Raw genomic sequence first — 57,671 nt, forward strand, 5'->3', positions numbered from 1 at the left:
TGTTATTATATCACGCCGCCCGGCCGGACGGAAGAGATTTATTCTCGAAGCGCAAAACTATTGAGCGACCATCAGGTCCTTGGGACGAAAGACCATTTCGAGACGCCCACAGCCGTCGGTCGCCTCGGCCCAGCTACTGACATCAAGCGAGATCACCGCAACAGCCGCCGTCGGCATCGGCTCGACATCGCCGGTCAGGTATCGGATAAAGCCTTCGATGCCCGGATTGTGGCCTATCAGCATCGCCGTCGAGGCCGCGTCGTCAATGGCCGCCACTGCCTGCCGCAGGGCGTTAGGCGACGCCTCATAAATGCCATCTTCAAAGGTGATGCCGCCATCAAATCCGCCGGCGCTTGTTACGGCCTCAGCCGTTTGCGCGACCCTGACGGCAGGCGACGCAACGAGCGCATCCGGCACCAGCCCCTCGCGCCGCAGCACCTCACCCATGAACGGCGCCGCCAACCGGCCACGATCGTTAAGCGGCCGCTCAAAAATCCGCCAGCTCCGCATCATCCCAACTCGACTTAGCATGTCGCATCACAAGCAGTTTCTTCATAGGCATCACCTGACGCATATTTTCCACGCTAAAGCTCCTTAACGCAACGCCGCCAAGCGACGGAGTGCGGACACTCTTGTCCGCATCGCCGGTTCCTCCGGCGACCTTACGTTAACCACCACTCTCGGCCGACGTCCTATCTCATTTTCTTTGTGATCTCTGTGGCTAATTTTCCAAAACACAAAAACGCGGCCGGCTAACGCAGCCGGCCGCAAGTCCGAGGACCATTTGGAGAAGAGTGTTACTCTCGGTGGGAACTTTTTGTAGCTGTCAGCGATCAGCCGTCAGAAGGACGTTTACTGATAGCTGAACGCTGACGGCTGACATCTCACTGATTCACCAGCCTCATCCGGCCGTCCGCGAGGCGTATCGCCACGGGGCTGGGTTCATATACCGTCAGGGGTCGCGATTCCTTCTTTTCCATGCGGGAGGCAACCGTGTTGTTGACACGCCGGTAATTGCGTGCGAATGAGCCGTCCGAGATCGACGCGTAACGGGCCGAGATCCGACGGACGTATTCGCGCGTTTCGTTGTAGGGCGGAATGCTGCGGCCGTACTTGATCACCGCACCCTCGCCCGCGTTATAGCCCGCAAGAGCCAGATTCACGTCCTGGCCAAACATATCGAGTAGCATTCGCATGTATTTGACGCCGCCCTCGATGTTTTGCTTCGGGTCGTAGATATTCGTTACGCCCAGGCGACGTGCCGTCGCAGGCATTAGCTGCATTAGTCCTGAGGCACCCTTGTATGATGTCGCGCGGATCTTGAACGACGATTCCTGATGCATCTGCGCATAGATCAACAGCGGATCGATGCCGTAACGGCGGCTCGAATCCACGATGTAGCTGTCGTGCAGCGCGTTACCGGTCGTAAAGCCCTTCATGCCGCTATTCGCACCCATCGTCGGCCCCATTGTCGGGCCTGTATAGCCGACGGGGCGAAACGTCTCTCGATCGGCTAGCCCCTCTGAGACGCTCATTCGCGAGATCGACGTCGGCCTGACGAGCGGTTTTTGTGTCGTGGCTGTTACCTGTGACGTCTTTGCGACGAGTTTGCGGCCATTTCTCGTCGTCGTCGTTTTCGACTTGGCGCCGACAGGCACGAAGTCATGCCTCACGACGACCTGGACGCCACGAGACGTGTCAAAATTGTCAAAAAATCGCGGACGTTCTTGCGAAAGGGCGGGGATCGCTGCGAGAAGTGAGAACACTAAAAGGATGGGTCTTTTCATGTTGGATGGAGTGGAGGCGGACGGGTGGCCAGGCGTGGGACTCGCCGTTTCCGGCTCACGCTGTCACCTAATTAAATAGAAATGCGCAAGGTCGCGGGCTTTCCACAAATCACAAATATTTTTAAGCATGTTTATCGCGTGATCATCGACCACTGACAACCGACCGCAGTTTGAGCTATCTTGTTACCGTCATGCTCTACGTGTCGCAATTGCTCGGACAGCCGATATCCGACGCCCGTAATGAAAAGATAGCCACCGTCAGCGACGTGCTCGTGCGCTATGGTGACGAAGAGTATCCGCCTGTTATCGGCCTGGTTGCGCGTTATCGACGACGAAACTTCTTCATACCCGCGCGCGACCTGACCGACCTCGGCCTGCGCGGTGCGAAGATGGCGTCGACAATACTCGATCTAACGCCCTTCATCCGCCGCGACGGCGAAGTGCTGCTCGGCAAGGACGTACTCGATAATCAACTGATCGACGTTGACGGCAAACGCGTCGTCCGCGTGAACGACGTGCAGCTGATCGAAACCGGCGGCACCTGGCGCGTCTCTGGCGCTGATGTGGGCCTGCAGGGCTTTGTCAGGCGGCTGATGCCGAAGGGCTTCTACGGCAGCGGCCGCCCCGTCGAGGTCATCGACTGGGCCGACGTCGGTTACCTCGCAACGGACACTACGACAGTGACTGTCCAACTCAAATCATCAAAGGACAAGCTGTCCCGCCTTCATCCCGTTGAGATCGCCCAACTTGCTGAGTCCCTGTCACCTGTCCATCGAACCGAGGTCGTCGAAAGTCTGGATGACGAGATAGCGGCCGACACGCTCGAAGAGATGTCCACTGAGGCCCAGGCCCGTATCCTCGAAGAATTAGATGAAGAACGGGCGGCGGACATCCTTGAAGAGATGTCGCCTGACGATGCTGTTGACGTGCTTGACGAGATGGACGATGAAAAATCGGAGCAGCTTTTCGCCCTCATGGAGGAGGACGAAAAGGGTGATGTGGCCGAATTGATGCATTTTGAGCACGATACTGCAGGCGGACTCATGACAACCGAGTTCGTTGTCTTTCCCCGCAGCCTTACCGTCGGTGAGGCGATTCGAGGACTGCGCGAGATGGCGGAGACGCCGAACATGATCTACTACCTCTACGTCGTTGAGTCCGAGGGGTCGTGGAAACTCTCTGGCCTGATCTCGCTCCGATCCCTGATCCTGGCCGACCCAATGGCCAAGCTGGAGGATGTGATGAGAAGCGATTTCCGCGCTGCCCATCCTTCGGATTCGTCTGAGGATGTCGCTCAAACCATCTCGGAGTACAACCTGCTTGCCCTGCCGGTCATCGATGACGAAGGCGATATAGCGGGGATAGTCACCGTCGATGATGCAATGGAAGTGCTCTTGCCTAAGACCCTACAGCGTCGCCTTCCACGACTATTCAGTTAGGCGACCGATCGAGTGAGTCGAAACCGAGTGACGCTCGCGTGCGTAGAATCTCAAGATACTGATATATTGCTGTCTATAACCTAGGAGGGGTAGGTATCAAGAGATCTATGTGGCTTCCGGTCCTGATGCTTGTGTTTTCGATATCGACCGCTGCGCAGGGGCTTGCCATTGGCGGTAAGATAGTGAATTTCTCGCTCCCTGATACAACCGGAAAGACTCAGACGCTCGACGGTCTGAAGGGAGACAAGGGCGCCGTCGTGATCTTCCTCTCAGCGCAATGCCCGGTGGTAAAAGCATACAATCAACGGATCAATGAAATCTCAGATGAATACAAGGCGAAGGGGATCAACTTCATTGGGATCAACTCAAATGCGACCGAGTCGCCAGACTGGGTGAGATCGCACGCGGTTGAGAACTACAAGTTTCCGGTTCTCATAGACAAGAACAACATTCTGGCGGACAAGCTTGGGGCCTCAGTAACCCCTGAAGCCTATTACGTCGATCAAAACGGGATCCTCATTTATCACGGGGCGATCGATAACGACAGATCGGCGACGAATATCACCGAAAACTATCTGAAGAACGGGCTTGATCTGTTTCTTAGTGGTCAGAAGCCCCTGAAGACGACTGCTAGAGCATTCGGCTGCGGTATCAAACGCGTCACCGAGCAATAGATACGTAATGAACAATCCGATCGGGCTTTTTCTAAGGATAGCGGTCTGTGCCGCCCTTGTTGTTCTCGCGCCGCAACCCGTCGTTGGCCAAACAAAGCCCGGCGAGAGCTCATCTGACGGCCCGAAGGTTCTCCGAATCGACGTCGAAGGCCTGCGCAAGCTGCTCAGTCCAACGGGTAGGCCACTCGTTGTCAACTTCTGGGCAACATGGTGCGACCCTTGCCGCGAAGAATTCCCTGATCTCGTCAAACTCTACGATGAATACAGAGGCAGAGTCGATCTCGTGACGGTCTCGCTGGATGACACAGTGGATATCGGCGGTAATGTTACGAAATTTCTCACGACAATGCGGGCCGAGATGCCCGCGTATTTGCTCGATGCTGCGGATCCGGACGCAGCGATCAAACTCGTTTCCAAAGACTGGGCCGGTAATCTTCCGCTAACGCTTGTATATGCGACAGACGGCAGTATGGTCTATTTTCGGAACGGCAAGTTTCGCAACGAAACTCTGAAAGAGAATATTGACCGGGCTCTTGGGGGCGGATCGTCAGGGAATGGACCGATTTCAGTTGTCGAATTCATTAAGGTCAAAGGCGGCAAGCGTGATGAGGCTCGGTATTTCTACGAGAACAATTGGCGTGCATACCGTGACGTTGCAGCCAAACGCGGGGTTATCGAGTCGTTCGAGTATATTGAGATCGTCGCACCACACAATGCCGCCTTCGATATCATCTTGATAACGCGTTATAAAGACGCGGCACAGTTCACGAACAGCGAAAAGGCATTCGGGCCGATAATGAAAGAACTACGACCGAAAGGCCCCCTTCTTAAGGGCACGTTCGCACCCGATGAATTTCGCGAGATCGTTTACTCGTACACGGCCCGTTCGGTGTTCCCGGTCATGTAACCTACCAACCCAGCCACATCGACATAAGCCCTCAAACCATCTAGAATACTCGTTTCGTTTCGCTCGCCGGAACCGAACCTGCTATGGACTACACGCAGATCACTCCAGAGGTCGTTTCACAACACGGTCTTTCCCCCGAAGAATTTGAGCGGATTCTAGGGAGCCTCGGCCGTGAGCCGAACCTAACCGAGCTCGGCATCTTCAGTGTGATGTGGTCCGAACATTGTTCCTACAAATCGTCCCGTGTCCATCTAAAACGTCTGCCCACGACGGGTGAGCGCGTGATCGTGCCGCCGGGCGAGAACGCCGGCGTTGTCGATATCGGCGACGATTGGTGCATCGCATTTAAGGTAGAGTCGCACAATCATCCCAGCTTCATCGAACCGTTCCAGGGAGCGGCGACCGGCGTTGGCGGCATCCTGAGGGACGTTTTTACGATGGGCGCGCGACCTGTTGCCGCGATGAACTCTTTGCGATTCGGCCCACTCGATGACGCCGCAAACGGTGCTCGTAACCGGTCGATCTTGAAAGGCTGCGTTGCTGGAATAGGCCACTACGGCAACTGTTTTGGCGTCCCGACCGTAGGCGGCGAGGTGGTTTTTGACGAGTCCTATAGCCTGAATCCGCTGGTCAATGCTTTTGCCCTCGGCTTGGTACGAAAGGACCAGATCTTCTTTGGCAAGGCGTCGGGAATAGGCAATCCCGTTCTGTATGCCGGTGCAAAGACCGGCCGTGACGGTATTCATGGCGCGACTATGGCGTCGGCAGAATTTGACGATGAGGCGCTTGAGAAACGTCCGACCGTTCAGGTTGGTGACCCGTTCCTAGAAAAATTGCTCCTCGAAGCGTGCCTTGAAGCGATGCGTTCGGGAGCTATAGAGGGCATTCAGGATATGGGTGCTGCGGGCCTGACCAGCTCATCAGTTGAGATGGCCGCGCGCGCCGGCACAGGGCTCGAGATCGACCTTTCGCTCGTTCCGCAACGTGAAACGGGCATGACCGCATACGAGATGATGCTCAGCGAATCGCAGGAGCGGATGCTGATCGTCGCCCGCACCGGCCATGAAAAAGAGGTTGTTGAGATATTCAACAAATGGGATCTCGACTGCGTTGTGATCGGAAAGGTCGTTGAGGGCAACCGGTTAAAGATAGTTCACAACGGCATTCTCGAGGCAGACTTGCCCGTGTTGGCCCTGACCGACGAAGCCCCCAAATATGAACGCCCTCTTTCGCCAGCAACGCGAACAAATGGCGAGGCTCTCAACGGCAAAGACCTAAAGCCTAAGATCGAAGGCCTGAACGAAGCCTTAACACTACTTCTAAAATCTCCAAACATTTGCTCCAAAAACTGGGTCTACGAGCAGTACGACTCGATGGTCCGAACAAACACCGTGGTTCTGCCCGGAGCGGACGCGGCAGTCATCCGCGTAAAGGAAACGCGGCGGGCTATCGCAATGTGTCACGACGGGAACGGCAAATTTGTCGCGATCGACCCGCGTATGGGAGCAAAGCTCGCTGTCGCTGAGGCCGCACGAAATGTGGCGTGTGTCGGTGCAAAGCCTATCGCGGTCACCAACTGTCTCAACTTCGCCTCGCCAGAGAGACCCGAGGTGATTTGGTCGTTCAGCGAAGTTATCGACGGCATGGCCGAGGCCTGCACCGCGTTTGACACGCCGGTTGTCTCGGGGAATGTCTCGTTCTATAACGAAACTGACGGCAAAGGCATTCTGCCGACGCCCGTTATCGGCATGGTCGGTTTGATCGATGACAGCCGCAAGATCGTCACACACGGATTCAAAAACGGGGGCGACTTAATTGCCGTGCTCGGCGAGACCCGTGACGACCTCATCGCCAGCGAATACGCCCAGACCATCCTCGACCTGTCGACAGAGGAACTCATCAACCACGGCATCGTTCCGATCATCGATCTCGAACAAGAAAAACTCATTCAGCAAACCCTGCTCAACCTGATTGACCGATGCCTTATCAACTCCGCCCACGACTGCTCGGACGGCGGCCTCGCCGTCGCCTTAGCCGAATGCTGCTTCTCATCCCTCGGCCGCGCCGAAGTCGGCGCTGAGATCGACATAATACCCGACGGCCTGTCCGCGGCAGCTCTGCTTTTTGGCGAAACACCGTCCCGTATCGTTGTCAGCTTTTCACCTGACAAACTCGAAGAAGTGAAAGCCATTGTTGGGGGGCTTCCGCTAGCGGTAATCGGCAGGGTCGGTGGTTCGATCCTGCGCGTGAATGTCGATGCTCAAACAGCTATCGACGCTTCGATTACCGATCTTGAATCCGAGTGGTCAACTGCTCTCCATAATAGGCTCGCAGCCTGACACTTTTCACCATGCCGGCCGGCATTTACGTACATATTCCTTTCTGCAAGTCGCGTTGTTCCTATTGTGATTTTGCAACTGATGTTTACCGCGATGCGGCCATTGTTGATACATATGTTGATGCTTTGTGTTCTGAAATTCGAAACTTCACATCTGAAATTCCAGGAGATGCGGACACGGTCTATTTCGGCGGCGGCACACCGTCTCTGCTGAAAGCGGGACAGGTTAAGTGGATTCTGGAGAGCCTTCACACAAAGTTTGATCTAACGGACGACGTCGAGATCACGATGGAGATGAATCCGGCAACTGTTACCGCGGAAACTCTTGACGGATACCGGCAACTCGGCATCAACCGTGCGAGTTTCGGGGTTCAGACCTTCGACGATAAGGCATTGAAACTACTTGCCCGCGGACATGATGCGAATGATGCAAGAAACACGTTTTCAATGCTCCGCGATGCGGGTTTTGAGAACATTAGTTTTGACCTGATCGCGGGCTTGCCCGGGCAGACCTTAGAACAGTGGCGGGCGAATCTCGACGAGGCCATTCAAATATCGCCGGAGCATATTTCTCTCTATCTATTGGAGATCCACTCTGGCACGCCGCTGGCAGAACAGATATCGAGCGGGCGTCAGCCGAGGCCGGATGACGATGTGGCGGGCGAGATGTATGAGGTGATAAGCGACCGGTTGGCCGCCTCGGGATATGAGCAGTACGAGATCTCCAATTTTAGCAAGCCGGGCTTTCCGTCATCTCATAACACGAAGTACTGGCTGCTCGATCCGGTGTTCGGATTCGGCGTCTCGGCGCATTCGTTCGACGGACGCGAGCGATATGCGAACGAGCGTGACACCGCAAAATATGTAGAGATCATCGAGCAGAACGGCTCGGCCGAGGTGTTGAGGGAAACCATCGATGTGGCGTCGGAGGCTGTTTTTCTCGGATTGCGGATGGAAGACGGGATCGACCTCGCCGACTATAGAAAAGAGTTCGACATCGACCTGATCGCAAAACACCGCGAGGACATTGAGCGTCTGATCGACACCGATCTGCTCACGATCGTCGATGGCCGATTGCGGCTCACTCGTCGAGGAAAGCTACTGTCGAACGAAGTGTTTGCGGTTTTTGTATAGCGGGGACGTTTGATCCAGCCGTCAGCCACGAGGGCGACCGTTGAGTTCGGGACGGCGCGGATCGCTTGTGCGACCAAAACACCATTCATATCTTAGTTTTGAGCCTTGAGGTGTGTGCGGGCTTCCCAAAGTTCGGGAAAGAACTTCTTTGTCAGCGTGGTCAGCAAATATCCGACGCCCTCCGAACCGCCAGTACCACGCTTTAGCCCTAGCATTCGTTCTACCATGAGGACGTGATGATACCGCCAAAGTGAGAAATTCTCGTCATGCTCGATCAGCAGGTCTTGCATGATGAAGAGATCGCCATGCTTCTCAGGATGGGTCAATACCTCGACGATCGCGGCAACACGGCCTTCGTGGGAACCGACATCGAAGCCCTTCCGCCCGATGAATGCCCAAAATCCGTCGTCCAGCCCCGGTTCAACAAAGCGGCGGCTCAGCTTTTCGTACGCGTATGCATCATCTCGAAAGTGCTCCAATAGCTTCTCGTTCTTCTGCCCCGACACAAACTCCATCTCGCGGAACTGCATCGACTGAAAGCCGCTCGCAGGGTTGAGCTTATCGCGAAACTCCAGGAAGCCGATCTGAGCCATAGTTTCGAGAACGTGGATCTGCGTCACCATCACCTTCTCGATCGCGACCATAGCGCGCAGACTGTGATTTACACGAAAAGGACGATCCTCAGCCAGCCATTTGATGGTCGCATCGGCCTCGTGCAGCAGTTGTTTGAACCACAACTCATACGTTTGATGGATGATGATAAACAGTTGTTCGTCGTGGCTGACTGGATCCGAAAGCGTCCGCTGAAGCTGTAATAGCTCCGGAACTTTAAGATATTCGTTGTATGTCAGCAGCGAGCCTTTGCCGTACCCGTTAGTCATAAAATGAAGTCGCAGATGGCTTTATCTTCCGCCATCGGTCGATTTATGTCAATTTTCACCTCAAATCGCGATCTTTGTGACCAATACCTCTTGACACGCAATAGAGATTTCGCTAAATTTGCGTTCGTCTACCAACACAACTATAGAGAAAATAAAGGTCTTTGGGTTTAAGATGATCGTTATGTTGTACTACAGGTTCGTGTTAGTGGACCTCTATTTTCTCTGTGTCCGTCCGCGAGAGGCGGAAACGGGAAATTGTATCGCGGCCCCCTGGGCCGGCGACTTTTTAAGGAAGTTTTTAGGAGGATCTATAGGAGATGTCAAAGACTGTCGGCAAGGTCAAGTGGTTCAATAACGCAAAAGGCTATGGATTTATCGAACAGCCGGGTGAGCAGGATATTTTTGTCCATTACAGTGCGATCTCGGGTGATGGTTACAAGACCCTGATCCAGGGTCAGGAGGTAGAGTTTGACTTAACCACCAGCCCAAAGGGCCCGCAGGCAGAAAACGTAGCCACGGTTGCCTGAGGCAGCCACAGGCTATCGATACAAACACCAGGCCGGATCTGAAAGGATCCGGCCTATTTGTATGGACGGAATGCGGGCACTCCTGTCCGCATCGGGCGACGCTTCGTCGGCCGAGAGTGGTGGTCAACGTAAGGTGGCCGGAGTAGCCGACGATCGGACAAGAGCGTCCGCACTTCGAAGCGATGACGCGGCTTTTTTTATTTAAGCAAACATCAGATAATGCCGATATGTTTTGCATAAAGTGCGGGGCGGAGAATAAGGATGCGGCGGCGTATTGCCGGAAGTGCGGGGCGGCGATCGAGGAAGAGGAAACGCGGGTGGCGGTGCGACAAACTGAGAATGGAGAATCGAGAACGGACAATGAAGAACCGATCTTCTCGATCACGCCGACGTTGTTGTTTGTCAAGATGGGCTACGTAGCCGCGGCGGTCGGGGCGTTGTTCTTTGTGGCATTGGCGAGCGCTTTTGCATACCTGATAGTCCCGGTCTGGCTCGCGATCATTCTGGGGCTTGGGCTGTTACTGATACCTGCGTTCTATCACATCAGGCAAAAGCTCGTAAGATATACGCTCACACCTTCGACGCTTGAGATCGACGAAGGCCTGATCTCACGAACCACCCGCCGCGTGCCTTTGCGGAGAATTCAGGACGTTACCGTCTCGGCGACGGTAATGCAGCGGCTATTGGGATTGGGTGACGTAACCATCGATAACGCGTCGGACGACGGCGGCAAACTCGTGCTCAAGAACATCAATACTCCGCGCGACCACGCCGACCGATTGCTCTCTGAAATGGGCCGCTCGGGCGATATTTGACCGCAGATAAAACGTTAACGTGGATGGAGACGATGAACATCTCGCATACCCGCGTTATCCGTTCTATCCGCGGTTAAGTTTCCTGCCGGCTCTGACTTTCTTCCTCGACATCCTCCAACAGCGGCGTGGATTCGTCGTCGTGGGCACGGTGGTAGTACTTGTAATAGCCTGAACCGTAGTAGTAATACTCGGTCGAGCCGGATTTGATCCCGTTGAGGACAACGCCGTAAATGCGTGCGCCGATCGAGTGTATGCGCTGCTTGAACTGGCGCATTAGGTGGATCGAGCTCTTGTTGGCCATTGCGACGAGCACGACGCCGTCGACGAGCGTTGACAGGATCGCGGCGTCAGTAAACGAGATCGCGGGCGGCGAATCGATGATGACGTGCTTGAACTTGCCCGAGAGGAACTGCAGCAGATTGCGCATCTCGTTTGACGAAAGGAGTTCCGCCGGATTAGGCGGTATCGGGCCGCTCGTGATCATCTTGAGCCGCGGCAGCTCGTCAAAAGTGCGGATCAGGCCCATCGTGTCCTTGTCACCCGAGAGATAGTTCGTCAGGCCGCGCGAATTCTCAAGCCCAAAATGGCTGTGAAGCCTCGGCCGCCTGAGGTCGCAGTCAATGATGACAACGTCCGCATCGGACTGTGCGAGCGTGATCGCGGTGTTGATGGCCGTGGTCGTCTTGCCCTCAGAAGGCTGCGACGATGTTACGAGGATCGTTTGCGGCGGTTTGCCCGCCGACGAGAACAGCAGGCTTGTGCGCAGATGTCGGTAGGCCTCAGCCATCGGCGAATTGCGCTCTTCCATCGTAATAAGCGCGGCTTGCTGGAATCCGTTCGCAGCGGCCTTAGCCGGCAGCATCTTCTTCTTTTCTCCCTGCAAATGATGCGGGATCAGAGCCAGCGTTGGCAGGCCCAAGTGCCGGCTGATATCGTCGGATGTGCGGACGGAGTCGTCGAGGTAATCAAGAAGGAACGCAAGCCCGACACCAGCCGCAAGGCTAAGGAAAAACGCCACAAGAATGTTTCGCGTGCGTTGCGGCCCGATGGGTGACGTCGGCGTAATTGCATGATTCTGTATCTTGATGTTATCGGGCCGCTGGCTCGTCAGCGCGAGTTCCTGCTCCTTTTGCCGCTGAACGTATGTATCGAGCAGGCTGCGGTTCGAATCGAGTTCGCGTTTGAGGCCCGTCAGTTTTGTCTCGGCCTGGCCCTCGACATTTGCCGAGGCAGCTGCCTGGTCAAACGCCGCTTTAGCTCTACCTTCGCGCTGCTGAGCGGCGGTCAGGCTGGCCCGCAGGCTCGCCATGACCTCACGTTCGGCGTCCTGCTCGAGCTTCTTGCCCTCAGAATCGATCTTGGCCGAAACCTCACGTTGGACCTTGGCTTTCTGCGATTCAAGTTCTGCGATCTGAGCATTGACTGCCACCACATCGCGATGCTGATCGGTGTATTTTGTCAGCAGGGTCTCCCTCTTTTCGTGGGCCTCAAGTAGTTTCTTGTCGATGTCCTCGATACGTTTTTCGAGATCGGCCTTTCGCTTGATGTTTTGGCTGCGAACGTCGAGCAAGGCCTTGTTCTCACCGACAACCGCCAGGATGTCACCCTTGCCGCTCGCGGAAAGGGCGGCATTGTAGGTTGCCTGGATCCGGCTGGTCTCGTTCCTCGCCTCTCGCCACTGCGTAAGCAGCCCCTCAAGATTGCCGGCGCGCACGTCTGTTCCCTTGTCCATTAGCGGAAGGTTGCTGGAACGCATTTCCGCTATCAGGTCATTCTCCTGCTGAATGATGGTTGCCTTGAGATCCTCGATGGATTGCCGCAGGTCCTCAAACGCCTTTTGTGCACCTGCAGTTTCGCGTTCCGCATCTTCTTCCTTAAAAAGTTCGGCGACCTTGTCGGAAACCTTAGCCGCCAGCGCGGGATTCGTGCTTTGCAGCGTGATATTGACGATGTTGGTCCGCTCGACCTGCTGAACATTCAGCCCGCCCGCGAGGATAGCGGCATAGCTCTCAGCCCTGACATTTTCTTCGGGCGTTAGCTGGACGTCCTGCTTTTTGCCGGGCTCGATCGAGCTTTCATTTACTACCGGCAGTGAATTCTCGCCCGTGGAAGGCTTTTGGCCGCCGGAAAAAAGTGATCTGAGCCCCCCGAACAAGCCGCGTCCCTGCCCGTCAAACAAGTTTGGCTCGCGATGCAAATTTAGCGCGACGACAACGCGCTTCATCAGGTCCTGATTCTGGAGCAGTTGGAGCTGTGTATTGTAATACTTTGTATCGTCACCAAAATTGATGTTGATCGCGTCCTTTCGGGTGACCTCGGGCTTCCGTGGCTCGATGATCATGCTGGCCTGAGCCTGATAAACCGACGGCTGGCGATACGAATAGAACGCAGCCGCAGCCGTCGTGATCAAGGTGATCGCGAGAATTATCGGCAGCCGCTTGTAGACGATATTGAAATACTGTCTGAGCGAACGCTTGCCTTCGAGCGAATCTTCGTAAGAGCTCGAATAGCCGATGTAGTCACCCTGCGTGTGCTGCAGGTCCTGTGTTAGCGGCAACGGCGTCAGCCGCTGATCATTTTCCATACTGCTCTGAAAGCCAACCAAAAAAAGGGGCGTAAACCTGTTTTATACCATAATTACGCCGAGTTTTCAGAAAAGTGCCGGACCGGTGCCGTGTTGTTTGGCCGCCTGCACGGGTGTATAGTCGAAGTTTGCTCAGGTGCGCGAGATCCGCGCATAGGGCGACAAGATGACGGAGCACTCTGCAAACCAACCACTGCAACTGGGCATTGACGGCTTTGATTACGCCGATCTCTACGACGCCGCCCGGCTAAAGGACTTAGCAGAATGTTTTTACGATGAGGTCGAAAGGGACGAACCAATATTGGCGGAAGCCCTCAGAAAGTACATCGCTACCGGCAGTGAGGGCATGGAACGCCGTGTCGAGTCGAAAATATTGACGGATGCGGCCCCGCATTTATCAAGCTTCATAGCTCGCTTGTTCTGCATAAATGACGAACGTACCGATCTTTCGAAGGACATCACGGTCCAGAATGCGGTCTGGCGCTACAAGTTCTTTGTGCAGCGGCGTGCGGCCAAGAAGTTCTCGCCTGAGCTTGTGGACGAACTCAACGAGGCCGAGCTTTGGCGCGCTTTGACCGAACTGAGGAATGCGGCATTCAGTGACACCCTGCGATTCGATGACGAATTGTCGATTGCAACGATGACCTGTTCCCTCCTCGATGCAGAGACGGACATCGAGAAGAACGAAGATATCTCGCCCGCGACCCGTCAAACGGTCGGGGACGTATCGAAGGCCTACGAGAAACTCAAGGATTCGGCATTCGGCAAACTCTTCTCAGAGTATGTGCTCAAGGGCGATGCGACCGGCAGCTTGCTGACGATCACCGCCGCTCTTCATCTGGCCGAGGCATGGTCGGCAACCGCTTTTCACAAAAGGTCGAAGGGCTGGCATGCGTTCAAAGTGCCTCATGCACTCGATTACATGAATCTCGTCCACCTCATCCATCCCGAACCCAAGCTGCACAACATCATGCGAGGGCGGGACGAAGAATTGCGGCGGCGCGACGGCTTTAAGCTAACGGACGACCGCGGCACGATGCGCGACTCGCTTTACGAGATCGACTACTGCATGATCTGCCACGAACGCGAGAAGGATGCCTGCCGGACCGGCCTCCGCGAAAAGGATGGCTCTGTACATCGCAATCCGCTTGGCATTAAGTCCGAGGGTTGTCCGCTCGATGAGCGTATCTCCGAGATGCACATGCTCAAGAAGCAGGGTGACGCCATAGGGGCGCTCGCCCTCGTCACGATCGACAATCCGATGTGTGCCGGAACCGGCCACCGGATCTGCAACGACTGCATGAAGGGCTGCATCTTTCAGAAGCAGGAACCGGTTAACATTCCGCTCGCTGAGACATCAGCACTTACTGACGTTCTCGATCTGCCGTGGGGCTTTGAGATCTACAGCCTGTTGGCCCGGTGGAATCCGCTCAACGCTAAACGCCCTTATCCCATGCCTTACAATGGCAAGAACGTGCTCGTCGTCGGGCTCGGCCCGGCCGGCTACACGCTCGCAAATTATCTTCTAAATGAAGGTTTTGGCGTCATCGGCATCGACGGACTGAAGATCGAACCGTTGCCAACCGAATGGACGGGTTTGCCGAAACAGGGAGCTGACGCTAACCAGCGCTGTTTCCCCAAACCCGTGAAGGAACTCTCGGAGATTACCGAGGAACTCGATGAGCGCATCCTCTCGGGCTTTGGCGGTGTTTCCGAGTACGGCATTACGGTACGTTGGGACAAGAACTTCCTCACGATGGTCCAATTGATGCTCACGCGTCGAAAGCGATTTCGGGCGTACGGCGGCGTGCGCTTCGGCGGAACCCTAACGATCGAAGACGCATGGGAATACGGTTTTGACCACATCGCTATCGCAACCGGTGCGGGACGCCCAACGATCGTTCCAATGAAGAACAACCTCATTCGCGGCATCCGCCAAGCGAGTGATTTCCTGATGGCGTTACAACTTACGGGCGCGTTCAAGAAAGATACGCTGTCGAACCTTCAGGTCCGTCTGCCTGCCGTTGTCATCGGCGGGGGCCTGACCGGCATCGACACGGCGACGGAGCTTTTTGCCTATTACCCTGTGCAGGTAGAGAAAATGCTGCACAAATACGAGCAGGTAGTCGATGAATTTGGTGAGGATTACGTCAGAAAGACCTTTGATCCCGAGGAGCTAGCGGTGCTGCCGGAGTTTCTCGATCACGCCCGCCAGATCCGTGCCGAACGTGAACGAGCATCAGCAAAGGGCGACGAGCCTGATCTCGTGTCCTTAGTTCGCGGCTGGGGCGGCGTATCGCTGGTGTATCGCAAACGGCTGCAGGACTCGCCCGCGTACCGGCTCAATCACGAAGAGGTCCAGAAAGCGCTCGAAGAAGGCATCGATTTTGTCGAATGCATGTCGCCGACCGAAGCCGTGCCGGATGAGTTTGGGGCTGTGAAGGCTATCAAATTTGAGCGTCTGGAACACATCGAAGAGACGGGCAAATTTGAGAAAACGGGTGAGATACACGAATTCGCCGCTCGAACCGTCTGCGTCGCCGCAGGCACATCGCCAAACGTGATCTATGAGAAGGAAAAGCCGGGCACATTCCAACTTGACGAATGGCGCCAATTCTTCCGGCCATACCGGCTAACGAAAGGCGGTGACGGCCAATTCCACGCTGTTCCGGCTGAAGAGGGCGAAACGGGCTTCTTTACAAGTTATGAGCACGACGGCAAGTTCATCTCATACTACGGTGATAATCATCCGCAATACGCAGGAAACGTCGTAAAAGCGATGGCCTCCGCTAAACATGGTTATCCGAAGGTCGTTGAGCTGTTTGCGGACGAATTGGACAGCCGTGGCGATTTGCCGCAGGCCGAGAAGGACGCGATCTTTGACAAGCTCGAGGCAACACTCGATGAGCAGTTGCGGGCATATGTTGTAAGGGTCGAGCGATTGACGCCGACGATTGTCGATGTTGTCGTGAAAGCTCCGCTGCAGGCTCGCAAGTTTGAGCCCGGCCAATTCTATCGGCTGCAGAATTTTGAGACGACTGCTCCGGTCGTTGACGGCACGCGCCTTTTGATGGAAGGCCTCGCCCTGACCGGTGCGTGGGTCGATGAGGAAAAGGGCCTGCTGTCTATGATCGTTCTCGAGATGGGAACATCGTCGCGGCTCTGTTCGCTTCTTAAGGAAGGTGAGGAAGTTCTCGTCATGGGCCCGACCGGCACGCCGACAGAGATCCCGGAAAACGAGACCGTCTTGCTCGCGGGCGGCGGTCTCGGTAATGCGGTCCTGTTTTCTATCGCAAGGGCTCTGCGAGAGAGGAGCAACAAGGTCATCTATTTCGCAGGCTACAAGAATGGAGACGACCTGTTCAAACGCGAAGAGATCGAGAATGCCACCGACGAGGTCGTATGGGCGACCGATTGGGGCACCGAAATCGCGCCGCAGCGGCCGCAGGACGCGCACTTCCGAGGCAACATCGTTCAGGCGATGATTGCCTATGCCGAGGGCAAGCTCGGCCCGCAAAGTGTTGACCTCAAACGAGTTGACCGCATCATCGCAATCGGCTCCGACCGCATGATGAACGGCGTCCGCGAGGCACGCCACACGACGCTCAAGCCATATCTAAACGAACAGCATGTTGCTATCGGCTCGATCAACTCGCCAATGCAGTGCATGATGAAAGAGGTCTGCGCCCAATGCCTGCAGCGCCACGTCAATCCACACACAGGCGAGGAATTCTTCGTCTTCTCATGCTTCAACCAGGACCAGCATCTGGATTTTGTCGATTTTAAGAACCTCAACGACCGATTGAAGGCAAATAGCATTCAGGAAAAGCTGACAAACCTGTGGCTGGATCGGACGTTTGGGAAAGACGAGTTTAGGAAGCAAATGGCAGGTTAATCACCCCAAGAACCTCTCCGACCGTATCGCCCCTGCGATTCTTGATCGGCGACGGTGAGAGTTCTGTAAGGTCGTTTCTCAACAGAATATCCAGCTGACGCAACAGCTCGATAGCGATCACCGGACGTCCGCGAACGTCGTCGCCGTCCGCGACCTTGAGAGCAATGCCAAGGCCCTTGGGCCAGCGGTCGCATGGCAAGACGCCGCAGAGCCAGACGCCGTCGGCGCCGACTTTTGAGATTATGCGGCCCGGGGCGGCGAGCATCAGTTTTGTGTCGAGGCGTTCGCTGCCGCCGATTAGTTCGGGGTGAGCGATCATTGCGGCAACTATCCGAGAGCAGGCGGCCCGTGTAGGTGCGGGGAACTTCGCCGGCGAGATCAGGTTGATGAAGCTCTTTGCCATCGATCTAACCGGCACGGCAAAGTTTGGTGCCGCACAACCGTCGATCCCGATGGCGATCTCTTCTTCGGGCACCTCGGAAAAATCAGCGATGCATCGGAGGATCCGTTTCTGGATACGGTGCCCCGGTAACTCATAATCCTCGATCGACGCACCGATATGCTTGGCGAATGCGAGCATCGCGGCGTGCTTGCCGCTGCAGTTATTGTGCAGTTGGGATGGTTCTTGGCCGGCACGCTGCATACGTTTTGTTTCGTCCTCGCTGAATGGCAAATGTGAGCCACATCTTAAGAACGATTCATCAAGCCCGATCTTTTGCATCATGTGGGCCGCAACCGCAAGGTGAACCGGTTCACCTGAATGTGATGCCGCGGCTAATGCGATCTCCTTCTCAGAAAATCCAAAAGCGTCCACAGCACCGCTCGTTATGCACGGGATAAGCTGAAACGCCTTACATGCTGAGCGAAAGTACGTGATGGTTGAAGGGTCGCCAAGCTCATAGACGGTCCTGCCTTCGCCATCGACGATGCAGAGGTGTCCGGTATGAACCGACTCGACCGTGTCGCCGCGAATGACATTAGCTAGAGTTTCAGTGGGCATAATAGGTCATTTTGCCGAAGCCAGCATCGTGCGTGCGTTTGCGCGAGCAGCATCGGTGATCTGTTCACCGGCGAGCATGCGAGCGATCTCGTCGATCTGCTCGGCGGCATCGATATCTCGAACAGCGATGCGTGTCCTCCCATGCTCAACCGATTTCTCAACCAGAAAGTGCCGATCCGCGAGGCTCGCGATCTGCGGCTGGTGCGTGACGCAGAATACTTGCTGTGTAGCGGCCAGTGACTTCAGCTTTCGCCCTACGGCCTCGGCAACGCGTCCACCGATGCCGATGTCTACCTCATCAAAAACTGCCGTCGTGCCAACATCCCTCGACCGCGAAGCAGTTTTGAGTATCAGCATCAGCCGTGATGCCTCGCCTCCTGACGCGACCTTGGCGAGCGGCCTCGGCGGCTCGCCTGGATTTGCGGAGAAGTAGAATTCAACACGATCCGTACCGTTCGCCGTGAACTCACCGTCAGCAACGATCCGAACCTCGAACCGTGCTTTATCGAGCGCAACGTCCTTCAAATCAATCTCGACCTGTTTTGCAAACCTTGTCGCGGCCTTGGCCCTGGCGTCGTGCAACTTGCCCGCCGCCGCAAGGTAACCCTGTTCGAGCACGGTGAGATGTCTATTAAGTTCTTCTTCGCGTAGCTCGGCGGTATCGATATGCGACAAGCGTTCCTCAGAGACGTGCAGATAATCGAGCACCGCATCGATCGTCTCACCGTACTTCCGCTTCAGTCGCGATATCTCAGCCAGACGGTTCTCGATCTCGTCGAGTCGCGACGGAGAGAATTCGAGGTACGCCGCGAAATCGCGTGCCGTCGTACCCAGTTCTGCGATCACCGCCCTCGCCGCATCGAGCTCTTCGTTAAATCCGCGAAACTGCTCGTCATACTCCGCCAGTTCTTGTATGGCTTTAGCACCGCGATCCAGAGTCGCGAGCGTTGAATTCCCATCGTCGTAGAGCACGGTGAATGCTTCGCTGCTGAGGGCGGACAGTTTCTCTATGTTGTTTAGACGACGTTTTTCGGTTTCTAGCTCTACGTCCTCATCCACGGTCAGCGAGGCACGCTGGATCTCATCGACCTGAAACCTAAGTATGTCGATCAGTTGCAGTTTTTCTGATTCGTCCTTTTTCAACGACTCCAATTGATCGCGAACTTTCGACCATTCTCGATACGCATCGGCAACCGTCGCCCGCTCCGTATCGACACCGGCAAAATCATCAAGCATACCGATGTGTGTATCAACGTTGTAGAGAGCGGCCTGCTCGCCCTGGCCATGTATGTCCGCAAGCATGGAGCCGATGTTCTTCAAGAAACCCTGCGTGACGGATACCCCGTTGATAAACACACGATTGCGGCCCTCAAGAGATAACTCGCGCCGCACTATCAGTTCATCAGCAGGCTCTATGCCGGCATCGACAAGCGCTCTATGCAGATCTTTGTCTTGGGGCGAAAAGAGTCCTTCGATCACCGCCGTATCCTCGCCCTGCTTGATCAGGTCGGTCGAGACGCGGTCTCCTGTAAGCGCACCGAGGCTGTCAACAATGATCGATTTGCCCGAGCCGGTCTCGCCCGTGAGCAAATTGAGTCCGTGACCAAACTCTATGGCAAGATCGTCGATCAGGGCGACATTTCTGATCTTTAGCAGGTCGAGCATCGGCTACTTTCGCGGCACCACGCCGGCGCCCTTGATCCAACGGCCGAATGAGAAGATCGCGTCGGGCGGAAATCGTGTCTCAAGATCACCGGCACTCCAATCGATCGAACGGCTGCGCTTGTAAAACGCGAATTCAGCCAGCTCCTCGGCCTTGACCGAGGAGAAACGCTGAACGACGTAGAAGCCGCTGGCATCGTACACTTCAAGGCCTTTGCGGCCGCCAAGGCTGCCGACGTTCAGGATGACCACCGGCTTTGGAAAGCCCGCCCGACGACGCTGCGTGACGGCCGTGATATCGACGGTCGTTCCTGCCTGGCCGCTGCGAGGTGCCAGCGTTGCGTTCCGGAAAACAAAGTCCACCAGCATTCCCGAGCCGTTCTCAGGCAGCATGCGATAGACATTCGGGTCCTGCTTGGCCTCGCTGCCCGTCGCCAGGGCGTCAAACGCGGTCAGATATGCCACAAAGTTCAACCTAATGAGAAACATCTCATCCTTGCCATAATGTCCGCCCGTTTCGATCAATATCGCCGGAGTGCCCCATGCCGAGAAATTATCGCCAAACGCCGTAGGCGACCATTCATCAGCGTAGCGAGCCATGTGGCCCGGAATGAACTTTTGCAGCGCCAGCGTCATCGCGGACGCAAGCCGCATACTGCGTTCGTGGCCGAGGCTACTGGTTTTTGCCGCATCGCCGTAAACGACAAGAAATGAGATCGTCGCCTGTTTTCCCGTCCGGCCGACCGAGGTGAGCGAGTTTTGGTTGTGCAGGTTAAAGCCGATCGCCGGCTGCCACTCAGAGCGGAGCCGTTTGAGCAGCCTGGCCTCGGGCGTGGCTAGATTTACAGCATCGCGATTGATGTCGATGCCCTGGATGCTGCGACGTTGAAACAATTCCGAGCCATCCGGATTAAGCATCGGCACTGCTCGAATGGTTACCGCCTTTTCGATCCGCTTGACCCAGTCGAGGTTTCGATTTTTCTGAAGAAACGCGAACATATCGACGAGCGCGGACGTCGCCGTCGGTTCGTCGCCATGCATCTGTGACCACATAAAGACCTTTAGCGGCCCTTTGCCCCACTCGACCTGATAGATCTCACGACCGCCAAAGCTATCACCGACCTTATCGACCTTGATGCCGATCTTTTTCAGCTCATCGAGGTACTTCTCAAGGTCGGCGTGACGAACATCCGAAGGAAATATGTGCGATATGTGCGACCGATCCCAATCGGCAGCAAGCTGCTCGGGTGTTTGCGGCATGGCATTGAGGGAAAACAGTGATATTAGCAGGAACAAAAGCGATATGTGCCGCATATTTATAAAATACCTGCACGCCTTGGACTACGGCAAGTTATCGCATGTCACACCAAGGCCCGATAGACTGCCTCAGTGGCCTCGATCATCCTTTCGATGCTGTAATTTGCGGTAGCGATCACCTTAAGTTTGCACCCTAGCTCACGCCGCTCGTCATCGTGTTCGAGATGCCATAGGATGGCCTCGGCCATGCTCAATGGGTCTTTGATCGGTACGATAGCTTTCGAGTCAGGGATCAACTCAACAGCCCCGTCGGTGGCGGTTGCTACGACCGGACAGCCTGCCGCCATTGCTTCGAGTATCGCTAATCCAAAGCTCTCCGTATGTGATGGCGAAACAAAAAGATCAGCCGCCGTCAGCAATGGGGCCGTATCGTCCAGCCAGTCGAGCCAGAGGAAGTTGTTCTCCATGCCAAGGACTCGAACAAGACGCTTGAGCTCGCGTCGAAACTTCTTATCTAGCGAATGGTCAACGCCGGCGATGACAAATCTGGCGTCCGACCGACGCTTGATGACCTCATGGGCCGCGAGTACGAGATCGCGCTGGCCCTTTGCAACCTTGAGTTCACCTATCGAGGCGATAAGCGGCACATTCCGGGGTATCGAATGAAAATCACGGAACGCAACGCCCGACCCGCCACCGGTGACGGTATCCACGCAATTGAAATGCAGGCCGTTCGGTATGACGTGTATCTTCTTCGCTGAAAAGACGCGAGAAAGTTGGTCGCGGACGGACTCGGATACGGCTATCGCAGCATCGACATTCCCGAGAACAAAGCGGTGGAATGATTTCATCGGAAACATAACGTGTCGCGTCAATACCAGCCGCGTATCTGCCATTCGCGCGGCCGCGCTCGCAGCAACGTAGTCGCGGGCAACATGTGCGTGAATGATATCGATGCCGTTTTCGCGCGCAAAGCGTGCAATGCGCTTTGCGCTAAACATCCCGAACGAGTTGCGGATCGATACATGCAGCACGCGATCTGTTTCGATATCGAGCCGGCCCTGCCATTCGTTTGTCGGCCGGAGGGCCGCATAGACCTCGTGGCCGCGCTGTCCAAGGCCTGCGCAGAGATCAAGGAAATGGCGTTCGCCGCCCCCAAATGTTCTCGCCGATGAGACCTGTAGTATCCGCACTCGGTTGAGTGTATAACGAACAGCGAACAAAAAAAATGCACGCCCGCGATTCCGCGAGCGTGCATAAAGTGCCACAAGGCAAATGAACTACAACTGAAGCCTTACGCCAAACTGCATCTGAAATACCGGCGTGCGGGAGAAGTTACCATTCGTGATCAGATTGCCCGATGAGTTACGCAACTGCATAAACGTCGTATTGGTCGGCCCATTCAAGCCGCAGGCACTCGTTCGATCATTCGAGGCGCAGAACAGAGTCTGATTACCCGCATACTGTATATTCGCATTGTTGAAGAGGTTGAATATCTCCGCCGAAAATATCAGGCGACGTCCTTCGCCAAAACCAAATCCCTTCTGACCACGTACATCAACACCGAACTCAGCATTGTTGCGGAAAGAGTTTCTCGGCATCAAAATACCCGGAGTCAGCAGCGGACGGTCATTGTTATTCCCGTCAGAATTGACATCAGAACCAACTGTGGCATCGAAAGGAACTCCCGACCGAGCCCTGATGGCGCTTGAGACCTCAAACCCATGAGGCAGGAAAAATACGGGATTCGCTACGAACTGGACCTTTCGGTCAAGACGGGCGAGGCCCCATTCGTTCGCCAGATTAAATGAATTCTCGTAGAACAGGCCAGTCGCGTTTCTCTCGTTGTCGTCATCTGAGAGCGACTTCGACAGTGTCAAGTACGCGTTAATGTTTGCCCACCGGTTCGATATTCTCGTCCGCGCGGTAAATGCTCGGAAAAGGGAGCGCCCGGAATCCTCGCGAAGCGTTATGCGATCAAGACCCAGAACTGGTCGATTGTTCCGGTTAAATCGCGGCCGGCCATTCGCATCAGGAGTTGGAACGGGGAGATTAATGTCACGATTACGCTGCAGGTGGGTTGTTTTGACATGGCTGTAATCCACACCAACAACAAAACCGGACATTATTTCGTGCTCATACCCAAATCCAAATTGGAACGACTGCGGGTTCTCATATCCCGGTGCCATAGCGATCACCCTCGAACCGCTCCCCGGTACAATTGGCAGCCCGAGTCGGCCCGCCATCTCGACAAGTTGATCCGAGCTGAGAGCCGGTAAGGCGTTCAGCGCAAATGTGTTCAGGTTGACGTTGATCGTCGCAAACTGTCTGAATACGGTAACGGGAAGGCATGCCCTCGGATCGGCGGGATTCACAACCTGTGGGCACGGGGTACCGGTGGCACCCATGATCGCAACATAATTTGGATTGTTCGTCAGGAAACTATTGTAAGCGGCCACACCGCTCGCGCTGTTTGCTGACAAGGTGCCGGTCGGAAACAGTAGCCCAACCGAGAGGTCTCCAGCTGGCAGACGAAAGTTGTTTACCGGGGCAGCCAGAATAAGGCCGGGTGTCCTGGCGAAATAGAGTCCACTGAAGGCACGAAATACCGATTTGCCATTGCCACGGACATCATAGGCAAATCCCAGTCGCGGCCCATATTGCCACGGGCTATCCGGAATAACCGTCGGATCGACCGATGCTCCGCCAAGAGCCGGAAAGCTGGCATTCTTGACGAAATTGATGATCGCGTCGTTTCCCACTTGTGCAGGTGGGTTGTATTGTTTCTCAACCCGCAGACCGTAATTGAGTGTGAACTTCGGATTGATCCTCCATGCGTCCTGGGCATAGACAGCAAGCTCCTTAACCGTAAAAGCGGCAGCAAGATTACCGATCTGCTGGTTAAAGAACGCTCGGCCAAGGCCGGTCGAGGGATTGACATAATCGAATCTGCGGTCGGTCGTTGACCCCGGGGTTAGGGATAGGTCTTCCAGGCCCGGGTTTCCAGTCTGGTTCGGATTGTAGCTGCCAAACTGGTTAAAGCCGAATATCTGATCCTGGAAGATATCGCTGTATTCTCCACCGATCTTTATGCTGTGATTACCGGCAACTATCGAGAAGCTGTCAACGAATTGGAGACGTCGATCCGACTGGGTCGTCGGGAGGAAGCTACGCGTGCCGTAAAGGCCTACGCCATTAACGGTCACGAGCGCGGTCTGAGCATTCGAGAGGCGCGGCCGTTCACCCTTTGCCCATTGAAATCTAAAGTCGTTGATGTGATTCGCGCTGAATACACTTGTCAATTGGGCTACGAAAACACGATTCTTATCGATCTCAATGCCCTCATTCGTGATTGCGGCATCTACAACCGGATTGAAGAGGACACCTGCGTCACCGACCGAGACGCCATTTTTCCCTTCGCCCTTGTTAATGCTAAAACGGAAGTTTGCCGTGTTTGCTCGGTTTACATTCCAGTCTATCCTACCGAGGGCGGTCCTTGCATCGTTGGTCAGCTCATAGCCGCCTTCCTGCGACGCATAATAGTCATAGGCCTCCTCGTTTAGAGCGGTCCTCGTGATGCCCGATAGCCCAGTGAAGGCAATAATTCTGTCGGCGCGAAACCGCTGTTCTTCATAGGAACCGAAATAGAACAATTTGTTTTTGACTATCGCGCCTCCGACCGAGCCGCCAAATTGATGCTGCGTCGGGCCGGCCTTGATCTTAGTGTTCCTCTCCTGTTCGAGAGCCCTTACCAAGGCATGGTTGCGCGATGCACTCTCAGGACGAAGGAGATAAAATGCGGTTGCGTGGAAATCGTTCGTTCCGCCTTTGGTCACGACATTGACGATACCGCCTGAACTGCGACCAAATTCCGCCGAGTAGCCCGCGGCAACGACCTGAAACTCCTTGATCGATTCCTGCGGAATCGTCGGGGCGAAATTCGATCGCTCACCACCGCGGATGCCGCCGAAGAATGGCTGATTGTAATCCACGCCGTCAACATTAATGTTGGTGTTGATGCCGCGTTGGCCTGAGAGCGAGATCTGATTGCGTTCCGTATCGATCTGCGCCGTCGGTGTCAACGTAGCAAAATCCTGAAATCGGCGTCCGTTGATCGGCAGATTGCTGATGGCCGTCTCACTCAGAACAGCGTCAGAATTGCTCTGCGTGGTCTGAATGCCCTCAGCAGTTACCGTGACCTCAGCCGCGACATTCCCGGCTCCGAGAGCAAAGTTTGCGTCCGTCGCACGTCCGACCTGCACCTGGACCGTCTTGGTCTGTGCGGCAAAACTCCCGCCCGACGCTGTAACACTGTATTCACCGGGCTCTAGAGCAACAAAACGGTAAATACCCTCGCCGCTTGCGGTCACTGTGACCTCGTTGCCCCGGGCCTTACTCGTGGCCTTAACGGTTGCGTTTGGGATCACCGCACCGTTAGCATCGGTAACAACACCGGTAATGGCACCGGTACCAGCCTGAGCAAATGCGGCTGCAGAAAACACAGCGCACATCGCTAGGACCGAAATGAGCTTCATAAACTTTGATATTGTCATCCTCTTGACCTCTTTCTTGTAGTTTGGAACATCAAACAACTATCTATTGCATTTCGATCACGGCTGAGCCGTGGTTGAAATTCAGTTCTTTGGATTTTTCTCTGGCTTTTTGGACAAGTTGTGCTTAAAAACATATTCCTTTTCATGTGCAAAAGCAAGGAGCGATCACGGCAAAAATGCCGTCGAAACACATATTTCGTTGATCTTTGTCCAGATCGCCGCCAGACCTCGACCTAGAAGCGGAACTCAACAGCAATAAGTGAGGCAATTAGGGTTCCTCTCATCCGTTCCGGGCCCTTATTCCCGAACCCTGCGACCAATGTTGCGTTTTGTATCACTTTCTGTTACAAAGTATCTTCCGCGATGCCGCCGCGGCACAGGTATTCGCAAAAAATGGAATACTTGACTTTTTTGTAAAAGTGGCTTAAGTTAGTGTCGCATTTGACGGCCGGAAGGCCAAAAATGCAGTTAAATGAAGCAAGGAAAGGGGAAATAATGCCAGACGTAGAATACGCTACATCATCATACAAGACGCCATTACATCACCGAATAATTGCCAGCATGCCTGTTAAAGCAAGCTGGGTCGATGCCGAAAGCGGAAAAACAGTTAGTGTTGAGGGCTTGACGGAGAATGTTGGTGAATCCAGCGCTCTCGTCAATCTCGACACACTGCCGCCTGTGGGCAGCGAGGTCCGCCTTAGGATCATGGAAGAGAATAAGGCGATCGTCGATGTCAGGACACAGGTTATCCGTGTCGAACGCGATCCGAGCAAACCGATGGCCGCTCTATCAATCGTTGAAAACCTCAAGAAGTGGAAGAATACGGCTATCACGGCTGCCCAAAAGTGGGTGACCAGGCATTGGCAGCTTAACTACGAAGAAGAATGGGTTAACTAACCGTTCGTCGATCGTGGAAGAAAAAGCGGGAGCGTTCCTAGGAACGCTCCCGCAATTTTTACAACGAGGCGATCATGCTTAACAGCGATTACCCTGAGGTACTCGTGAGCATGTCGGCTGGCCGCCCTGTGGGGCCTGAACCAAGACCGAGATCGTCTCGCCTGTCTTAAAGAAACCGAGCCTTGCCATCGTCAGCATCGGGGGACGGTTAGAATCAAATCTGAAATTGTACATGGTGCCCCATCGGATAGCGTTTGCGTTTGCCGACACACCGATCGGATCCGAACTCCAGTAAACATAACCGCCTGAATCAGTCTGCGTCCAAGGAGCGCTGCTGAAGCCCGCATTACCTTCGGTCCCGTCAGCTGCCGATCCCGGATGCTGAGGCGGAGCATGGAAGCCAACATTGCTAAGCGTCACCCCGCTGCCCTGCGGCACGCCGAACGACTGAATAGCGCGGTCGAGGTTCATATTGTAGACCGCATACTCATAGTGCCACACGCCGGGCGACGGATTTGTGACCTTGTAAGCGACCATACCCATGCCGTCTGTGTTTACGGGACGGAATGGAACTATTGTCGCGCCGGTCCAAGCCTCGATCGCAGACTTCATCCGCACCGTCGATCCGGCCGCTGAGAACGAGAATGAGGTCGTTCCCGACACGTTGTAGGGCCGGTACGAAACATTATTGAACATGTTGCACTGGGTAGGATTACTCTGGCACCACGCATACTCATGCGGAGTAACATACTGAGCTTCGGCAAAGTATTTAGCCCCTGGATTCAGGCTTGTGTTCAGGTCTGCCTGCTCGACAAGGATTCGATGCGTCGTTCCGACGTGCGAGTGGCCGCTGTGGCTGTTGTTCGGCGTTGCCGAATCATTCCTGGGATAGAAACCTGTATAAGGATTTATCCATGCACGTGAACCAAGATTTGGTCCTGCGTTCAGGCTCGAACTATAAGGATCAGAGCAGCCGGAACCGAGATTCGAACCGCCGACACCGTTACAGCCTAGGGCACACAGGTTCTGCGTCAGGGCCGTGAATGCATGCTTTACGCTCGACTGGCCGATCTGTTCCATGGTCTGCGTATTATCCGCCCCGCCGCTCATCCTGTAGAGATTCTGCGGGATCACCGGGTGATCATTATTCGGATTGGCATACCAGTGAAGATTCTCCGTGCCGTAGTTACATGAGTCAGTTCCAACCGCCAGGCCGACTTGCGTTCCCGAGCTACCGAACTGTGACAGGCTAACAAGGTCCCCAACAGTCACGTCCGGACCGGGAACCGTCCCTGCCTCAGGTGAAACCGTCGCGGGAAGTGTACTCTCCTGAACCTCGCTGTTGACCACCGTCGTAACCTCGATCGGACGAAGGGTTGCGTTCACAAGTACCGAACCGACAACGGCCCACGGCTGGACGCGACGGCCAAGTTCCGTCGCAAACTGTTCATTCAAGAGAAGTCGCCCGCCGGTGATGGCCAGCCCCTTGCCCGCCGGGCTGTAGTCCCACTGAAAGCCTTCGATATCAAAGAATGTGTAGCCCGAAGCATCGCGAACGGATAGCTCGTAATCCGAGCCCGGCTCATTCGCTACGATCGATAATTGGCTGAGCGACGCATTGAGCCTGGCCGGCAGAGCAGCCGTATTCTGCGACGTCAACGACATCGCTCCCGGCAAAGCACCGCGGAATTCGTCATTGAATGCGATGGTCTTAAAGAACGAATTGGCCGAAATGCCAAAGCGTAACGAAGCGGGCTGTGACTTGACCGCACCTGCCTTAGCGAGGTCGATATCCATCACGACATTACCGTCAGCAATGACCATCTTTTCGAGCAGACCGCTTTCACCGTCACGGCTTGCATCTGCTCGCTGCACAAAAACTGCCCAGGCAACGCCGAGCGATACAACTACACCCAATAGCGGCAAAGCGATACGGAGCCGCCTGCCCGAAAAAATCTTTTTCATCCTTTTCACTCCTGAATTGGTATATCCCAAGGGTTAGATATGAGTCCCTAATGGAAACAGCGCCATAGTTTAGCTAACATAAGAGAGAATGTCAAAAAGATTCGCGTCCTAAAATGAACGTGAGCTTTACGCAATTTTAACCAAGTCGAGAAGCTACGGTCCACTATGAAACCTGGGTGCGAAGGCAGACCCGAGCAAGCAAAAAGACGCGGCGAACTGCCCGTCCTGGCCACGAGCGCGGCAGCGAGCGGCGTCCGCCATTCCCGTAATGCCCGCTGGCGCGCCGCCGCGTTGATCGGCATCAATCTGCTGATCGTTGCCCACGTTATTCAATGGAAACTCACCGGATCTACGATCTCACCGGTTGAGCCGTCAGAATCGATGTTCACACTCCGGAGCGGCGCGGTGAATGCCGGTTTCATATTCTTCAGCGTCGCGATCCTCGCAACCTTGATCTTTGGTCGATTCGTATGCGGTTGGGGCTGCCACGTTGTTGCCTTGCAGGATCTCTGCGGATGGATACTGAAGAAGGTCGGACTCACGCCTAGGCCGTTCCGCTCGCGCCTTCTCATCTTTGTTCCGTTGATGGCGGCGCTGTATATGTTCGTCTGGCCCACGATCGGACGCTATCTGACGAAACCGAAGAACGAACCCCTTATCCCCGAGTTCACAAATCATCTTGTAACGACCGAATTCTGGGCAACATTCCCGTCCGTGGCGGTGGCGATACCCTTTCTATTCATATGTGGCTTCGTTGTGGTTTACTTCTTGGGCCAGAAAGGATTTTGTACCTACGCCTGCCCGTATGGCGGCTTCTTTGGTATTGCAGATAAGCTTGCTCCCGGTAAGATCAGGGTCAATGATGCCTGCAATCAGTGCGGTCATTGCACGGCCGTCTGCACTTCCAATGTCCTCGTCCACGCCGAGGTCAAGCAGTTTGGCATGGTGGTCGATCCGGGCTGCATGAAGTGTCTCGACTGCATTTCCGTCTGTCCAAACGACGCCCTCTACTTTGGCCTGGGAAAACCTTCTATTGCCACGCGTGGCGTATCCGTGACGCGAAGTTACTCGTTGACCTGGCCGGAGGAACTGCTTGCCGGCGCTGTATTTCTCGCCAGTCTGCTGGCGGTTTGGGAAGTTTATCAACTTGTCCCCATGCTGATGGCCCTGGGTATCGCGGCCGTATCGACGTTTCTCGCCGTCCGAACAATAAAATTGTTTCGCTCCGGAGACAGTGCCTTCTACGGACGCAGCCTGCGGTCCGCCGGAAGGATCACAGCCGCAGGCTGGGCGTTTCTCGCGTTTGCAGTCATCTGGCTGGGGCTGAATGCCCACAGTGGCTATGTGCGGTATTACGAACGGAAGGCAAAACTCGCCTTTGAAAAGCTGACGGTCCCAGACGAACTCGCCTTGGCCCAAGCGAACGCGGCCGAGTGGCTTTCACCATCGGATAAGCAGGCCGTCGAGAGCGGAAAGGACGCATTTTACAACGCGCGGCGGGTCAGCCTGTTCACCAACCGCGAGGCCATCTCGAAACTCGCGTGGCTGGAGTATCTTTCTGGTAATAGTCCTCGCGCCGTCGATCTGCTCCGCACGGCAACCGAAAAGCAGACTGGCGAGCAACGCACGCTAAGCCTCTATTATCGGGGCGCGATCCTCAACCGCACCGGCCAATATCGCGAGGCTGTCACAAACCTCGACATGGCGATCACCGAACGGCCCGACCTAATGCCCGCCCGCGAGGAAAGGGGCGAGGCACTATGGCAGATGGGAGCGCGCGAGCAGGCCATACAGGCATGGACCGACGCACTCAAATTGAACGCGAATATGCCGCTGGCAAACTATGTGCTGGCCGGAGCTATGGCCCAAAGCAATGCCGAAGCAGCCTTGCAATACGAGCAGAAGGCGGATCGGGCCGCCCCTGAGAATGCCTACTTTCAGTGGATGTTGGGTCTGCGATTGCAGAACCTCAGGTTCAACGAGTTGGCTGAGAAGCGATTCACCCGTGCAATAGAACTAGATCCTTCGTTCGCATCGAGACGCTAATTACAGGTCACGTTCCAACCTTGTCCCAACCGCCAATAAAGTTTTCCTCGGCCATACGCTTATAGTGCTTGCGCGCCGCCGCCTCGGTCTCGGCTATTCTGATCTCGCGCTGCAGCGGTTCGACACGGTTTGGTGAGAAATCTGTAAGATAAACTACGTAAGCCGGAAACTCAGGCTTGTCCCCCTTATTCGTCTTCCACAGCAGCAGCTTACGCACCATCGTGTTGCCCTTCATCTGCTTGGTATAAACTTCGCGTTCGAGGAGCGTGCTCGGCGTTCCGACATTGTCGTCGGCCGGCTTTTCAGCCGCGGCGACTGTCACCATCTCGGTGAGCTGGTTGATGCTAACGTCCTCGACCGTTGCCTCCTTATCGTCACGAATACGGATGAACTGCGGCGAGATAACGCTTACCAGCGGCATTCGCGAGAGGGCATTGTACCGTTTGCCATCAAATTTGAGGACCATGCGGTTGACCGGCCCGCCGCGCGAACTTTCACTGATCAAGTCAAGACACGAAAGCTCGATCACCGGGCCGGGCTTGATCATTTCGTAAGCCACATAGTCGTTATTGACCGCAACGTAATCCGAAGGGACGATGCGTTTCTTGAGGGTCGCGGCTATCTCTTTACGCTCTTCATCCGAAAAGCCGCCGCCGACGCGTGTCAGTTCATGGAATGTCCCATCGGTGCGCATCACGGCAACTAAGAGATCGTGGAGCAGGCCCTTGCGCTCATCGCTACCCTCGCTGTAACCGATGATCGCGGCGTCTAGATTGTGGCGCAGCTTGATCTTGTACCAGTTTGCCGTGTCGTGCTGAAGAACGATGCCCTCGGAGCCCTTGTCAATGACCCAATCGGCCATCAGTTCGAGGATGTCGTCATTCTTCTTTGTCGGAACGTGTTCGACCGGATGAACCCGCTTACCCTTACCAAACCATTTGTCTGCAAACTGAAAGGCCTTCTTTATAGAGTCGACCTTTTCGCCATTCGCTTCAGCAACATCAAATATCGCAAGTCCGAGCCGCTCCATGTCGACCTCGGACTTTGGATTGCGCAGCACGCTCACGACCTGATGGATACGCAAGCCCTTGCTCTGCTCGGCCTGCATGTAGATCTCGCCGCCGAGAATACAGGAGTTGACCTTCGCAGCTTTTAGTAACTTTTCGGCCTCGTGAAAACACGGCAGGCCGAGGCGAACCGTGCCGCCGGGATTCACGGAGATCAGCTTTTCGCCATTGAAGAAGACAAGCGAGAACTCGCCGTCGTACTTTCGTGTCGCGATATACGCCCGCGCCGCATTTATGCGTCCAATATCCTGGGCTGAGACGGCGCGCATCTTGCCGCCGAGGACCCGCTTGTAATCCTGCGCTCTTGCGTGCAGCGACGGGTCGGCCAGATGGATCGCATCCGCCGTAAAGTAATCGCCCTTCTTCTTAGCGAGGCGTGACTTGTCGACGTCGAGGTTCACTTTCTGCCCGCCTCCGTTGGACGCTTTAGCTCCATATTCGAGAGCTGAAGGATCAGGCAATATGAATCGCCCTTGATATGGCCTTCGAGGAAGGCGTTATACGGCCTCGCACCGCGTGTGAGGATGATCGGCTGATCGCCCTTTTCGCCGCCGCGAAGCAGCATCAGCGAGTCGCGCTTATCGAGCTCTTTTGCCATCTCATAGAGAAAGTCATACGTCAGGCCGTTGACGTGAATAAGCTGTCGCTTGTGCGTAAAGATAAACCGGTGCACGGCTTCGTCCTTCTTGATGAACTTGCCCGACCACCTTAGCGGAATATCTGAGTTGATATTCTGCGGCTGCTTCTGACGCGGCCGCCGCTCGCGAACACTGCCGTCGGCTTTTTTTATGACCTCAAATTCCTCGACGAGGTGAATGATGCCTTTCTTTGAGACATAGACTCGCGACGTGTCGGTCAGGAACATCCCAAATTGTTCCATGTTGATCTCGGGATCGTCCTTGATCAGCGCCTTTGCGACAGCGTTCAAGTCCTTCTTCTTTTTTTGGATTGCCGCCAGATCGTGTCCGATGTCGGCCTTTAGCAGCTTCTGCGTAGTGACCGGTTTGCCTTTGGGATCGACAAAGGCAATCTCCCGTTTCGGCACGACGGCCTCAAACGCCACGACGGCGTCACGACCCTTTTGATTGCTGATGTTTATCGCCATAAGACGAACCACGAAATAACACGAAACACTCACAAAATGCGATCTTTTTTGTTTGTGTATTTTCGTGTCCTTTCGTGGTTCCTCCTTAGAAGAGATCAAAATCGATGTCGTCGCCTAAGATGTCCTGCTCCTCGGTCGCATCGAGTTTGGCGACCTGATTTAGTTTAGAGAAATGAAAATTCGCCTGCTTGCCGATGATCATAAAGGCATCCGAGCCGTTGCCGACGACGAACGCATTGTCGTACTCCGTCCCGCCGCGATAGCTGAACGGGAACCGGTAAATAAGCCCCGCCGAAAGGTGGTCGAGCAAATAATCGATATCGCCGTCCTCATACGGATCGAGCAAATAGACCGATTTTACAAGCTGGGCGAGATAATCGTTGACGTCCGCTTTCTTTAGCTTGTTCGGTTTGGAGAATGACGATTCGACCAGGTCAAGTTCCTTGCCCTCGAGGTTTACTGACTTGAGCGTGTTGCGTTCTATCGAGTTTCCTTTTTCATCCAGCGTCGCGAGGGCCGTGCCGCCTTTGTCGAGTAGCGTTTTTCCGTCCGCCGCCAGCACCAGCAGGTCGGCGGGATCTCCCTTCTCGTCAAACGCCTCTATCTCCATCGAGCCATAGAGCATATCGCGGTCGATCTTGCGGATCGAAACGGAGAACTCCTGCCCGTCGAGCGATAGAACAAGCGGCCTTGCCATATTTATTTGATTCTATTGTATTTGGAACGGCTCGGGCAACGAATTTCTTGGCTGAATGCCGTGTTTTCATTCGTGCATTCGTGGCTAATAACGCATTCGAAAGAAATAGCCACGAATGCACGAATAACCCAAATCAAGACGCTGCCTAGCCGAACAGCGTTGGCGTGTCGACGGCGCGCATCAGGTTGGCGAGGCCGAAGTGCTCGTAGGCAAGTCGTGTCGCAACTCGGCCACGGGGCGTTCGATTGAGAAAGCCGATCTGCAGAAGGTACGGCTCGATGATCTCTTCGATCGAATCTTTTTCCTCGTGGATAGACGCCGACAGCGTGCCGAGGCCGACCGGGCCGCCGTCGAATTTCTCGATGATCGTCTTGAGCAGCTTGGCGTCCATCTCGTCGAGGCCGTAAGAATCAACCTCCATTTTGTCGAGAGCATCGGCGGCAACCTGCTCGGTAATACGTCCGTCATGATCGACTTCGGCGAAGTCGCGAACGCGCCTCAACAGTCGATTAACAATACGCGGCGTGCCGCGTCCACGCCGGGCGATCTCGTGTGAGCCTGCCTCCTCGATTTCAACGCCCAATATCCCCGCCGATCGCTTGCAGATCGTCTGAAGCTCATCAACGCCGTAGAAATCGAGATGAAAGATGATACCAAAGCGGCCTCTCAGCGGTGCCGTTATCAGCCCCGGCCGAGTTGTTGCACCTACGAGGGTAAACTTTGGTAATTCCAGCGTCACAGGCCTGGCCGCCGGCCCTTGCCCGATCATTATCGGAAGGACGTAATCTTCCATCGCCGGATAAAGTATCTCTTCGATCGCGGGATTAAGCCTATGGATCTCGTCGATAAAAAGGACATCTCCTTCTTCAAGATTGCTCAGTATCGCCGCCAGGTCACCGGCTTTCTCAATGATCGGGCCGGCGGTCGATTTGAGGTTAGTGCCCATTTCGTTGGCGACGATATTTGACAGGGTGGTCTTGCCAACGCCCGGCGGGCCGGTAAGCAGAATGTGGTCGAGCGCCTCGCGCCGTTTGAGCGCGGCTTTCATAAAGACGCGCAGGTTCTCTTTCACCTTCTGCTGGCCGATATATTCCTCAAGGCGCGACGGACGCAGGGAAGCCTCGAATTTCGATTCCTCAGGCGAAAGGTCCTCGTTCCTAATATTGATTGCCGCCGTCGTCATGACTTATCAAATGTTACCGCAGATCGCTGTCAGTCAGAACCGCCTGCGTAAGCGGGCGGCCAGTTGGTCTCGTTTGCGGGACTTCAAAGGCAACGGACTGACCGCCCGCTTACGCAGGCGGTTCTGACTAGATCAGCCCCTTGTTCCACAGAGCCAAAATATCCATCGAGAACGCCACCGTGCAATGCAATACGAGGCCGAGCCAGATGGTGCCGTTTCGATAGGATATCCAGCCGAGAAATATTCCGGCGCAGACTGCCGCAAAGGTTTCGGCCATCGGCTTTTGGAAGTGGATCATTGTGTAGGGCACGGTCATCGCGAAGATCGAATAGAACCCAAGCGACGGCTTGAGGCTGTGGACCATAAAACCGCGGAAAAAGAATTCGAGGCCGAAGAACTGGAGAAAATACACAAGCTCCCAGATAAGCAAGGTCGTCGAGAGGTACGGGGCATTGTCATAAACCTGCAGGAACGGATACTTCGACGAAAAGCCGCTCGTCAGCGACATCAGATATGTAAGCGGCAGCATCAGGAGAATGCACACCGCGAGCAGCTTCAGGAACCCCGGCTCGATACGATATGCCAAGCCGATCTCGCTGAGTGGACGCTTCTGAATAAACCGGACGATGACCGCCGGCACAACGAAGTAAAAGAAAACCGAGACCGCGACCCACCAAACCAATGCGTAGAGGTTGTTATTGGTCGCCTTCACCACCTCGTTACCGATGTGCGAGAGCGGCGTTGCCGAAAGCAGTTTCTGCAGGTACCAGGGGTTCTTTAGATATGAGATACACGTCAGGCCAACGGCAGCATAGACGAACGCGAAAACTGCGCGGCGATTGAGCTTTGAAATGTCGCTTCGGATGTGGCGGAGAATGTCGAGCATCACTTCGCCAACATCTGCAAGCTTCGACGGAGCAGCTTTTGAACGCTGATCTCTGTGCCTTCTTTCGCGGCTTGATTCAGGGCTTTTTCAGCGGCGTTTCGTTGGTAACCCAAATTGACTAGGGCGGAGAGTGCGTCATCGAATATCGCATCCTTCGGCAGCGTCGGCCGGGCGTCATCAACCGCTGAGCGTGTGTCGCCTGATAATTCACCGACCTTGTCGCGAAGCTCGATCACCAGACGCTCGGCCGTTTTTCGCCCGACGCCGGGAATGCCCGTCAGCCGTGCCAGATCATCCGTGCGAATCGCCATCACAATATCATCCGCACTCATGCCGGAGAGCATTGCGATGCCAAGCTTGGCACCGACGCCCTGGACAGAGATGAGTCGCAGGAACAGGTCGCGCTCGCGAAGCGTCTTAAAACCATACAGTTGAATGGCGTCCTCGCGAACGTGCGTGTAGATACGCAACTGCACGTCCGACCCAGCCTCGCCGAGCTCGTAAAATGTCGAAAGCGGTATCGAGACCTCGTATCCGACGCCGCTGACATCAATAATTACGGTGCCGGGCTGCTTTTCGAGCAGCTTGCCTGAGAGATAGGCGATCATTGAGGTTGGATTGTAGAGCAATTAGCGCTCGAGGGCAACGAAACTCTGCGTCGCGGCACCAAACCAGGACGACTTGGCGCTTTGCTCGGATCGGGCGTAATATGAAGTTACGATGGCGTGAATCCGATGTTTCACTGCCGACGTACTCAAGAGTCAAGAGGTTTTCAAGATCATGCGTAGTACGGCTTGGATAAAGAGGTTGATCCCATTCGTGGCAACCTTCGCAGTGGGTGTTTTTATAGCCAGTTTTTTTGTTGACGTCGGAGCATCCGGTGACCGCTGCCGCCGCGGCAAAAAACGTCACGAAATGCAGCGGCTGCGCGTAGAGATCGATGAGCTGCGCAATGAGAACCTTCGGCTTCGAAACAGCTTGGAGAGTGGCCACTCGCATGTGGTCCGCGATCTGGAAATGAACCATGAATTTGAAGCGCCGGACTTGGAAGGCCTGTCGGTACCGCCGCCACCGATCGCACCTAAAGACTCAGAATAGATAAATTTTCTACGAAAAGACCACAGATTAACGCCGCCGCGAGGTTTGTGTTAATCTGTGGTTTCCTGTTTCTATGGACGAATCCTCGGCGCGAAAACTCATCGTCGAGATCGGCAAGCTGATGTACGAACGCAGCTATGTCGTCTCGTCTGACGGCAACGTCTCGATACGGTTGGGCGAGAACCTTGTGCTCGCGACGCCCACGATGACTTGCAAGGGCCGCATGACCGAGGATTGCCTTGCATTGACCGACATGGACGGCGGGCCGCTGTCCGACAAGCGTGCATCGAGCGAGCTTGCGATGCATTTGCTCATCTACAAGATGCGACCCGACATCAAGGCCGTCTGCCACGCGCATCCGCCGCACGGGACGGCGTTCGCAGTCGCCGGTATCGCCATCGACAAGCCGATCTTGAGTGAGGTTATATTGACGCTTGGCTGCGTTCCGCTGACCGATTACGGAACACCATCGACAAACGAGCTGACCGAGGCGATGAAGCCATTCGTTGCCCATCACAACGCGCTTCTGATGGCCAATCACGGTGCCGTCGCCTACGGCGAGGACCTGTGGCAGGCCTGGGACCGTCTCGAAACTCTCGAACACACCGCGAAGATCGCGATCCTTGCAAAGGCTCTTGGCGGTGCAAATGATCTGCCTGAGGACGCGATCGAAAAGCTGATCCAGATCCGTGAAAAGGCCGGCTACCTGAAGGAAAACGCCCGATGCCAAGCCTGCGGGTATCTGCACGACGCCAAGATCGCCTGCGACCTCGACATCAGCTATCCGTCTCAGGGCGGCGCGAACGGCAGGAAAATTTCGTTCACGCGCGAAGAATTGATAGAACTTTTGAGCCAAGCGGCAAAATTGGGGTAAACTAGCAAAGCTTTTTCAGTCAGATCGAACCAGGAGCAAACTCAATGCAAGAAGCATTAGGAATGGTTGAAACAAAGGGACTAGTCGCAACGATCGAGGCCGCCGACGCCATGGTCAAGGCCGCAAATGTCCAGCTCGTCTCGTATGAAAAGATCGGCGCCGGTTTTGTGACGGCGATCGTCCGCGGCGATGTCGCGGCCGTTAAGGCCGCCACCGATGCCGGTGCCGCGGCTGCGCGACGCGTCGGCGAACTTGTCAGCGTCCATGTCATCCCGCGTCCGCACGCAAGCGTGGACGAAACGCTGCCGGTCGTCCGGAAGTAAGTTCAAAGTTCAAGGTTCCAAGTTCAAGGTCGGTTGAACGATCTTTACTTTGAACATTGAACTTTGGGCCTTGAACCACGCCATGATCATCGCACGCATTCTGGGCACCGTCGTGTCCACTCAAAAGGACGAACGGCTGCAAGGCAAAAAGCTGCTCATCGTCAAGCCGATCAATCTCGACGGCTCTGACCAGAGCGGCTATATTGTCGCCGTCGATACCGTCGGTGCGGGCTATCACGAAAAGGTTATCGTCGTCGGCGGCTCAAGCGCACGCATGGCCGAGGGCAACAAGGATTGTCCGGTGGACAGCGCGATCATTGGCGTCATCGACAGCTTCGATCTCATTTGAGCCAATGCAGATCGCACGCGTTATCGGCAATGTCGTCTCTACGGTCAAAAACGTCTCGCTCGAGGGCCGCAAGTTCCTCATCGTCCAGACCCTTGATGCAGATCTAAAAGCGAAAGGCTCGCCGATGGTCGCGCTCGACGCCGTCGGTGCAGGCGTCGGAGAGCTTGTCTTTTGGTGTCGAGGCAAAGAGGCGTCGTTCCCATTCAAACGCGACGAGACGCCGACCGACTGCACAATAGTCGGGATCATCGATTCCGACGCCCACGTATTTAATGGTAGATGATGAATGCGGGGTGGTGAATGCAAGATTCTTCACTCATCATTCATCGTTCACCATTCACTATTATGTTGCTAGCCAGAGTCATCGGTAACGTCGTCGCCACCCATAAGAACCAACGCTACGAGGGCAGCCGCGCGATGCTCTGCCGCCAGATCACACCCGATGGCAAAGACATGGATTACACCTGCATCGCTCTCGATTCAGTCGATTCCGGCGAAGGCGACATCGTCATCATCGCCCAGGAAGGCTGGTCCGCCTCAACCGCCGCCACCGGCCGTGCCGGAGCGGCAATAGACTCAGCGATCGTCGCCGTGGTCGACCGTATCGACCTGTTGTAATTTCTATGGCTCCCGCAGAAACCAAGCGATCACCTGATGAGATGGCATCGCTCTTTGCAGCTATCGAGAAGATCAATCATCGGCTGGACAAACTGGAGTCTGGCCGAACGGCTGTCGCACCCGAGCCGATCGGTCATCCCAGCCTCGACAAATTCAGCGTGGCTGAGGCAATTGCCGACAGCATTTTCGCCCACTACAAAAAGGAAAAGGCCTGCCAGTTCGAGCCCGGCAAGCCTTGTGATCATTGTTCGATGTGCAATTCGCGCGGATTCTAGCTACGGCTTGTTTGCCGGCGCCGGAGCGGCCGGGGCCGCGGGCTGCGTTTTTCTCAGCGAGTTGGCGTCACCGACGGACGGGACGGTCTTGGCTGCTTCGTCGGCCTTGAAATAAGGCTCTTCCTTAAATCCCAACAGCCCGGCGGTCAATACCGCAGGAAATGAGTTTCGCGTCGTGTTGTATTTTGTCACGATGTCGTTAAAGTCGAGGCGAGCAGTGTTGATGCGGTTCTCAGTTCCCGACAACTCGTCTTGGACCTTCATAAAAGCCTCGCTGGAGCGCAATTGAGGATACTGCTCATTAAGGCTCAGAAGCCGTCCGATTGTCCCGCCAAAGCTGTTATTCGCATCAATTATTGCCTGCTTCTGCTCAGGTGATTTGTCGCCGTCGGCACCGGTGCCTGCTGCCTTCGATGCATCGAGCAGCCGTGAACGCGCGTCAGCGATCTGACCGAATACTTCCTGCTCCTGAATTCCGGTCATCTTAGCCGTCTCGACCAGATTTGGGATCAGGTCGGCCCGCCGCTGCATCGCGGATTCGACATTCGCCCACTTACCCTTGACCTGCTGCTGCTGGGCGGTCAGCTCATTATAGCTGCAGCCCGACACGCCAAAAGCAGCCAGGGCCACGATGGACAATAGAATTGCTCTTTTCATAGTTCTCCTTATTTTCCCGCCATATCGACGGCCTCGATGACCTGCTCGATCTGCTCCATGTATTCGCCAAACAGTTGATTGGCGGCCGCGTCATCGAGGTCTCCGGTGAAGTTATTCTCACGGATATTGAATATTTTTTCAAATGGTGTCCCGTCGATGCCGAGATGCTGGGCAGTCAGGGCGACGATCTCGTGCTTGGTTGCCGGCGGCTCGACGCCGCGAAGTATCAGAACCGCGCCGAATAGCACCGCAAAGCTCGCCAGGCTCTCGGACATCAGTGTCCTAAGACCGTCAACCGACGCCGAGACCGGAATATACTGCCTCCTGAGTTGGATCAATTTGCTACGCAACTCAAATTCGGCCTGATGGCGAAGGAATTTGTCAGATATCTCAAGCCCCGCAAGCACGTCGCTGCCGTATAGCACCTTATGAGCTACTGCCATCTGATGAAACTCTATGGGAAAAACATCGGCGGCGTTCTGCAGCTCCGATACCGTAAAATACACCGGCACCGGATTACGCATGCGGGCCCATTCGCGAACGCACGCGTGCGACTTGCGAAGATCTTCAGGCCCGATCCTTTCAAGCGCAACCAGAATGTTGTAATCCGATCGGTTTGGCACGAAATCACCCGCCGCGGCCGAGCCGTAGAGGATGACCGCGACTAAATTTGTGCCGTGAGTTGACCTCAGATCGTCGATGAATGCCTCAAAGTGATGTCTCATGCTCTACCAATCGCCTCCTGCGCCGCCACCGCCAAAATCGCCGCCGCCGCCAAATCCGCCCCAGCCGCCGCCGGACGAGCCTCCCCAATCGCTCGATGACGAACTGCTCGAACTGCCGCCTCCGCCACTGAGGATGCCGCCGATGATCCACGGCAACGCATCGCTGACACCGCTTCCGCCGCCGCCTGACGAACCAAAACCGCCGCCCCAGCGATCATTGTCCTTTTTCGATTTTCGGCGACCGGCAACGCCAAAAATAATTGCGAGCAAGATGATACCGATGATCACGCAGCAAACGAACCCGTATGTACCGCTGCTGACACCCGTGCTGCCTGACGAAGGCTTTGACGGTGGTTGATCGACGGGTGCATTTCCCTTGTTTTCGATCGTTGAAAGATAGGCATTTATCGTGTCCTCGATGCCCTTTGCATAATTGCCCTTCTTAAATTCAGGCACGAGGTATTGCCGCTGCAGGCTGCCGACAACGCCATCCGGCAACTCATCCTCGAGATCCTTGCTGACCTGGGTGAAGTATTTTCGGTCGTCGATAGCTACAAAGAGCAGTGCGCTCGGATTATCATCCTGCTTCGATCCGATGCCCCAACCGCGTGCCACGGCAAGGGAATAATCGAATATCGGCCTCTCGCCGGTCGTCTTTACGACTGCCACGGCGATCTCGACGGACGGATTCGTCTTGTTGCGAAAGTCCGTTAATCGCGTTTCGAGCCGCTGCTTTGTCCCGCCATCGATAACGCCCGCATAGTCGTTGACAAAACCGGACGGCGACGGCAGCGGCGAGACATTCTGCGACCATGGCTGAGATTCCTGCCCAAACGCATTAAATGACGCAGCGATCAGCAGGATCGCCACGGTCAACCACTTTAACTTTTGCACTGGTCGCCTTGTCATCAGATCAATCCTGTCGCACCTGATATACGATCTCCTAAATACTATGTTCGCAACGGGTCAGACGCGCTTGACCTCGATTATCTCTGCTCGAAATACGCGGATCACCTCTCGGACCGCCGGATGTGCTTTGGCATACTCGAGCAATTCCTCGTCACTCGGCTCGGCCGACAGGATGGGCAGATCGATCGGCTCCTGAAAGGACGGTCTTGGCTCGTACGCCGGAGCGACGGCCCGTCCTGACGACGCAGCAACCACAGGAGGCCTGTCTTCGACCGCAGCCAGTCCCAACCAGTCACGAACGATTGCGGACACATTTGTGATAGGTAAAAGGTCGTCACCACTCCATTCGAGCTGTAGCTCGTAACCACCGTCGAGACGCTTGTCATCGATATGGGCGAGCATCTCGGCCGTCGGTGGCGGAAGCCAGGCAGCCCGCCGCGGCTGCACAGGTTCTGAAACATCAAAGGGCTCAGAGATCGCCTCAAATACAACCGTCGCGGGCTCGGTTTCCGTAAATTCTTCGGGAGGAGCCGGGCTCGATTCAGATATTAGAGTTTTTTTTTCCTCAGTGGCCGTTGCCGAGGCGGAGGCGGCGACCGAGGTCGATTCGCCGCCGATCAGGGCATTCATTCGCGCGATGAGGTCTTCGATGTCGGCTACCTTTCGCATCTCGATAAGCTTGACAAGGCCAATTTCGAGGACGTATCGCGGGTGTGCGGCATCGCGAAGCGAGGCTTCGGTTGCGGCAAGCGAATTAAAGAAGCGGAGAAGGTCTGCCTCGGCAAAACCCGATACCATCTGCGTCATTTGTTCGCCCGCAAACACAGCTGTTTCAAATAGTTGACTTTCGCTCCCGGCGATCTTGAAGACCAGCAGATCACGAAAGAGGCCCAAAAGATCGCGACAGAAGTTCCGCAGATCGTGTCCGCGAACGATCAGGTCATCGACTACGGCCAACAGAGATCTGGCCTGTCGTTCGGCGATTGCCGTCACGGCCTTCGCAAGGACCTCTGCCCCGGCAAATCCCAGAGCACCAGTCACATCAACGGCACGTATCTTCTCGCCCGAAAAACTGATGACCTGATCAAAATTCGACTGTGCGTCACGCATCGACCCCTCGCCGGAACGGGCCAGTTCGCGCAGCGCATCATCATCGATATCGATCTTTTCGGCGTCTGCGATCAGCTTGAGCCGATCAAATATCTTCTGCAGCGGAATGGTCCGGAACTGGAATTCCTGACATCGCGACGTGATCGTTTCCGGCACCTTGTGCAGCTCGGTCGTCGCCATTACAAAAACGACATTCGGCGGCGGCTCTTCGACAGTTTTTAACAACGCGTTGAAGGCGGGCTTCGATAGCTGATGTACCTCGTCAATGATAAATACACGGTAGCGGTCGCGGGCGGGATTAAAATCTATGCTGTTGATGATCGTCTCTCGAACGTCGTCGATGCCCGTGTGCGATGCCGCATCGATCTCAAGAACGTCCATCGAGCGGCCTTCTGCGATCTCCTGACACGACGGGCAGACTTCTTTCTCGTTCGATCCGCATGGCGTGAGGGTAGGCTTATCAGATCTGTGACAATTCAGCGCCTTTGCCAGGATTCGCGCGGTGGTGGTTTTCCCTACTCCTCTCGCCCCCGAGAACAGATACGCATGGTGCAGCCGGTCATGTTCGATGGCGTTACGCAGCGTTTGCGTAATTACCTCCTGGCCCGTTACCTCGTCAAAGGTCTGCGGCCGCCATTTGCGGGCTATCACCTGATACGACATTTCTACTTAGAATAATTGATAACGCCCGAAAGTGAAAAGGCGGGCTATCGCCGTGTAGAATAGCGCAATGGCCCGACCGCCCTTTGTCGAATTTGCGGGCAACAAACGCCTCCTCTGGATCGCGGAGGAGTGGATACGCTACGCCCCGCAGCTGGCAGAGTGGGCAATGGAGCGCATCGTCAACCGCCGCGATGTTTGGAGCCAATACACCATCAAGAACGACCGCATCTCGGTCGTGATGTTGCCTATTAGAGAGCGCCGTCACCTCGGCACCGACATGGTGACGATCACAAAGCTCGAACGGCACTTCTCAGGCCGTTCGCCCGCGCACCTCATCGGACTACATTCGATCTCGGACCACGCGACGTGTAAATGGTTCGCGATCGATATCGACCTGCACAACCCCGACGTTCCCAATGCTGACGAGATCATCGAGGCAAACTGGGCGACGACGCTCGAGTGGGCCGGCCGTCTGCGTGCTAAGGGAATGGACCCTTTGGTGTTCGATTCGAACGGCGCCGGCGGCTTTCATATTTGGGTGCTGCTCGATGATGAGTATCCGCTCGCCGACACCTTTGACTATGCCGACTTGGTTCGTTCGGACTGGAAAGAACAAGGCCTGCCCCGCCGGCCCGAGATCTTCCCACCAAAACGCGAGGTCGGCCCTGACGACCTGCCCTACACTCTGCGGCTCGCCGGCCGCCACCATACGCGGCCGCATTATACTCGCCTCTATAACTTTGACCGCACGGACGAGAGCGAGCCGGAATGGCTCGACGGCGGTGACGCGATCGAGGCAATGATAGCGGCGCGCATGTCGCCCCTGCCTAAACTGAAAAAAAAGAAAGAAAAGAAGACGACGCTGCGCGAGGTCGTGCAAAAACCAAAGAAAGGTGCTGCCGGGCAACCGCAAAACCGTCCGCGCGTCTGCGTTGACCTCGACGGTGTCCTTGCAACCTACACGGAATGGAGAGGATTCGACCACATCGGGCCACCGATTCCCGGTGCCGTTGATTTTGCGAGGAACCTGAACAAGGTCGCCGATATTATTGTCTTCTCGGCGCGATGTTCAAACGATCCCGGCCCCGGCGGCGATGTTCCGTTACTGACCACTGGGCAGCTCCGCATCAAGATCATTGAATGGCTAGAGAAACACAAGATCCCTTACGCCGACGTTTACACCAGCCAAGGTAAACCGCGCGTCGCGGCATTTATCGACGACCGCGCGGTGACCTGCTCACCGCAAACGGACACCGAGGCATTTGATACTGCGATAGATTCCGTTTACAAATTGCTCGGGCGAAAACCAAAGAAAAGGTAACCGCGAAACGAACTAAAAGAAGAGATTCCTTCCTTTTAGCATCTTTCGCGTATTTCGCGGTAACTCATTACTCTTCTTCGTCCGCAGCGAGAAGCGATGCCGAGGTCACGAGATCGTCCTCACCGCATTTGATCAGGGTGACGCCCTGCGCCGAGCGGCCGGTCTCGCGGATCTTGTCGACGCCGAGACGAATGAGCTTGGCCTGCTGGGTGATGATCATGATCTCGCTGGACTCCTCGATCGGGAACGACGCGACGACCTTGCCGGTCTTCTCGGTCGTCTTCATGTTGATGACGCCGATGCCGCCGCGTTTCGCAAGGCGGTAGCTGGAAACGACGGTCTGCTTACCAAAGCCCTTTTCTGAGACTGATAGTATCTTCTCAGTGCCCTCCTGCGAGACCGAGCAGACCGAAACGACGTAATCGCCCTTGCGAAGGTTCACGCCGCGAACGCCGCGGGCCGCACGGCCCATCGGCCTTACGTCCGTTTCCTGAAACCTTACGGCCATTCCGTCGTGCGTGGCGATCAGGATCTGTCGTTTGCCGTCGGTCCGAATGATGTCGAGCAGTTCGTCCCCATCGTCGATATTGATCGCGTTGATGCCATTCGCGCGGATATTTTGATAATCCGCGAGGGCCGTCTTTTTGATAACGCCATTGCGCGTCACCATTGTGAGATACACCTCTTCTGTAAAATCTCGAACAGGCATCACGGCGACGAGTTTCCGTTCTTGCGACAATTGGACCAGATTTACTACCGCTTTGCCGCGAGCGGCGGCGGCAGCCTCAGGTATCTCGTGGACCTTAATCTTATAGACCTGTCCGTCGTCGGTAAAGATCATCAATGCATCGTGTGTCGATGCCGTGAACAGGTGCTCGACAAAATCCTCGTTCTTCGCAGTGGCACCTAAGCGGCCCTTGCCGCCTCGGCCCTGTCGCGAATATGTCGCCGTAGGTGTACGCTTGATATAGCCGGCCTTTGTCACCGTGATCGCGACTTCTTCATCCGGGATCAGGTCTTCGATACGAAGCTCGATCCCCGCGTCAACGATCTCAGTGCGGCGGGCGTCGCCGTAGAGCCGTTTGATCTCAGTCAGCTCGTCCACGATCACCTGCCGCAGCACCCCTTCATTTGCGAGGATGTTCTCGAGCTCGGCAATGTACTTGATGATCTCGGCATATTCGTCGAGGATCTTCTGCCGCTCGAGGGCTGACAAGCGACGCAATTGCAGGTCGAGGATCGCCTGGGCCTGAACCTCGCTGAATTCGAGGCTGCCTATTACCTTTCGCAGGTCCTTCAAGAACTGCTCTTCGGTCTTATTGCCCGTGATGCCCCGCCATTTCTTGATCTCGTCGAGCCCTGAGAAGTTGCCCGTCAGGAAAGCCCTCGCCTCATCAACCGAACGTGAGTTGCGAATAAGTGGAATGATGTGGTCGAGCGCGTCGATTGCCTTGTTCAGGCCCTCCAAGATGTGTGCTCGGGCCTGTGCCTTTCTAAGGTCAAACTCCGTTCGACGCCTGACAACGTCACGCCTAAAGTCAATAAAATTCTCAAGCAGTTGCTTGAGATTGAGCACCTTTGGCTGGCCGTCAACGATGGCAATATTGATGATGCCAAATGACGACTGCATTCGCGTCAGCTTGTAGAGCTTGTTCAAGACGACCTGCGGAACGGCGTCGCGCTTGAGTTCAATGACGATGCGCATGCCCTCGCGGCTCGATTCGTCGCGGATCTCTGAGACACCGTCGAGCTTGCGTTCGTGGACGAGCGCGGCCATCTTCTCGATCAACTCGGCCTTGTTGACCTGATAGGGCAGCTCGGTCACGACGACGGCATTCCGTATCCGCTCGCCGCGTCCGATCTCATCGACAACGGCGCGGGCACGCATTTGAATAATGCCGCGGCCCGACCGGTACGCGCTCAATATGCCCTCACGGCCGTAGATGAAACCCGCCGTCGGGAAATCCGGCCCCGGCACGATCTTGATCAGAGCATCGATGCTGATCGTCGGCTCTTTGAGCAATGCGACCGCCGCGTCGAGTACCTCCGTCAGGTTGTGCGGCGGGATCTTGGTTGCCATTCCCACGGCGATGCCCTCTGAGCCGTTTACCAAGAGAAGCGGAACGCGGGTTGGCAGGACACTCGGCTCTGAAAGCGAGTCGTCGTAATTCGGTACAAAATTGACGGTCTCCTTCTCGATATCGGCGAGCACCTCGTTGGCTATCTTCGCCAGTCGAATCTCGGTGTAACGCATCGCTGCCGGATTATCGCCATCGACCGAACCAAAATTTCCCTGTCCGTCAACCAGCGGGTAGCGAAGCGAGAAGTCCTGCGCCATTCTCACGATCGAATCATAGATGGCCATATCACCGTGCGGATGATATTTACCCATTACGTCGCCCACGGCGCGCGCAGATTTGCGATATGGTTTACCGGCAGTATTCCCGGCCTCGAACATGCCGTACAACACGCGTCGATGGACCGGCTTAAGGCCATCGCGCACGTCGGGCAATGCGCGTCCGATGATGACGCTCATCGCGTAGTCGAGATACGACCGGCGCATCTCGTCTTCGATATTGATCTGGTTGCGTTCTATAAGTGAATCCATTGGTCAAAAAGGCTCAGAAAAATGGGTTTGGACAAGGCGTGATGCTCGGAAAATCTGGAATAATGAGCGTCTTGAACGTATCTATATTTTACAGGCGTAAAGCCTGTTAAGCAAACCTGAATTCCTTCCACACAGGCCCCTTTTTCAGTCTGTTTTTGCCCTGAGATGTTGAACTCGCCATCACAACAATCGCGTGCCATCGACCGTGCTTTTCCAAAGCCCGTCGTCGAGAAGGAAAATCGCCGAATACAGCGGATCTCGCTGCCCCTGCCGGTGCGCGTTGAGGTAAAGATCGATGTAAAGGTAGGATGGTACGAGATCACGCGGCTAAACGACGTATCAGCCTTTGGAGCGGGCTTTACGCTCAAAAGGCCGATAAAGCGTGGCCGTCTGGTACTTCTGACGGTGCCGATGCCGCGTCAGCTGCGTTCGTTTGACTACAGCGAACCGCAATACAAGGTCTGGGCACTGGTTCGACGGTGCATCTCGATCGGAAAAAGTTCCGCTGAACCTGAATATTCGATCGGTGTCGCGTTTACAGGCAAGACTCCGCCGGTCGATCATATCGAGCATCCTTCGCGGCTCTACGACCTCGCCCACCGCGAGGAGGATGGCAAAGGAATGTGGCACCTGATGGAGGCCAACCTTCACGCCGATGAATCGGACCTGCCAAAGGACCTAAGGAAGCAAACCAGGTATTTCATCCCCGAATCTCTCACCATCGAACAAGTCGACGAAGCAGGAAATGTCTTGCTTTCTGAGACCACTGTGACGGAAAATATAAGTCTCGGCGGTGCGGCCGTCTTTACGACGCTCAATGCCGAGACCGGAACATTCCTCCGGGTGCTCAGCCCCCGACACAACATCGAGATACTCTCGGTCGTGCGCGGTTCGCGTATCGGCCCTGACGGCATCACGCGGCTGCATCTCGAGTTTATCGACCGCTTCTATCCGCTTGAGGGCATCGGCTGACCCCTCAACATCCACATAAACTGGCCCAAAATTGGGCATTACAATGAGTGTTATTGAATTTAGTACACAGGCCGCGCCGCCACGGCCAATAGTTGATACGGATCCGATCCTGGACCTTCGCCGCAGCGAGCGGGCCCTCGCCGACCTCAAGACAATCGTCCAGGTCAATGAAGGCAACGGCCAACTCTGGAAAGAGGTCACAAAGGTCAATACCGTCTCGCGAAATGGGCTCGGTGTCAGCCTGTCGCGCAGCTGCACCGTCGGGCGACTGGTCAATCTGATCCTTCCGATGCCGAAGGAATTTCGTATCTACGATACTGATCTTGACCTCTACGAAGTGATGGGCATCGTGCAGCACTGCAATGCTGCCACCGTTGACGGGCTTACCGTCTACCACGTCGGCATCGGCCTCATCGGCAAGGACATTCCGGAAAGTTTTAAGGCAGACCCGACTCAGAATTATCGGATCTCGGGAATGAATAGCGACGGCTCGTGGGCGATCACGGAATCCGAATCGCAGTTCACGAAGCGCAAGAAGCCGCGCACCTGGCTGACGATGCCGGTCACCATCGCCCTGATCCAGCGCGAGGAAAAGTCGCTTGCGCGTGAAGAAACCTATACCAAGAACATCAGCGCCGGCGGCGTGTCGGTCACGACCAAGCTAAATGCCAACATCGGCGACAAGGTCAAGTTTGCCTGCAAGCTCCTCGATTTCTATTCGATCGCCATCGTTCGCAACCAAAAGGCCGTCGAGGATGACACTTCGACCCTTCATCTTGAGTTCGAAGGAGCCCAGTTTCCAATGGAAAGGCTAATGGCACTCCAGCGGAGTGCGGCCTGAGTCCGGCTTTGCAGCAGAGACGCTGCGTGTTTAATCTAGGAAGACCGGCATCGCTTTGCCGGTCTTTTTCAAATGGCGGAAGCTGCAACAGACGCTGATCCTCCACGGATCGTAAATTGGCTGGCCCGCGCGATCACGTGGTTGGTCAGTAAACCGCTCTGGTTCATCCGTTTCTCGGGGCTTGAGCATATTCCTGCTCGAGGCAGCGGGGCCTATCTTATAGCTGCAAATCACCAAACCTACATTGACCCTGGGTGGATCGGTATCCCGATCAAGCATCCGATGCGCTTCATGGCCTGGGACGCGGCGTTCGAGTGGAGATTTATCGGGCCACTAATCGCCTATCTCGGAGCATTTCCCGTGTCGCTCGAGACGGGTGGCACTATCCGGGCGATGAAGCAGGCCCTGCGAAGCTTACGCAGCGGCGCCGCGCTGGTCGTTTTTCCTGAGGGTGCCCGCGAAACACCGGACGGTGAGATGCTGCCATTCAAGAGCGGCGTCGTGCGTATCGCTATTCAGGCCGGCGTCCCCATCCTTCCGGTCACGATCCGCGGCGGCAACCGCATTTGGCCGCGCGATTGGAAATACCCGCGATTCTTCCGACGCGTGACGGTAACGTATCACCCGCTAATGCACGTCACCGAGGACGCATCGATCGAACCGCACGAAAACCTCGACCGGTGGACCGCGAGGCTAAAGAAAGTAATTGAGAGCGCTTGAAAGGTCAGTTCTTCGGCTTGGACGGCGGCCGTGGAATGTTTGGCCTGACGACCTGTCGGAGGATCCGCTCCTGTAGGAGCCGCCGCTGCTCGGGTGTCATCTTACTCGGATCGAAACCCCGCGGAATCGGTTTGAAATCACCGGGGTCATCGCTGCCTGCCGGAGGCTGGCGGTCGGGCTGGCGGATCTTTCGCGTAGTGACCGTCCCGTTCGGATCGCTGGTTGTGATCGTTATCTCGTCCGGCCCTGAGATGTCCTCCTCAAAGCCAGGGTCCATCTCGTCATCTCCCGACTGTTTGCCCGGGCGGTCGTTGCCCGGCGCCTTTCCGGCCTTGGTCGTGTCGGTCTGGCCTGTATCCGATGTGCGGCCCGGTTCACTCGCCGGGACCGCTGTGTGATCTGACGTGGCACTGTTCGCCGCGTTCCCGCCATCGCCGCCGGTCACAGAAACGTCACCTCCGGACGGAGCCGTATTCGCCTCGGTCGATGACGGCGGCGCCTCGACTCCTTTTTCGTCTGTCCCAAGGCCGAACACTGACGGCTTGATCATATATAGCCCGCCGGCCGCGGCCGCACCGACGAGCAAGACCACGACCATACCGGCCGTCATCGCCAGGCCTCGATGCACGGTCGATGGTGCCTCGGTCGTTACCGGCTGGCCAAATGCGGTTTGGTCTATCAGGCCGGGCCTAATCGACGTTACTTGAGAAACGTTCTCAGGGTGAGTTGACCCTGAAACACCACCGGCAAGTGCCGCCGCAGCCCTTGTTTCCTCGGGCATCAGCTTTGTCGGCTCGCCGGTGCTCGGCACTGCCGGAGCAAAACCCGCGGCCGGGGCAACGGCGGCCAGATAGCCGTAGTTCTCATGCTCGCGGAGCATCCGGCGCATCTCAGTAGCATCTGCGGGCCGGGCATCCGCGTTGAGGTCCATCGCCTTTAGAAGAACGCCCGCAACACCTAGGGGAATCTCCGGCTTGATCCTGCTGACCGCCACGATCGGGTCCGGCCGCTGGCTCAGCACGGCCATTGCCCGGGTCAAAGCGTCCTCAGGGGCAACATTCGTTAATAGGTGATAGAGCGTCGCCGCCAGTGAATACAGGTCGCTCCTCGGGTCGGTCCCCGTACCTTGGATCTGCTCAAGCGAAGCGTAGTTGCGCGAATATCCAAAAATGCTTTTCGCCGCCGTCTGATGCCCGGCATCGGTCGGGTTGCCTTTGGCCAGTCCGAAATCCAGAAGAATAATATCGCCGCGCGAATTGACCTTAAGATTCTGCGGCTTAATGTCCCGATGGATCACGGGAACGTCCTGGTGATGCAGATAGTCGAGCGCATCGAGCAATTGATCCGCCCATCTCAGCACCTGATCGACCGAAAACTGAGCGTGGTCCGCCTCGAGCATGGTCGCGACATCCTCGCCCGGAATGTACTCCATTACCAGAAACTGGCTGTCGCGTTCCTCGAAATGATCAGATACACGCGGCAGGGCGTTGTGTTTGAGGCTGTTGAGCAGCCGGGCCTCTCGCTCGATCGCTTTGCGAAAGTTATCGTCCATGCACAGCGTCTCTTTGATCGCCACAGTGCTGCCAAAGCGCTCATCAGTGCCGATATAGACCGCGCCCATACCGCCTTGCCCGATCTGTCTGTCGATGCGATAACGCTGCTGAAGGATTGTCCCGGTCTCGATCATTGCACTACCTATACGGGAATGACGCCTATAATACTACAAAACACCGTCGCAGGCTCAATAAAGACAATGCCGCCCACTCAGCGGACTCTGCTTAAGAACCCAAGACACGATGCAGAAGACACCTAGATAAGACGCAAAGGAACGCGATAGCGATGGATTTCTTTTTATGCGCAGGGTACGATCCACCGCTCGGTCATCTCGCACCATATCACGAGGCCGCGCCAATCACCATATTTTTTGTAATGTCGCTCGATGCGGCTGTCCTTGCACGGCCTTTGTCGATTGTATTTCTTGTAGAATTGCGAGCGCAGCCACGAATCGAGGGCAAGGCCGTCGTATTTGCCGACCAATTTCAACAGATTGTCGGCTGCGTAGTCACCGACGCCTTTGACGCGTTTCATCTCTTTTCGCAGTTCCTGCCCGCTCAGCGGCGAATCCAGCCAAGCTTCAGGATCGAACTGGCCCGAGGCGACCGATCCGGCGAGTTCGACAAAATACGGCGAGCGGTAACCTGCCTTGATCTCGCGTCGATAGAACGCTTCGTCGACCGACGCCATCGCCTCAGCCGTCGGAAATGCTCGTTTCCCACCTGCGGCCGGCCGGCCGAGCTTATCGACGAGGTTCGCGACCATGAGTTTTGTAAGGCCCCATGAACAGTTCGTCGTACAGATGGTCTTAACGAGGTCCTCAAAGACGCTTGCCGACCTGATCATTCGCCCTGCGGCCTTTTCTGCGACCCACGACAAATGATCGTCGCCATCCACCGCTGCATACAAACCTGAAAGGTCATCGTCAAGCCTGAGGATATGGCGTGCATCCCGTTCGATTTCCTCCAGATCGATCCGCGACGACGCGAGAGCGACGCGAACGCAGTCATTTTCTTCGGACATCATGCCCGACACCGTCCGGCCGCGTTTATCGCTAAATACCGTACTCAAGCGCCAGTTCTGGTCGTCCAGTTCGAACGGGGCCAGTTCTGACCAGCCGTGGCTGTAAACCGTGGAGCGAAAGCTAAAATTCTCAGGCACAGGAATATGTATGGAAACGGTCATCTTGAGTTCTTTACTTTTTTTCGGCTATCGCAGTATATGTCACGTCTAACAGCATTAGAAATACGAAAAAAGTATTGTCTTTTGCATTGGGAATGTTGTAGATTTGAGATTGTATAAACTGTTTTAACCGCGACGCCGCTCCACTGCATCGCCGGACTCATTTGAGAAATACAACGCGTAGGTTGCCTTAGGAGGAAAGGTATGAAGAGTAGATATTCGCAGGGTTTTTTGCGGATCATGTCGACGACGGCCGTCGTGGGCGTCTTGTCGGTCGTCGGGCTCGGCCAGAATATTTCGGACCCAAACCCGAATTCGCCGACCCCGATCCTGCTGAGCATGCGGGATTCGACACGTGCCGTGGCCATTCCGGCCGAACGGCTCGGCAAGATTCCTATCAAGAGCATTACCGAAAGTGCCTTCCGGCCCGATTCGCGCGTCGTGCTGTTTGTCACAAATCTGAGCTTGCTGCCGGATGAAGGGGCAAATGCATTTCGCGTATACGTCGAGCATGCCAACGGACGAAATTACACATTCCCCGTTCTCAGCATCGAACCGTATAACGATCCGACAGCGGGCCGCAACATCTATGCATTGACCGTGCAGTTGACGGACCAAAACCGATTCTGGGAACCGCCGGCCGCCGATGGCGACATTCTGGTCGGCGTGACGTGGCGCGGGCTTATCAGTAACAAGGTAAGGCTGGGCTTCGGTTCGACCGGCGGCAAGATCGCCGATCCGCCGGGCTCGCGTCCGACACCGGTCGGCACTCAGCCGCCGACACCCGAATACGTCGGTTATCGCTGGTCGGGTGACCGCAAACGATTCCTCGAACAGGCCGGATTCGGCCCGACCGCCGCTCTCGACGACCGCATCCGTCGCATAGGACTCCGAACCTGGCTTGCTGAGCAATTTGAGGCTCCGTATCCGGGGACTGCTTTCCCGTATCCGGAGTTTCCGCTGATGCCGGGAAACGCGACCGCTGATTGCCAGAACAACATTCCTGTCAACTGCATACGCGACCACTACACTATGTACCAGCCGCAAACGTGGTTCATCAAGGAGGCCTTCTACGGCGAGCCGCAGTTGCGGCACCGCGTCGCGTGGGCATTGAGCCAGATCTGGGTGACTTCCGGTGCCGACGTGCAGCAGGGCAGACACATGGTCGAGTATCACAAGGTGCTGAGCAAGTATGCCTTTGGCAATTTTCGTGATCTGATGGGGCCGCGGGTCTTCGATGTCCCAACCGCGACGCCAGGCCTGAATACCTGTTCGTCGTGCGGCATGACGCTCAATCCGACGATGGGCCAGTACCTTGACATGTCGATCAGCACAAAAAACAACCCGAACGAGAATTATGCTCGCGAGATCATGCAGTTGTTCACGATCGGGCTTTTTATGCTGAATCAGGACGGCACGGTCCAGGTGGACGGCCAGGGCAGCCCCGTCGCAACCTATGATCAGAATGTGGTGAATGACCTGACAAAGGTGCTGACGGGATGGACGTTCTGCAATAATGCTGCGAATTGTCCCAACATCGTCGCGGGCACGCAGAACTACATCGACCCGATGCTGCTCAATACGAATAACCACGACCTGAACGCCAAGACGCTGTTGAGCTATCCGGGCTCGACGACCACGAACGTCCCTGCCTGCGCGGCACCGTGCAACACGGTTGCTCTGCGTGCGGCCTACGCGAATGCATCGATCGTGCAGGCCCTGGATAACATCTTCAATCATCCAAATGTCGGCCCATTCATCAGCCGCATCCTGATTCAGCACATGGTCACGAGCAGCCCGACGCCGGCATATGTCAGCCGCGTCGCGGGCGTATTCAATGACAACGGTTTTGGCACGCGCGGCGATATGAAAGCCGTCGTAAAGGCCATCCTGCTTGACCCCGAAGCTCGAGGCGATGCAAAGACCGACCCTAATTACGGCAAGCTCCGTGAGCCGGTGCAGTTGATGACGAATTTTGCTCGGGCGTTCAATGTGAAGTCGGCCGACGGCCTCGGGCTGAGCGACGGCAACTTCGTCCGTGGCCGCGGCGAGCTGAGCGCGGCGGGCCAGGTGCCGTTCCTGTCACCGACCGTGTTCAATTACTTTCCGCCTGACTACGTCATTCCGGGTACCTCGCTGAACGGGCCCGAGTTTGCGATCATGACCACCGGCACATCCATCGCGCGAGCAAATTTCTTTAATCGAATGGTGTTTACTGCACCGGCCTATTCGGTCTCTATGCCCGACTCGCCCAACGGAACGTCGTATGATTTCAGCGACCTGCAGGCACTCGTCATCGCCGATCCGACCAACACGATGCTGCTCGACGACCTCAACAATCGTATGCTTCACGGCACGATGACCGCCGAGAATCGCGCGACGCTGCAGACGGCGATAAACAGCATTACAGTCTCAAATCCGCCGACGGCGACGCAGGCACTAAACCGTGTTCGCCAAGCGGTTTACCTGATCGCGACATCGTCGCAATATCAAGTCCAGAGGTGATCAAGATGAAAGAAACAAGACGTGATTTTTTGAAAAAGTCAGGCGGCTGTGCACTCGGCATGGTCTCGCTCGCAACGCAGATGCATCACCTCGGCTCGATCAGCGCGATGGCGCAGCGAGTGATCGACAGCGGCGAAGGCGGCGAGAGCTACAAGGCCCTGGTGCTCTGCTTCTGGGCCGGCGGCAACGACGGCAATAATATGGTGATACCGAATCACAGCGATTCGTCGATCAGCAATTATGCGGCATACAGTGCCGCCCGGGGCACTCAGGGCCTGGCGATCGCGCAGGGTTCGCTGCTGCCGATAGCGGTGCCTCGGCTTGGCGGCCTGACGTATGGCCTGCATCCAAATCTCGGCAACGTCGGCGCCCCGAACGGCACGACCATCGTCAACAACGGCATCCACGAACTCTGGGCCGGCGGCGATCTCGCTGTTGTTTGCAACGTCGGCAACCTCGTGCAGCCGCTGACCAAGGCCCAGTACCTGAGCTCGCAGTACAAGAAGCCTTACCAGCTCTTTTCACACTCAGACCAGGTCGCTCAGTCGCAGACCAGTGTCTCAAGCACACAGGCGTTTACTGGTTGGGGCGGCCGATTGTCTGACAAGATGACCTTGGGCAGCAATCCGAGCGGGCTGATACCGATGATCACGTCGATCTCAGGAGCGCAGTTGTTCACGGCCGGCCAGACGACGCTGCCCTTGGCGATTGCAAACGCCCAGACGTCGCTCGCAAACGTATTGAATCCGGCGGGTTACGGCTCAAATCCGACAGGTTCGACGCTTGCGCGGCTTACGGCTTTCAACACGCTCAGACAGCAGGACCTGGCAAATAACTTCATCAAGGAGGCGAGTCACGTTACGGACCTCGCGATGCAGGCGAATGCGGCCCTGCAAACATCGCAGGAGGTCACCGTTCAGTTCCCAACTACGAACATCGGCCAGCAGTTCAAGCAGGTCGCACGGCTGATCAAAAAGCGTCTCGACCTCAACGTCAATCGTCAGGTCTTTTACGTCCAGATCGGCGGTTTTGACACGCACACCAACGAACTGAACGAGAACAACGGCCAGAACGCCCGCCTGCGCGAATTCAGCCAGGCGATGCGTGCGTTCTATGACGAAATGGTCGTGCAGGGCGTCAATAACGATGTGACAACCTTCACGCTGTCCGATTTTGGCCGCACGCTGAATCCGGCCGGCTCGGGCGCGACGGTCGGCTCAGATCACGCCTGGGGCAATCATATGTTCGTGATGGGCGGCTCGGTCAGCGGAGGTGACTTTTACGGCAGCCACCGGCCCGACGGCACGGGCAATTACTTCCCGACACTCGTCATGGGCCCGAGCGGAGCGGACGACACCGACAACAATGCGTCAGGCCGCGGCCGCTGGATACCGACAACGTCGGTCGAGATGTATGCCGTGCGCTTTGCCCGCTGGTTTGGGCTCTCCCCGGCCGACGAAACGCTGGTCTTCCCAAACCTCGCCAATCCGCTCATCACCCAACACGACGCCGCCAACAGCGCGTTGGGGTTTCTTCCCTAGTTCGGCATTAACCACGCTAACTACAAATGGCGGGCCGCATGTGCCCGCCGTTTTTGTTATCGCTTAAGGAAATTTTCTGAGTTCAGAAACTAAACTTCACGCCCAGTTGAAATTGGCGACTATCCAGGGCGACAGATTGATTTCTTGCCCGAAAATCTGGGAGTGGGCCGATCAAATTGCCGGTGACCGGATCTGTCGTTACTGAAATGTTGCTGTAGCCGATAATGTTCCTGATATTCAATAGATTTTGAAACTCAGCGAATAGCTCCAATTTGAACCTCTCCGATAGGCTAATGACGCGTGTATATTTGAGGTCAAGATTGTACTCGTTCGGCGTCTTCTCGGAATTACGCTTGAACCCGACCGGCCTATCATAGTAGAAACCATCGTTGTTTAGATCAAACTCAGAATAGACACTGAACCGCGTGCCACTATTTGCGGTCGCGATAATTCCGAATTGGTTGTTGTTGAAGACAGAGGACAGAAACTTGCTTTTTAGACGAAATGTGGGCTGCCCAACGAAGCTCATCACAAACGTATGACGTTGATCCGCAGACGAGTACCCCATATCGACGCTACGGTTTGTTGGATCTGAGAGGAACACGCCCTCGCGATCGCCATCCGGCGCATCGTTGATGCCCCTTGAGAGCGTGTAATGAACACTAAACTGCACACCGCGACTCAATCGCTGCTTGAGCTGCAGGGCAAGCGCATCATATTGCGCGCTCCCAGCCGATTCGGCGATAACCACCCAGCCCAGATCGGGAAAAAACTTGTCATCGCCGAACACAGGCCTGCCGTCTGCCAGTTGAGCAACGGAATTGATTGGATTGATATTGCGATAAACATTCAGATGTCTGCCGGCTGAACGGACATAGCCGACGATGAATGAGAGGTCATCGGTAATAGCTTGGTCGAGTTGAATGTGGGAATGGATCGCGTACATCGTTTCAAAATCCTTCGCGATCGTATAGATGTCTTGGTCGGGCAATACGGATCCGGGCGGCAGTTTGCCTACGGCGTTGGGAAAGGCCGGAGCTCCCGGGGCATTCGGGGTAAAAGTGTAGCTGAAAAATCTAGAATTGCCATTGACCCGCAGTATGTCGCGATAAATCGAAAGCAGCGGGGCGTCATAATAAAGGCCGGCACCAGCCCTGATTATAGTGGGTCGAGAGCCATCACGCAGAGCATAGACCACGCCAAATCGAGGCGCCAGATCATTCTTGTCCGTAGTGAATTTCTGCGACAGTTCGACCACCGAACTCGGGTCGGCCTTAGGCAAGCGATAGAGGTCATATCGCAGGCCGTATGTCAGCTTTAAGCGCCGCGTGACTTTCCAGTCGTCTTGCGCAAAGACATTGAAGAATGTTGAGCTATACTTTGTCCCCGGATCACCAAAGGCTTCCTGATAGTTGCTGTAACTTCTTGGATTTACCCCTGTCCGCGCCGCAACGTATGCATTAATCGACGGAAAGCGGTAAAGACTCAGCAGCGCGGCTCTCTCCTCGTAGGCGTGATGACTAACGC

At 55.6% G+C, this 57,671-nt stretch carries 47 protein-coding genes (1 of these 47 cut by a window edge); 23 read left to right on the top strand and 24 right to left on the bottom strand.

Going from position 1 to position 57,671, the window contains the following annotated elements:
• Positions 1–57: 57 nt before the first annotated feature.
• Both IPM59_02110 and IPM59_02115 read right to left on the bottom strand, forming a co-directional pair.
• Positions 58–513 carry a histidine phosphatase family protein gene (locus IPM59_02110; GenBank protein ID MBK9214387.1) on the bottom strand — a complete coding sequence of 152 codons (456 nt, stop codon included), beginning with the start codon at positions 511–513 and terminating at the stop codon, positions 58–60.
• 371 nt (positions 514–884) lie between these two features.
• Positions 885–1,787 carry a lytic transglycosylase domain-containing protein gene (locus IPM59_02115; GenBank protein MBK9214388.1) on the bottom strand — a complete coding sequence of 301 codons (903 nt, stop codon included), beginning with the start codon at positions 1,785–1,787 and terminating at the stop codon, positions 885–887.
• A gap of 170 nt (positions 1,788–1,957) precedes the next feature.
• Between IPM59_02115 and IPM59_02120 the strand changes: the two genes are divergently transcribed.
• The 5 genes from IPM59_02120 to hemW all read left to right on the top strand — a co-directional run bounded on the left by IPM59_02120 (position 1,958) and on the right by hemW (position 8,279).
• On the top strand, positions 1,958–3,226 hold the full coding sequence (locus tag IPM59_02120) for a magnesium transporter (protein ID MBK9214389.1): 1,269 nt from the start codon (positions 1,958–1,960) through the stop codon (positions 3,224–3,226).
• A 107-nt stretch (positions 3,227–3,333) separates the two neighbouring features.
• Complete coding sequence (locus tag IPM59_02125; GenBank protein MBK9214390.1) at positions 3,334–3,900, top strand: redoxin domain-containing protein; 567 nt, start codon at positions 3,334–3,336, stop codon at positions 3,898–3,900.
• Between the two features lie 7 nt (positions 3,901–3,907).
• Positions 3,908–4,807 carry a redoxin domain-containing protein gene (locus tag IPM59_02130; protein ID MBK9214391.1) on the top strand — a complete coding sequence of 300 codons (900 nt, stop codon included), beginning with the start codon at positions 3,908–3,910 and terminating at the stop codon, positions 4,805–4,807.
• Positions 4,808–4,890: 83 nt separating this feature from the next.
• Positions 4,891–7,146, top strand: a complete 2,256-nt coding sequence (purL, locus tag IPM59_02135) for a phosphoribosylformylglycinamidine synthase subunit PurL (GenBank protein ID MBK9214392.1) — start codon at positions 4,891–4,893, stop codon at positions 7,144–7,146.
• A gap of 11 nt (positions 7,147–7,157) precedes the next feature.
• Entirely contained in the window at positions 7,158–8,279 is a 1,122-nt protein-coding gene (hemW, locus tag IPM59_02140; GenBank protein ID MBK9214393.1) for a radical SAM family heme chaperone HemW, read from the top strand.
• 92 nt (positions 8,280–8,371) lie between these two features.
• Here hemW and IPM59_02145 read toward each other — a convergent pair whose 3' ends face one another.
• Positions 8,372–9,160, bottom strand: coding sequence for a tryptophan 2,3-dioxygenase (locus tag IPM59_02145; protein MBK9214394.1), 789 nt, complete (start codon positions 9,158–9,160; stop codon positions 8,372–8,374).
• A gap of 317 nt (positions 9,161–9,477) precedes the next feature.
• On the opposite strand from IPM59_02145, the gene IPM59_02150 reads away from it, so the two are divergent.
• Both IPM59_02150 and IPM59_02155 read left to right on the top strand, forming a co-directional pair.
• A complete protein-coding gene (locus tag IPM59_02150; GenBank protein ID MBK9214395.1) occupies positions 9,478–9,687 on the top strand; it encodes a cold shock domain-containing protein in 210 nt (69 codons plus the stop codon).
• A gap of 227 nt (positions 9,688–9,914) precedes the next feature.
• Positions 9,915–10,502, top strand: coding sequence for a PH domain-containing protein (locus IPM59_02155; GenBank protein ID MBK9214396.1), 588 nt, complete (start codon positions 9,915–9,917; stop codon positions 10,500–10,502).
• A gap of 73 nt (positions 10,503–10,575) precedes the next feature.
• Here IPM59_02155 and IPM59_02160 read toward each other — a convergent pair whose 3' ends face one another.
• Entirely contained in the window at positions 10,576–13,086 is a 2,511-nt protein-coding gene (locus IPM59_02160) for a polysaccharide biosynthesis tyrosine autokinase (GenBank protein ID MBK9214397.1), read from the bottom strand.
• Positions 13,087–13,252: 166 nt separating this feature from the next.
• On the opposite strand from IPM59_02160, the gene IPM59_02165 reads away from it, so the two are divergent.
• On the top strand, positions 13,253–16,981 hold the full coding sequence (locus tag IPM59_02165; protein ID MBK9214398.1) for an FAD-dependent oxidoreductase: 3,729 nt from the start codon (positions 13,253–13,255) through the stop codon (positions 16,979–16,981).
• On the opposite strand, the gene IPM59_02170 is transcribed toward IPM59_02165, so the two are convergent.
• From IPM59_02170 to IPM59_02190, 5 genes are all read right to left on the bottom strand, one after another.
• A complete protein-coding gene (locus tag IPM59_02170) occupies positions 16,959–17,981 on the bottom strand; it encodes an asparaginase (protein MBK9214399.1) in 1,023 nt (340 codons plus the stop codon). The two genes, IPM59_02165 and IPM59_02170, sit on opposite strands and share 23 nt — an antisense overlap.
• A gap of 6 nt (positions 17,982–17,987) precedes the next feature.
• Positions 17,988–19,646, bottom strand: a complete 1,659-nt coding sequence (recN, locus tag IPM59_02175; GenBank protein ID MBK9214400.1) for a DNA repair protein RecN — start codon at positions 19,644–19,646, stop codon at positions 17,988–17,990.
• Between the two features lie 3 nt (positions 19,647–19,649).
• Positions 19,650–20,957 (bottom strand): peptidase M14, encoded by a 1,308-nt coding sequence (locus IPM59_02180; GenBank protein MBK9214401.1) that lies wholly within the window; start codon positions 20,955–20,957, stop codon positions 19,650–19,652.
• 47 nt (positions 20,958–21,004) lie between these two features.
• The gene (locus IPM59_02185; protein ID MBK9214402.1) at positions 21,005–22,093 is read right to left on the bottom strand and encodes a glycosyltransferase family 4 protein; all 1,089 of its coding nucleotides are present in this window, start codon (positions 22,091–22,093) and stop codon (positions 21,005–21,007) included.
• A gap of 87 nt (positions 22,094–22,180) precedes the next feature.
• On the bottom strand, positions 22,181–25,453 hold the full coding sequence (locus IPM59_02190) for a TonB-dependent receptor (protein ID MBK9214403.1): 3,273 nt from the start codon (positions 25,451–25,453) through the stop codon (positions 22,181–22,183).
• Between the two features lie 495 nt (positions 25,454–25,948).
• On the opposite strand from IPM59_02190, the gene IPM59_02195 reads away from it, so the two are divergent.
• On the top strand, positions 25,949–26,350 hold the full coding sequence (locus IPM59_02195; GenBank protein MBK9214404.1) for a hypothetical protein: 402 nt from the start codon (positions 25,949–25,951) through the stop codon (positions 26,348–26,350).
• Positions 26,351–26,428: 78 nt separating this feature from the next.
• On the opposite strand, the gene IPM59_02200 is transcribed toward IPM59_02195, so the two are convergent.
• Complete coding sequence (locus IPM59_02200) at positions 26,429–28,315, bottom strand: hypothetical protein (GenBank protein ID MBK9214405.1); 1,887 nt, start codon at positions 28,313–28,315, stop codon at positions 26,429–26,431.
• 165 nt (positions 28,316–28,480) lie between these two features.
• Here IPM59_02200 and IPM59_02205 point away from each other — a divergent pair, with 165 nt between their 5' ends.
• The gene (locus tag IPM59_02205) at positions 28,481–30,361 is read left to right on the top strand and encodes a 4Fe-4S binding protein (protein ID MBK9214406.1); all 1,881 of its coding nucleotides are present in this window, start codon (positions 28,481–28,483) and stop codon (positions 30,359–30,361) included.
• A gap of 7 nt (positions 30,362–30,368) precedes the next feature.
• Here IPM59_02205 and IPM59_02210 read toward each other — a convergent pair whose 3' ends face one another.
• The 6 genes from IPM59_02210 to ruvA form a co-directional block, all read right to left on the bottom strand.
• Positions 30,369–31,829: an ATP-dependent DNA ligase gene (locus tag IPM59_02210; protein ID MBK9214407.1), complete on the bottom strand. Its 1,461-nt coding sequence runs from the start codon at positions 31,827–31,829 to the stop codon at positions 30,369–30,371.
• Positions 31,826–32,533: a hypothetical protein gene (locus IPM59_02215; protein MBK9214408.1), complete on the bottom strand. Its 708-nt coding sequence runs from the start codon at positions 32,531–32,533 to the stop codon at positions 31,826–31,828. Before IPM59_02215 ends, IPM59_02210 begins: the two co-directional genes overlap by 4 nt.
• Positions 32,534–32,618: 85 nt before the next feature.
• A complete protein-coding gene (locus IPM59_02220; GenBank protein MBK9214409.1) occupies positions 32,619–33,230 on the bottom strand; it encodes a hypothetical protein in 612 nt (203 codons plus the stop codon).
• A gap of 145 nt (positions 33,231–33,375) precedes the next feature.
• Positions 33,376–34,413, bottom strand: coding sequence for a Holliday junction branch migration DNA helicase RuvB (gene ruvB / locus IPM59_02225; protein ID MBK9214410.1), 1,038 nt, complete (start codon positions 34,411–34,413; stop codon positions 33,376–33,378).
• 127 nt (positions 34,414–34,540) lie between these two features.
• Positions 34,541–35,299 carry a CPBP family intramembrane metalloprotease gene (locus IPM59_02230; GenBank protein ID MBK9214411.1) on the bottom strand — a complete coding sequence of 253 codons (759 nt, stop codon included), beginning with the start codon at positions 35,297–35,299 and terminating at the stop codon, positions 34,541–34,543.
• On the bottom strand, positions 35,299–35,907 hold the full coding sequence (gene ruvA, locus IPM59_02235; GenBank protein ID MBK9214412.1) for a Holliday junction branch migration protein RuvA: 609 nt from the start codon (positions 35,905–35,907) through the stop codon (positions 35,299–35,301). The genes IPM59_02230 and ruvA overlap by 1 nt, the downstream gene beginning before the upstream one ends.
• Before the next feature lie 172 nt (positions 35,908–36,079).
• On the opposite strand from ruvA, the gene IPM59_02240 reads away from it, so the two are divergent.
• The 7 genes from IPM59_02240 to IPM59_02270 all read left to right on the top strand — a co-directional run bounded on the left by IPM59_02240 (position 36,080) and on the right by IPM59_02270 (position 38,836).
• On the top strand, positions 36,080–36,397 hold the full coding sequence (locus IPM59_02240; GenBank protein ID MBK9214413.1) for a hypothetical protein: 318 nt from the start codon (positions 36,080–36,082) through the stop codon (positions 36,395–36,397).
• A 73-nt stretch (positions 36,398–36,470) separates the two neighbouring features.
• Positions 36,471–37,271 carry a class II aldolase/adducin family protein gene (locus IPM59_02245; protein MBK9214414.1) on the top strand — a complete coding sequence of 267 codons (801 nt, stop codon included), beginning with the start codon at positions 36,471–36,473 and terminating at the stop codon, positions 37,269–37,271.
• Between the two features lie 44 nt (positions 37,272–37,315).
• Positions 37,316–37,594, top strand: coding sequence for an ethanolamine utilization microcompartment protein EutM (gene eutM, locus IPM59_02250; GenBank protein MBK9214415.1), 279 nt, complete (start codon positions 37,316–37,318; stop codon positions 37,592–37,594).
• An 82-nt stretch (positions 37,595–37,676) separates the two neighbouring features.
• Positions 37,677–37,943, top strand: coding sequence for a EutN/CcmL family microcompartment protein (locus IPM59_02255; protein MBK9214416.1), 267 nt, complete (start codon positions 37,677–37,679; stop codon positions 37,941–37,943).
• A gap of 4 nt (positions 37,944–37,947) precedes the next feature.
• Entirely contained in the window at positions 37,948–38,226 is a 279-nt protein-coding gene (locus IPM59_02260) for a EutN/CcmL family microcompartment protein (GenBank protein ID MBK9214417.1), read from the top strand.
• Between the two features lie 62 nt (positions 38,227–38,288).
• Complete coding sequence (locus IPM59_02265; GenBank protein MBK9214418.1) at positions 38,289–38,561, top strand: ethanolamine utilization protein EutN; 273 nt, start codon at positions 38,289–38,291, stop codon at positions 38,559–38,561.
• A gap of 5 nt (positions 38,562–38,566) precedes the next feature.
• Positions 38,567–38,836 (top strand): hypothetical protein, encoded by a 270-nt coding sequence (locus IPM59_02270; GenBank protein MBK9214419.1) that lies wholly within the window; start codon positions 38,567–38,569, stop codon positions 38,834–38,836.
• Here the strand turns inward: IPM59_02270 and IPM59_02275 are convergent, their stop codons facing one another.
• The 4 genes from IPM59_02275 to dnaX all read right to left on the bottom strand — a co-directional run bounded on the left by IPM59_02275 (position 38,837) and on the right by dnaX (position 42,900).
• Positions 38,837–39,493: a LemA family protein gene (locus IPM59_02275; protein MBK9214420.1), complete on the bottom strand. Its 657-nt coding sequence runs from the start codon at positions 39,491–39,493 to the stop codon at positions 38,837–38,839.
• 8 nt (positions 39,494–39,501) lie between these two features.
• Positions 39,502–40,218, bottom strand: coding sequence for a nucleotidyltransferase domain-containing protein (locus IPM59_02280; GenBank protein ID MBK9214421.1), 717 nt, complete (start codon positions 40,216–40,218; stop codon positions 39,502–39,504).
• Between the two features lie 3 nt (positions 40,219–40,221).
• The gene (locus IPM59_02285) at positions 40,222–41,112 is read right to left on the bottom strand and encodes a TPM domain-containing protein (GenBank protein ID MBK9214422.1); all 891 of its coding nucleotides are present in this window, start codon (positions 41,110–41,112) and stop codon (positions 40,222–40,224) included.
• 72 nt (positions 41,113–41,184) lie between these two features.
• Positions 41,185–42,900 carry a DNA polymerase III subunit gamma/tau gene (dnaX, locus tag IPM59_02290; protein MBK9214423.1) on the bottom strand — a complete coding sequence of 572 codons (1,716 nt, stop codon included), beginning with the start codon at positions 42,898–42,900 and terminating at the stop codon, positions 41,185–41,187.
• 67 nt (positions 42,901–42,967) lie between these two features.
• On the opposite strand from dnaX, the gene IPM59_02295 reads away from it, so the two are divergent.
• Positions 42,968–44,221 carry a hypothetical protein gene (locus IPM59_02295; protein MBK9214424.1) on the top strand — a complete coding sequence of 418 codons (1,254 nt, stop codon included), beginning with the start codon at positions 42,968–42,970 and terminating at the stop codon, positions 44,219–44,221.
• A gap of 67 nt (positions 44,222–44,288) precedes the next feature.
• Here IPM59_02295 and gyrA read toward each other — a convergent pair whose 3' ends face one another.
• A complete protein-coding gene (gene gyrA, locus IPM59_02300; protein ID MBK9214425.1) occupies positions 44,289–46,829 on the bottom strand; it encodes a DNA gyrase subunit A in 2,541 nt (846 codons plus the stop codon).
• 165 nt (positions 46,830–46,994) lie between these two features.
• On the opposite strand from gyrA, the gene IPM59_02305 reads away from it, so the two are divergent.
• The 3 genes from IPM59_02305 (at position 46,995) to IPM59_02315 (ending at position 49,362) form a co-directional block, all read left to right on the top strand.
• Positions 46,995–47,801: a PilZ domain-containing protein gene (locus IPM59_02305; GenBank protein ID MBK9214426.1), complete on the top strand. Its 807-nt coding sequence runs from the start codon at positions 46,995–46,997 to the stop codon at positions 47,799–47,801.
• Positions 47,802–47,844: 43 nt separating this feature from the next.
• Positions 47,845–48,642: a PilZ domain-containing protein gene (locus IPM59_02310; GenBank protein ID MBK9214427.1), complete on the top strand. Its 798-nt coding sequence runs from the start codon at positions 47,845–47,847 to the stop codon at positions 48,640–48,642.
• 72 nt (positions 48,643–48,714) lie between these two features.
• Complete coding sequence (locus tag IPM59_02315) at positions 48,715–49,362, top strand: 1-acyl-sn-glycerol-3-phosphate acyltransferase (GenBank protein ID MBK9214428.1); 648 nt, start codon at positions 48,715–48,717, stop codon at positions 49,360–49,362.
• 4 nt (positions 49,363–49,366) lie between these two features.
• Here the strand turns inward: IPM59_02315 and IPM59_02320 are convergent, their stop codons facing one another.
• Together IPM59_02320 and IPM59_02325 are read right to left on the bottom strand one after the other, a co-directional pair.
• On the bottom strand, positions 49,367–51,049 hold the full coding sequence (locus tag IPM59_02320) for a serine/threonine protein kinase (protein ID MBK9214429.1): 1,683 nt from the start codon (positions 51,047–51,049) through the stop codon (positions 49,367–49,369).
• A 164-nt stretch (positions 51,050–51,213) separates the two neighbouring features.
• Positions 51,214–52,101: a DNA-3-methyladenine glycosylase 2 family protein gene (locus IPM59_02325; protein ID MBK9214430.1), complete on the bottom strand. Its 888-nt coding sequence runs from the start codon at positions 52,099–52,101 to the stop codon at positions 51,214–51,216.
• A gap of 201 nt (positions 52,102–52,302) precedes the next feature.
• Between IPM59_02325 and IPM59_02330 the strand changes: the two genes are divergently transcribed.
• Both IPM59_02330 and IPM59_02335 read left to right on the top strand, forming a co-directional pair.
• Positions 52,303–54,603 carry a DUF1800 domain-containing protein gene (locus IPM59_02330; protein ID MBK9214431.1) on the top strand — a complete coding sequence of 767 codons (2,301 nt, stop codon included), beginning with the start codon at positions 52,303–52,305 and terminating at the stop codon, positions 54,601–54,603.
• A gap of 5 nt (positions 54,604–54,608) precedes the next feature.
• The gene (locus IPM59_02335) at positions 54,609–56,144 is read left to right on the top strand and encodes a DUF1501 domain-containing protein (protein ID MBK9214432.1); all 1,536 of its coding nucleotides are present in this window, start codon (positions 54,609–54,611) and stop codon (positions 56,142–56,144) included.
• An 82-nt stretch (positions 56,145–56,226) separates the two neighbouring features.
• Here the strand turns inward: IPM59_02335 and IPM59_02340 are convergent, their stop codons facing one another.
• Positions 56,227–57,671: the 3' portion of a TonB-dependent receptor gene (locus IPM59_02340; protein ID MBK9214433.1), read on the bottom strand. Its footprint extends 1,435 nt past the window's final position; only the last 1,445 of its 2,880 coding nucleotides appear in the window; its start codon lies off the right edge, out of view; it ends in the stop codon at positions 56,227–56,229.

Source organism: Chloracidobacterium sp., from assembly GCA_016715795.1.
GTDB lineage: Bacteria > Acidobacteriota > Blastocatellia > Pyrinomonadales > Pyrinomonadaceae > OLB17.

Bases quoted from the DNA above. Each gene is read 5' to 3' on its own strand.
- IPM59_02110 (MBK9214387.1), bottom strand. From the start codon at position 513: ATGATGCGGAGCTGGCGGATTTTTGAGCGGCCGCTTAACGATCGTGGC.
- IPM59_02115 (MBK9214388.1), bottom strand. From the start codon at position 1,787: ATGAAAAGACCCATCCTTTTAGTGTTCTCACTTCTCGCAGCGATCCCC.
- IPM59_02125 (MBK9214390.1), top strand. From the start codon at position 3,334: ATGTGGCTTCCGGTCCTGATGCTTGTGTTTTCGATATCGACCGCTGCG.
- IPM59_02130 (MBK9214391.1), top strand. From the start codon at position 3,908: ATGAACAATCCGATCGGGCTTTTTCTAAGGATAGCGGTCTGTGCCGCC.
- purL (MBK9214392.1), top strand. From the start codon at position 4,891: ATGGACTACACGCAGATCACTCCAGAGGTCGTTTCACAACACGGTCTT.
- hemW (MBK9214393.1), top strand. From the start codon at position 7,158: ATGCCGGCCGGCATTTACGTACATATTCCTTTCTGCAAGTCGCGTTGT.
- IPM59_02145 (MBK9214394.1), bottom strand. From the start codon at position 9,160: ATGACTAACGGGTACGGCAAAGGCTCGCTGCTGACATACAACGAATAT.
- IPM59_02150 (MBK9214395.1), top strand. From the start codon at position 9,478: ATGTCAAAGACTGTCGGCAAGGTCAAGTGGTTCAATAACGCAAAAGGC.
- IPM59_02155 (MBK9214396.1), top strand. From the start codon at position 9,915: ATGTTTTGCATAAAGTGCGGGGCGGAGAATAAGGATGCGGCGGCGTAT.
- IPM59_02160 (MBK9214397.1), bottom strand. From the start codon at position 13,086: ATGGAAAATGATCAGCGGCTGACGCCGTTGCCGCTAACACAGGACCTG.
- IPM59_02165 (MBK9214398.1), top strand. From the start codon at position 13,253: ATGACGGAGCACTCTGCAAACCAACCACTGCAACTGGGCATTGACGGC.
- IPM59_02170 (MBK9214399.1), bottom strand. From the start codon at position 17,981: ATGCCCACTGAAACTCTAGCTAATGTCATTCGCGGCGACACGGTCGAG.
- recN (MBK9214400.1), bottom strand. From the start codon at position 19,646: ATGCTCGACCTGCTAAAGATCAGAAATGTCGCCCTGATCGACGATCTT.
- IPM59_02180 (MBK9214401.1), bottom strand. From the start codon at position 20,957: ATGCGGCACATATCGCTTTTGTTCCTGCTAATATCACTGTTTTCCCTC.
- IPM59_02190 (MBK9214403.1), bottom strand. From the start codon at position 25,453: ATGACAATATCAAAGTTTATGAAGCTCATTTCGGTCCTAGCGATGTGC.
- IPM59_02195 (MBK9214404.1), top strand. From the start codon at position 25,949: ATGCCAGACGTAGAATACGCTACATCATCATACAAGACGCCATTACAT.
- IPM59_02200 (MBK9214405.1), bottom strand. From the start codon at position 28,315: ATGAAAAAGATTTTTTCGGGCAGGCGGCTCCGTATCGCTTTGCCGCTA.
- IPM59_02205 (MBK9214406.1), top strand. From the start codon at position 28,481: ATGAAACCTGGGTGCGAAGGCAGACCCGAGCAAGCAAAAAGACGCGGC.
- IPM59_02215 (MBK9214408.1), bottom strand. From the start codon at position 32,533: ATGGCGATAAACATCAGCAATCAAAAGGGTCGTGACGCCGTCGTGGCG.
- IPM59_02220 (MBK9214409.1), bottom strand. From the start codon at position 33,230: ATGGCAAGGCCGCTTGTTCTATCGCTCGACGGGCAGGAGTTCTCCGTT.
- ruvB (MBK9214410.1), bottom strand. From the start codon at position 34,413: ATGACGACGGCGGCAATCAATATTAGGAACGAGGACCTTTCGCCTGAG.
- IPM59_02230 (MBK9214411.1), bottom strand. From the start codon at position 35,299: ATGCTCGACATTCTCCGCCACATCCGAAGCGACATTTCAAAGCTCAAT.
- ruvA (MBK9214412.1), bottom strand. From the start codon at position 35,907: ATGATCGCCTATCTCTCAGGCAAGCTGCTCGAAAAGCAGCCCGGCACC.
- IPM59_02240 (MBK9214413.1), top strand. From the start codon at position 36,080: ATGCGTAGTACGGCTTGGATAAAGAGGTTGATCCCATTCGTGGCAACC.
- IPM59_02245 (MBK9214414.1), top strand. From the start codon at position 36,471: ATGGACGAATCCTCGGCGCGAAAACTCATCGTCGAGATCGGCAAGCTG.
- eutM (MBK9214415.1), top strand. From the start codon at position 37,316: ATGCAAGAAGCATTAGGAATGGTTGAAACAAAGGGACTAGTCGCAACG.
- IPM59_02255 (MBK9214416.1), top strand. From the start codon at position 37,677: ATGATCATCGCACGCATTCTGGGCACCGTCGTGTCCACTCAAAAGGAC.
- IPM59_02260 (MBK9214417.1), top strand. From the start codon at position 37,948: ATGCAGATCGCACGCGTTATCGGCAATGTCGTCTCTACGGTCAAAAAC.
- IPM59_02265 (MBK9214418.1), top strand. From the start codon at position 38,289: ATGTTGCTAGCCAGAGTCATCGGTAACGTCGTCGCCACCCATAAGAAC.
- IPM59_02270 (MBK9214419.1), top strand. From the start codon at position 38,567: ATGGCTCCCGCAGAAACCAAGCGATCACCTGATGAGATGGCATCGCTC.
- IPM59_02275 (MBK9214420.1), bottom strand. From the start codon at position 39,493: ATGAAAAGAGCAATTCTATTGTCCATCGTGGCCCTGGCTGCTTTTGGC.
- IPM59_02280 (MBK9214421.1), bottom strand. From the start codon at position 40,218: ATGAGACATCACTTTGAGGCATTCATCGACGATCTGAGGTCAACTCAC.
- dnaX (MBK9214423.1), bottom strand. From the start codon at position 42,900: ATGTCGTATCAGGTGATAGCCCGCAAATGGCGGCCGCAGACCTTTGAC.
- IPM59_02295 (MBK9214424.1), top strand. From the start codon at position 42,968: ATGGCCCGACCGCCCTTTGTCGAATTTGCGGGCAACAAACGCCTCCTC.
- gyrA (MBK9214425.1), bottom strand. From the start codon at position 46,829: ATGGATTCACTTATAGAACGCAACCAGATCAATATCGAAGACGAGATG.
- IPM59_02305 (MBK9214426.1), top strand. From the start codon at position 46,995: ATGTTGAACTCGCCATCACAACAATCGCGTGCCATCGACCGTGCTTTT.
- IPM59_02310 (MBK9214427.1), top strand. From the start codon at position 47,845: ATGAGTGTTATTGAATTTAGTACACAGGCCGCGCCGCCACGGCCAATA.
- IPM59_02315 (MBK9214428.1), top strand. From the start codon at position 48,715: ATGGCGGAAGCTGCAACAGACGCTGATCCTCCACGGATCGTAAATTGG.
- IPM59_02320 (MBK9214429.1), bottom strand. From the start codon at position 51,049: ATGATCGAGACCGGGACAATCCTTCAGCAGCGTTATCGCATCGACAGA.
- IPM59_02325 (MBK9214430.1), bottom strand. From the start codon at position 52,101: ATGACCGTTTCCATACATATTCCTGTGCCTGAGAATTTTAGCTTTCGC.
- IPM59_02330 (MBK9214431.1), top strand. From the start codon at position 52,303: ATGAAGAGTAGATATTCGCAGGGTTTTTTGCGGATCATGTCGACGACG.
- IPM59_02335 (MBK9214432.1), top strand. From the start codon at position 54,609: ATGAAAGAAACAAGACGTGATTTTTTGAAAAAGTCAGGCGGCTGTGCA.